This is a genomic window from Sphingomonas parapaucimobilis NBRC 15100, assembly GCF_000787715.1.
GTDB lineage: Bacteria > Pseudomonadota > Alphaproteobacteria > Sphingomonadales > Sphingomonadaceae > Sphingomonas > Sphingomonas parapaucimobilis.
Map to the genome: position 1 here is coordinate 1 of NZ_BBPI01000016.1, position 55,912 is coordinate 55,912.

Annotated in this window: 52 protein-coding genes (1 of these 52 cut by a window edge); 25 read left to right on the top strand and 27 right to left on the bottom strand. The window is 66.5% G+C overall.

Annotated elements, in window-relative coordinates; translation table 11 throughout:
• Positions 1-170 precede the first annotated feature (170 nt).
• Complete coding sequence (locus SP5_RS02830) at positions 171-350, top strand: hypothetical protein (protein WP_042483814.1); 180 nt, start codon at positions 171-173, stop codon at positions 348-350.
• Positions 351-647: 297 nt separating this feature from the next.
• Positions 648-2,348, top strand: a complete 1,701-nt coding sequence (locus SP5_RS02835) for a hypothetical protein (protein WP_245613380.1) — start codon at positions 648-650, stop codon at positions 2,346-2,348.
• A gap of 7 nt (positions 2,349-2,355) precedes the next feature.
• Here the strand turns inward: SP5_RS02835 and SP5_RS02840 are convergent, their stop codons facing one another.
• The 3 genes from SP5_RS02840 to rplJ all read right to left on the bottom strand — a co-directional run bounded on the left by SP5_RS02840 (position 2,356) and on the right by rplJ (position 4,610).
• Positions 2,356-3,435, bottom strand: coding sequence for a DUF5694 domain-containing protein (locus SP5_RS02840; protein WP_042483820.1), 1,080 nt, complete (start codon positions 3,433-3,435; stop codon positions 2,356-2,358).
• Positions 3,436-3,644: 209 nt separating this feature from the next.
• Positions 3,645-4,019, bottom strand: a complete 375-nt coding sequence (gene rplL, locus SP5_RS02845) for a 50S ribosomal protein L7/L12 (protein WP_007403895.1) — start codon at positions 4,017-4,019, stop codon at positions 3,645-3,647.
• A 69-nt stretch (positions 4,020-4,088) separates the two neighbouring features.
• The gene (gene rplJ / locus SP5_RS02850) at positions 4,089-4,610 is read right to left on the bottom strand and encodes a 50S ribosomal protein L10 (RefSeq protein WP_042483938.1); all 522 of its coding nucleotides are present in this window, start codon (positions 4,608-4,610) and stop codon (positions 4,089-4,091) included.
• Between the two features lie 440 nt (positions 4,611-5,050).
• Between rplJ and SP5_RS02855 the strand changes: the two genes are divergently transcribed.
• The 3 genes from SP5_RS02855 to SP5_RS02865 all read left to right on the top strand — a co-directional run bounded on the left by SP5_RS02855 (position 5,051) and on the right by SP5_RS02865 (position 9,650).
• Complete coding sequence (locus tag SP5_RS02855; protein ID WP_042483823.1) at positions 5,051-7,531, top strand: PhoX family protein; 2,481 nt, start codon at positions 5,051-5,053, stop codon at positions 7,529-7,531.
• A 92-nt stretch (positions 7,532-7,623) separates the two neighbouring features.
• Positions 7,624-8,829 carry a lactonase family protein gene (locus SP5_RS02860; RefSeq protein WP_084220544.1) on the top strand — a complete coding sequence of 402 codons (1,206 nt, stop codon included), beginning with the start codon at positions 7,624-7,626 and terminating at the stop codon, positions 8,827-8,829.
• Between the two features lie 116 nt (positions 8,830-8,945).
• Entirely contained in the window at positions 8,946-9,650 is a 705-nt protein-coding gene (locus SP5_RS02865; RefSeq protein WP_042483826.1) for an HPP family protein, read from the top strand.
• Between the two features lie 217 nt (positions 9,651-9,867).
• Here SP5_RS02865 and SP5_RS02870 read toward each other — a convergent pair whose 3' ends face one another.
• Entirely contained in the window at positions 9,868-12,240 is a 2,373-nt protein-coding gene (locus tag SP5_RS02870) for a TonB-dependent receptor (RefSeq protein ID WP_042483945.1), read from the bottom strand.
• Positions 12,241-12,608: 368 nt separating this feature from the next.
• Between SP5_RS02870 and SP5_RS02875 the strand changes: the two genes are divergently transcribed.
• On the top strand, positions 12,609-13,253 hold the full coding sequence (locus SP5_RS02875; protein ID WP_042483828.1) for a DUF47 domain-containing protein: 645 nt from the start codon (positions 12,609-12,611) through the stop codon (positions 13,251-13,253).
• 10 nt (positions 13,254-13,263) lie between these two features.
• Positions 13,264-14,277 (top strand): inorganic phosphate transporter, encoded by a 1,014-nt coding sequence (locus tag SP5_RS02880; protein WP_042483831.1) that lies wholly within the window; start codon positions 13,264-13,266, stop codon positions 14,275-14,277.
• A 240-nt stretch (positions 14,278-14,517) separates the two neighbouring features.
• Here the strand turns inward: SP5_RS02880 and SP5_RS02885 are convergent, their stop codons facing one another.
• From SP5_RS02885 to SP5_RS02895, 3 genes are read right to left on the bottom strand one after another with little or no spacing between them, the layout of a single operon-like run.
• A complete protein-coding gene (locus SP5_RS02885; protein ID WP_042483835.1) occupies positions 14,518-15,951 on the bottom strand; it encodes an efflux transporter outer membrane subunit in 1,434 nt (477 codons plus the stop codon).
• On the bottom strand, positions 15,948-19,127 hold the full coding sequence (locus SP5_RS02890; protein ID WP_042483838.1) for an efflux RND transporter permease subunit: 3,180 nt from the start codon (positions 19,125-19,127) through the stop codon (positions 15,948-15,950). Before SP5_RS02890 ends, SP5_RS02885 begins: the two co-directional genes overlap by 4 nt.
• Positions 19,127-20,389 carry an efflux RND transporter periplasmic adaptor subunit gene (locus tag SP5_RS02895; RefSeq protein WP_042483841.1) on the bottom strand — a complete coding sequence of 421 codons (1,263 nt, stop codon included), beginning with the start codon at positions 20,387-20,389 and terminating at the stop codon, positions 19,127-19,129. Before SP5_RS02895 ends, SP5_RS02890 begins: the two co-directional genes overlap by 1 nt.
• Before the next feature lie 260 nt (positions 20,390-20,649).
• Between SP5_RS02895 and SP5_RS18980 the strand changes: the two genes are divergently transcribed.
• Positions 20,650-20,805: a hypothetical protein gene (locus SP5_RS18980; protein WP_157013558.1), complete on the top strand. Its 156-nt coding sequence runs from the start codon at positions 20,650-20,652 to the stop codon at positions 20,803-20,805.
• A gap of 19 nt (positions 20,806-20,824) precedes the next feature.
• On the opposite strand, the gene SP5_RS18985 is transcribed toward SP5_RS18980, so the two are convergent.
• Positions 20,825-20,980 carry a hypothetical protein gene (locus SP5_RS18985; RefSeq protein ID WP_157013559.1) on the bottom strand — a complete coding sequence of 52 codons (156 nt, stop codon included), beginning with the start codon at positions 20,978-20,980 and terminating at the stop codon, positions 20,825-20,827.
• Positions 20,981-21,092: 112 nt separating this feature from the next.
• Here SP5_RS18985 and SP5_RS02905 point away from each other — a divergent pair, with 112 nt between their 5' ends.
• The 7 genes from SP5_RS02905 (at position 21,093) to alr (ending at position 28,896) form a co-directional block, all read left to right on the top strand.
• Positions 21,093-21,728, top strand: a complete 636-nt coding sequence (locus SP5_RS02905; protein ID WP_042483846.1) for a YoaK family protein — start codon at positions 21,093-21,095, stop codon at positions 21,726-21,728.
• Between the two features lie 113 nt (positions 21,729-21,841).
• Positions 21,842-23,347, top strand: a complete 1,506-nt coding sequence (locus SP5_RS02910; RefSeq protein ID WP_042483849.1) for a CoA-acylating methylmalonate-semialdehyde dehydrogenase — start codon at positions 21,842-21,844, stop codon at positions 23,345-23,347.
• Between the two features lie 133 nt (positions 23,348-23,480).
• Complete coding sequence (locus SP5_RS02915) at positions 23,481-24,623, top strand: acyl-CoA dehydrogenase family protein (RefSeq protein WP_042483852.1); 1,143 nt, start codon at positions 23,481-23,483, stop codon at positions 24,621-24,623.
• 130 nt (positions 24,624-24,753) lie between these two features.
• Entirely contained in the window at positions 24,754-25,803 is a 1,050-nt protein-coding gene (locus tag SP5_RS02920) for an enoyl-CoA hydratase/isomerase family protein (protein ID WP_042483854.1), read from the top strand.
• Between the two features lie 13 nt (positions 25,804-25,816).
• Positions 25,817-26,593 (top strand): enoyl-CoA hydratase, encoded by a 777-nt coding sequence (locus SP5_RS02925; RefSeq protein ID WP_042483856.1) that lies wholly within the window; start codon positions 25,817-25,819, stop codon positions 26,591-26,593.
• Between the two features lie 144 nt (positions 26,594-26,737).
• Entirely contained in the window at positions 26,738-27,613 is an 876-nt protein-coding gene (mmsB, locus tag SP5_RS02930; protein ID WP_042483859.1) for a 3-hydroxyisobutyrate dehydrogenase, read from the top strand.
• A 254-nt stretch (positions 27,614-27,867) separates the two neighbouring features.
• Positions 27,868-28,896, top strand: coding sequence for an alanine racemase (gene alr / locus SP5_RS02935; protein ID WP_174435499.1), 1,029 nt, complete (start codon positions 27,868-27,870; stop codon positions 28,894-28,896).
• A gap of 50 nt (positions 28,897-28,946) precedes the next feature.
• Here alr and SP5_RS02940 read toward each other — a convergent pair whose 3' ends face one another.
• The 3 genes from SP5_RS02940 to SP5_RS02950 form a co-directional block, all read right to left on the bottom strand.
• A complete protein-coding gene (locus SP5_RS02940) occupies positions 28,947-32,123 on the bottom strand; it encodes a TonB-dependent receptor domain-containing protein (protein WP_042483947.1) in 3,177 nt (1,058 codons plus the stop codon).
• A 210-nt stretch (positions 32,124-32,333) separates the two neighbouring features.
• On the bottom strand, positions 32,334-33,506 hold the full coding sequence (locus SP5_RS02945; protein ID WP_042483866.1) for an acetyl-CoA C-acetyltransferase: 1,173 nt from the start codon (positions 33,504-33,506) through the stop codon (positions 32,334-32,336).
• 22 nt (positions 33,507-33,528) lie between these two features.
• Positions 33,529-34,575: an alpha/beta fold hydrolase gene (locus tag SP5_RS02950; protein ID WP_042483869.1), complete on the bottom strand. Its 1,047-nt coding sequence runs from the start codon at positions 34,573-34,575 to the stop codon at positions 33,529-33,531.
• A gap of 39 nt (positions 34,576-34,614) precedes the next feature.
• On the opposite strand from SP5_RS02950, the gene phaR reads away from it, so the two are divergent.
• From phaR to hslU, 3 genes are all read left to right on the top strand, one after another.
• Entirely contained in the window at positions 34,615-35,172 is a 558-nt protein-coding gene (gene phaR / locus SP5_RS02955) for a polyhydroxyalkanoate synthesis repressor PhaR (protein WP_042483872.1), read from the top strand.
• A 393-nt stretch (positions 35,173-35,565) separates the two neighbouring features.
• The gene (gene hslV, locus SP5_RS02960) at positions 35,566-36,108 is read left to right on the top strand and encodes an ATP-dependent protease subunit HslV (protein WP_042483950.1); all 543 of its coding nucleotides are present in this window, start codon (positions 35,566-35,568) and stop codon (positions 36,106-36,108) included.
• Between the two features lie 12 nt (positions 36,109-36,120).
• On the top strand, positions 36,121-37,416 hold the full coding sequence (gene hslU, locus SP5_RS02965) for an ATP-dependent protease ATPase subunit HslU (RefSeq protein ID WP_042483875.1): 1,296 nt from the start codon (positions 36,121-36,123) through the stop codon (positions 37,414-37,416).
• A gap of 168 nt (positions 37,417-37,584) precedes the next feature.
• On the opposite strand, the gene SP5_RS02970 is transcribed toward hslU, so the two are convergent.
• The 10 genes from SP5_RS02970 to SP5_RS03015 all read right to left on the bottom strand — a co-directional run bounded on the left by SP5_RS02970 (position 37,585) and on the right by SP5_RS03015 (position 43,796).
• Complete coding sequence (locus SP5_RS02970) at positions 37,585-37,953, bottom strand: hypothetical protein (protein WP_042483877.1); 369 nt, start codon at positions 37,951-37,953, stop codon at positions 37,585-37,587.
• Positions 37,953-38,381, bottom strand: coding sequence for a hypothetical protein (locus SP5_RS02975; RefSeq protein ID WP_052811384.1), 429 nt, complete (start codon positions 38,379-38,381; stop codon positions 37,953-37,955). Before SP5_RS02975 ends, SP5_RS02970 begins: the two co-directional genes overlap by 1 nt.
• Positions 38,382-38,415: 34 nt before the next feature.
• A complete protein-coding gene (gloB, locus tag SP5_RS02980) occupies positions 38,416-39,132 on the bottom strand; it encodes a hydroxyacylglutathione hydrolase (protein ID WP_083748147.1) in 717 nt (238 codons plus the stop codon).
• A gap of 10 nt (positions 39,133-39,142) precedes the next feature.
• Entirely contained in the window at positions 39,143-39,559 is a 417-nt protein-coding gene (locus SP5_RS02985) for a VOC family protein (protein ID WP_042483882.1), read from the bottom strand.
• Positions 39,560-39,649: 90 nt separating this feature from the next.
• Positions 39,650-40,414, bottom strand: coding sequence for a tetratricopeptide repeat protein (locus SP5_RS02990; RefSeq protein WP_042483885.1), 765 nt, complete (start codon positions 40,412-40,414; stop codon positions 39,650-39,652).
• Complete coding sequence (locus SP5_RS02995) at positions 40,411-41,139, bottom strand: alpha/beta hydrolase (RefSeq protein ID WP_042483890.1); 729 nt, start codon at positions 41,137-41,139, stop codon at positions 40,411-40,413. Before SP5_RS02995 ends, SP5_RS02990 begins: the two co-directional genes overlap by 4 nt.
• A 279-nt stretch (positions 41,140-41,418) precedes the next feature.
• On the bottom strand, positions 41,419-41,673 hold the full coding sequence (locus SP5_RS03000) for a DUF6356 family protein (RefSeq protein ID WP_042483892.1): 255 nt from the start codon (positions 41,671-41,673) through the stop codon (positions 41,419-41,421).
• Between the two features lie 59 nt (positions 41,674-41,732).
• Complete coding sequence (locus tag SP5_RS03005; protein ID WP_042483956.1) at positions 41,733-41,933, bottom strand: helix-turn-helix transcriptional regulator; 201 nt, start codon at positions 41,931-41,933, stop codon at positions 41,733-41,735.
• Entirely contained in the window at positions 41,930-42,322 is a 393-nt protein-coding gene (locus SP5_RS03010) for a hypothetical protein (protein ID WP_241823674.1), read from the bottom strand. Before SP5_RS03010 ends, SP5_RS03005 begins: the two co-directional genes overlap by 4 nt.
• Positions 42,323-42,404: 82 nt before the next feature.
• Positions 42,405-43,796 carry a UDP-N-acetylmuramate--L-alanine ligase gene (locus tag SP5_RS03015; RefSeq protein ID WP_042483899.1) on the bottom strand — a complete coding sequence of 464 codons (1,392 nt, stop codon included), beginning with the start codon at positions 43,794-43,796 and terminating at the stop codon, positions 42,405-42,407.
• Between the two features lie 74 nt (positions 43,797-43,870).
• Here SP5_RS03015 and SP5_RS03020 point away from each other — a divergent pair, with 74 nt between their 5' ends.
• From SP5_RS03020 to infC, 5 genes are all read left to right on the top strand, one after another.
• Positions 43,871-44,686, top strand: coding sequence for an LD-carboxypeptidase (locus SP5_RS03020; protein ID WP_042483900.1), 816 nt, complete (start codon positions 43,871-43,873; stop codon positions 44,684-44,686).
• 13 nt (positions 44,687-44,699) lie between these two features.
• Positions 44,700-45,464 carry an SIMPL domain-containing protein gene (locus SP5_RS03025; RefSeq protein WP_042483903.1) on the top strand — a complete coding sequence of 255 codons (765 nt, stop codon included), beginning with the start codon at positions 44,700-44,702 and terminating at the stop codon, positions 45,462-45,464.
• Positions 45,465-45,602: 138 nt separating this feature from the next.
• On the top strand, positions 45,603-46,352 hold the full coding sequence (locus SP5_RS03030) for an EAL domain-containing protein (RefSeq protein ID WP_076710368.1): 750 nt from the start codon (positions 45,603-45,605) through the stop codon (positions 46,350-46,352).
• Between the two features lie 94 nt (positions 46,353-46,446).
• The gene (gene thrS, locus SP5_RS03035) at positions 46,447-48,477 is read left to right on the top strand and encodes a threonine--tRNA ligase (protein ID WP_042483906.1); all 2,031 of its coding nucleotides are present in this window, start codon (positions 46,447-46,449) and stop codon (positions 48,475-48,477) included.
• Positions 48,478-48,630: 153 nt separating this feature from the next.
• Positions 48,631-49,164, top strand: a complete 534-nt coding sequence (infC, locus tag SP5_RS03040; protein WP_037569087.1) for a translation initiation factor IF-3 — start codon at positions 48,631-48,633, stop codon at positions 49,162-49,164.
• Between the two features lie 346 nt (positions 49,165-49,510).
• On the opposite strand, the gene SP5_RS03045 is transcribed toward infC, so the two are convergent.
• The gene (locus SP5_RS03045) at positions 49,511-49,981 is read right to left on the bottom strand and encodes an Lrp/AsnC family transcriptional regulator (RefSeq protein WP_042483909.1); all 471 of its coding nucleotides are present in this window, start codon (positions 49,979-49,981) and stop codon (positions 49,511-49,513) included.
• A gap of 128 nt (positions 49,982-50,109) precedes the next feature.
• Here SP5_RS03045 and SP5_RS03050 point away from each other — a divergent pair, with 128 nt between their 5' ends.
• Positions 50,110-51,177 carry a Glu/Leu/Phe/Val family dehydrogenase gene (locus SP5_RS03050; protein WP_042483913.1) on the top strand — a complete coding sequence of 356 codons (1,068 nt, stop codon included), beginning with the start codon at positions 50,110-50,112 and terminating at the stop codon, positions 51,175-51,177.
• A 395-nt stretch (positions 51,178-51,572) separates the two neighbouring features.
• On the opposite strand, the gene SP5_RS03055 is transcribed toward SP5_RS03050, so the two are convergent.
• The 4 genes from SP5_RS03055 to SP5_RS03070 are packed head-to-tail and all read right to left on the bottom strand — an operon-like array spanning position 51,573 to position 54,473.
• A complete protein-coding gene (locus SP5_RS03055; protein WP_245613381.1) occupies positions 51,573-52,013 on the bottom strand; it encodes a hypothetical protein in 441 nt (146 codons plus the stop codon).
• Between the two features lie 59 nt (positions 52,014-52,072).
• The gene (locus SP5_RS03060) at positions 52,073-52,615 is read right to left on the bottom strand and encodes a demethoxyubiquinone hydroxylase family protein (RefSeq protein ID WP_042483919.1); all 543 of its coding nucleotides are present in this window, start codon (positions 52,613-52,615) and stop codon (positions 52,073-52,075) included.
• On the bottom strand, positions 52,612-53,106 hold the full coding sequence (locus SP5_RS03065; protein WP_042483921.1) for a disulfide bond formation protein B: 495 nt from the start codon (positions 53,104-53,106) through the stop codon (positions 52,612-52,614). The genes SP5_RS03060 and SP5_RS03065 overlap by 4 nt, the downstream gene beginning before the upstream one ends.
• Before the next feature lie 2 nt (positions 53,107-53,108).
• A complete protein-coding gene (locus SP5_RS03070; RefSeq protein WP_439645597.1) occupies positions 53,109-54,473 on the bottom strand; it encodes a S41 family peptidase in 1,365 nt (454 codons plus the stop codon).
• Positions 54,474-54,626: 153 nt separating this feature from the next.
• Here SP5_RS03070 and SP5_RS03075 point away from each other — a divergent pair, with 153 nt between their 5' ends.
• Complete coding sequence (locus SP5_RS03075; protein ID WP_042483926.1) at positions 54,627-55,193, top strand: hypothetical protein; 567 nt, start codon at positions 54,627-54,629, stop codon at positions 55,191-55,193.
• A 19-nt stretch (positions 55,194-55,212) separates the two neighbouring features.
• Here SP5_RS03075 and SP5_RS03080 read toward each other — a convergent pair whose 3' ends face one another.
• On the bottom strand, positions 55,213-55,912 hold the 3' portion of the coding sequence (locus SP5_RS03080) for a murein hydrolase activator EnvC family protein (RefSeq protein ID WP_245613382.1). It continues 473 nt past the right edge of the window; 700 of the gene's 1,173 nt are visible here — the last part of the coding sequence; its start codon lies off the right edge, out of view — the gene reads right to left on this strand; its stop codon occupies positions 55,213-55,215.

Genomic DNA, 55,912 nt, shown 5'->3' on the forward strand with positions numbered 1-55,912 from the left:
GGTTCCAGGCCATGATTTGTAACAGGAAAAACGACGGTTTTGCGCCGAATGGAGGGGGCGCAAGGCCGGACGCAGGAACCGAACCGCCCTCCCAACCATATACAGATATCGGAGAAGATCCCGGAAATGCGCGGGTTATTGGCGCATCTTCGGGACCCTGGAGACCTGAAATGACGTCGCCTGAGATTGACGAAGACTATTTCTACCAACGTGCGGAAACCGAACTCGAACTGGCCCAGAAGGCAACCCATCCGGCAGCGGTTCGAGCGCATTACATCATCGCCAACCACTATCTCGATCGTGTGTACAGCCAGCCCGAGGGCGGCCAGGTCGTCGAGGCGGCGGAGTAACGCTTGCGTTGTTTGGGGGGGCGTTCCGGGAAACGCGACGCCCCCTCGCGCTGCAAGAGCGCATCTTGTGGCTCTGCTCCGGCAGGCCATCTTGCGGTTCCATCCGGCGAAATCGATGGCGCGTTGCTCCGCCGCCTGTAACGCCGCCGCCTCCACGCCATGATCCAGTTCCTGTAACGTACCCCTCTGGAAAAGTCGGGGCATCGCGTAAGAAGGCGTACCACCCCGACGCTCGACAGTCCTCGCGCCCATGCCTAGGGCGAGGCGATGGAAATGCGCCATTCCCACGCGAAAATCTTGCCGCGTCCGTCCGGGCGGAGCTGGAGCGGCATTGCTCTGTTCATGCTCGCCTGGGCGCTCTCCATGGTGATCTTCTTTCGCGTGCCGATCGCCAGCGGGTTCGATCTGGGCTTTGGCGAGCGTGGCGATGCGCTGATCGAGATGACCATCCTCGAACATTGGCGCAATGTCTGGTCGGGGGTGTCGTCGTGGAATAGCGGCTTCTACTTCCACCCTTATAGCGGGACGCTCGGCTATAATGACGGCTATTTCCTCTATGGCATCGTCTACAGCCTGTGGCGGCTGGTCGCCGATCCGTTCCACGCCGACACGCTGAACATCCTGACCTTCAAGACGATCGGCTTCTTCGCGGCCTATGGGCTGGTGGCGCGGAGCCTGCGCTGGGGGCGGGGGGCGGCGTTGCTGGTCGCTTCGCTCTGGACGATCGCCAGCAATATCCATCTGCAAGCCGTCCATGCCCAGTTGCAGAGCGTCGCGCTGTTGCCCGTGGCGATGATGCTGGCGATCGGTTGCGTCGGCGCGGAAGGGGCGGGGCGGCATCGTGCCGCGAGGGTCCGGGCGGTGGGGCTGGCGGCGCTGATGGCGGCGTGGCTGATGACCTCCTATTATATGGCCTGGTTCACCATCTTCTCGGCCTGCCTGTTCCTGTCGTGCTGGGGTGTGATGACCGGCCAGGCGCGGCCCGCCGCCGCATGGGGACTGGTCCGCCGCCATGCCGGGACGATCGCGCTCGGCTTCGGTGCCTTTGCCGTCCTGATCCTGCCCTTTCTGATCGTCTATCTCCCCAAGATGCGCGAGACGGGGGGCGAGGGGCGGGAGGACATGCTCGGCTATCTCGTCACGCCGGTCATCGACATGGTGAATGTGGGACCGGGCAATTATGTCTGGGGCTGGCTGCTCGTGCCGCTCCATGCGCTGGTCCATCATCTGTTGCCGGATGATCCCGACCTGCCGCGCCGGGTGCTGGGGGGCGAGCATGAGGCGGGGTTTCCGCTGGCGATGGTCGCGCTGCTGCTGGTCGCGGCATGGCGGATCGTCGTGCCGCGACGGGTGGGCGCGGCCGTCGCGCCGGTGACGCTGCGCGCCTTCACCCTGGCCATGATGATCGCCTGGGTCCTGACCCTGCAATTCTGGTACGCCTCGCCCTGGCTGCTGGTGTTCGAGCTGGTGCCGGGGGCCAAGGGGTTGCGTACCGTCTCACGCTACCAGCTGTGGCTGACCCTGCCGTTCCTGCTGGTCATCGTCGCCGGGTGGCGGGCGCAGGCGGCGCGCTGGCGGGCGATGCATCCGACCTGGCTGGCGGCGATCGTCGCGCTGCTGGTCGCCGAGAATCTGAGCGCCGAGACGCCCGCGCAGCTGAGCCGCGCCGAACAGCGCGCCGCCCTGTCCGCGATCCCCTGGCCGCCGCGTGACTGCCGCGTCTTCTACGTCACCGCGTCGCGCGTGGCCGAGCCGCTCTATATCAGCGAGGAGTTGCACAAGCTCTATCCGCACAATGTCGACGGCATGTTCCTGGCCGAAATCTGGCGCGTGCCGACCATCAACGGCTTCTCGACCTTCAACCCGCCCGACTGGAATTTCGGCGACCCACGAGCGGCGGATTACGATGCGCGGGTGCGGGGTTATGTCCAGCGGCACGGGCTTCACCGTGTGTGTCGGCTCGACATGCGGCGGGCGCAGCCTTGGAGCCGGTTGTAACGAAGGTCTATCGCAAGATGGGCCCAAGATCGACGAGCGTCACGTCGCGCATTTGGTTTAGATAGGCTTCGTAATAGGGTTTGTGCGACGCGCCGACGATGGCGAGCATCCGCGTGCCAGGTGCGCGGCCAAGGACCTCACGGATGTTGGCCACCATGCGCAGGTTGCGTGTTTCCCAATAGGCAACATAGCGCCGCCCATAGCCCTGCGGCGACGGCTCGGCGAGCGCGGGCCCCCAGTCGGAGCGATAGGCCAGGTCGGCGGCCTTCGGCGCGTTCAGGGCGCGATAGAGGGCCAGCAGCCCGTTGGGCTGGGTAAGCCCGGCGTAGAGCCGCTCGCCTTCGGCCTTACGCGTTTTTGCGGCGGGGTTGTCCCAGGCACGGGCGATTGCCTCGCCATACGCCTTGTCGTCGATCTTCGCGCCGACGAAGGACTGGTCGTCGACGCTCCAGACCCGCTCCAGTCCCGACCGCGCGGCGAGTTGCGCGGCGACCAGCTCCGTTTCGCTTTTCGCCGTGAGTCGGGCCTGGAGGTCCCTCACCAGCGCCTCCGTCAGCCCGTTCTCCGCACGTCGCTCATCGGCGGGCAGGCGGAACCACTGGACCATCGCCGAGGCCGGTTCCCCGGCGGCGAGGAACAGTAGCGCCAGGCGACGGCGCTGGGCGGGTGTCGGCGCGGCAGGCCAGGCGGCGAGCAGCTCTTCGGCCCTGGCATTGGCGGCGACGACGTCAAGGCCCGCCGCCTGCCCGGCGGCGCTCGGGTCGAAGCAATAGGCTTCGACTTCCTCGGCATGACGTTCGCGCTGGTGACGCATGGCATCGCATTGCAGCCCGGCGATACTCTCGCTGGCCACTGCGGTCGGCTTCCAGCGGATCAGGCGCTCGAGCAGTGGCTCGACCATTTCAGGCCGAAAGCTGGCGGGGAGGTTCGACAGATGCGGCGAGCCCAGTACGAGCACCTCGTTCGGGCGTCCGGCGGGCCGATCGGTCATCGCGTCGGGATGGAAAGCCGGGCGATAGCGCTGGGCCTCGGCCATGCCCGCCAGCCCTGCCATGGTCGCCAAAAAGATGAAGCTGATCCGTCGCATCCGTTGCCCCCCATATCCCCGGACACAGCCGCCATGCTATTCGGTCAGCAGCTGTATTATCGATATAGTACGGCATGGCGATGGCAGGGGTCAATGGCATGGCGGACCCATGCCTCGCCCCAACAGAAAAGGGCGACCCCCGAAAGGGCCGCCCTTAACTTTAGCTCGCCAAGCGAACGGGTGCGGCCGGTTGCCCAGCCGCAGTCCGATTACTTGAGCTCGACGGTCGCGCCGGCTTCTTCGAGCTGCTTCTTGATCTTCTCGGCCTCGTCCTTGGCAATGCCTTCCTTGACGGGCTTCGGAGCGCCTTCGACCAGCGCCTTGGCTTCGGTCAGGCCCAGGCCGGTGATCGCGCGGACTTCCTTGATGACGTTGATCTTCTTGCCACCGTCGCCGGTGAGGATCACGTCGAATTCGGTCTTCTCTTCAGCGGCCGGAGCAGCAGCGCCGCCAGCAGCAGGAGCCGCGGCAACAGCAGCGGCGGCCGAGACGCCCCACTTCTCTTCGAGCATCTTCGAGAGCTCGGCGGCCTCGAGGACGGTCAGCTCGCTCAGCTGGTCAACCAGCGCGTTCAGGTCTGCCATGGTCTTATCTCCAATACGGGCCGTCTAAAATGGCCCGAGTGTGTCAGTTCAATCGTGTACGCCCGAAGATCAGGCGGCTTCCTTGTCCTTGTCGGCATAAGCCGCGAGGACGCGGGCGATCTGCGCCGCGGGAGCCTGGGTGATGGTTGCCAGCTTCGTGGCGGGTGCCACGATGAGGCCGACAATCTTCGCCCGGAGCTCGTCCAGCGAGGGCAGAGTCGCCAGCGCCTGCACGCCTGCGACATCAAGGACGTTCGCACCCATCGATCCGCCGACGATCTCGAACTTGTCGGTCGTCTTGGCGAAGTCCACGGCCACCTTGGCGGCGGCCACGGGATCGATCGAGCTGGCAATGCCGACGGGACCCGTCAGCATGTCAGCGACACCGGCATAGTCGGTGCCCTGGGCTGCGATCTTGGCAAGCCGGTTCTTCGAGACCTTGTAGGTCGCGCCGGCTTCCCGCATCTTCGTGCGCAGGGCCGTCGACTGGGCGACGGTCATGCCGTGGTTGCGGGTGATGACCACCACGCCAACCTCGTTGAAGTTGCGGTTCAGTTCGGCGACGGCCTGGCTCTTTTGATCGCGATCCATGCCATTCTCCATGGTTGGAACGGCCGCGAACGACCATCCCGGTTGCTTGACCGGGGGGTGAAACCACCCCTCGGGGTGTCCAGCGATGGGGAATGGGCAACCGACGCGTGAGAAACGCGGGGCAGACCGGGCGGGACCAGCGAGTGGTACGACCGGCAAAATCCTTTTCCCCGTCTCGGCAGGAGATTAAGCCAGGGCATATTCCCCGGCACCTGCTGTCTTGGACGGAATCCGAACGGGCAAGCCCATCCGGATGCGGGGCTGCCCTTACGGGGATCGCGCCGGGGAGTCAAGCGATCCCATCGCATGACGATGTTGTCATGCGCCAGTCATGCATCGGTCACCGACATGACGCGGAAATGAAGCGTGGATGACTTGGTCGGGCGGCAAAGCCCCCCTGTCTACCGCAACGCTTCCCGCGCGGTATCGGGGGAAATTCCATGTCGGATATCAACACCATGGTCGCCTATGATGATGGCGACATCGACACCAACCGCTCTGCGAATGCGCATATGAGCGACCTGATCGCCACCCGCCTGTCGCGCCGCCAGACGCTGCGCCACGGCGTATCGGCGATGACCACCGCGCTGTTCGGCGGGGCGCTGCTGGCCGGTTGCGACGACGAGAATCCGCAGGCGGTCACGGCCACGGCGGCGGGCAGCACCGCCAGCGTCGCGGCGGGCCGTCCCGTCACGCTGACCGGCACGGTCGGCAGCGGCCAGGTCGCCAACGTCAACTGGAGCCAGACGGCGGGTCCGTCGGTCACGCTGACGGGCGCCAACCAGCTGGTCGCCTCGTTCCGCGCACCCGCCGTGGCGACCGCGACGCAGCTGGCGTTCAAGCTGGAGATCACCAGCCGCGACGGGCTGGTCACCAACAACACCGTGACGGTCACGGTGACGCCGATCACGCTCGACTTCACCGCCGTGCCGCACAGCCTGGCCGATATCGTGACCGTCCCCTCGGGCTATAGCGTGACCGTGCTCTATCGCCTGGGCGATCCGATCAGCAGCGCCGTCCCGGCCTTTGGCAATAACGGCACCGACACCAATTTCGCGCAGCGCGCGGGCGACCATCATGACGGGATGAGCTATTTCGGCCTGTCCTCGTCGGGCGCCAATCCGGACCCGAACAGCAGCACGCGGGGGCTTCTGGTCCTCAACCACGAGAACATCACCCAGCTCTATCTCCACGCCAACGGCCCGACGCCCGCCCCGCGTCCCGAGTCGGAAGCGATCAAGGAGATCGAGTGCCACGGCGTCTCGGTGGTCGAGGTCGCCCGCACGAACGGCGCCTGGACCTATGTCCAGAGCTCGTCGCTGAACCGCCGCATCACGCCCAATACCCCGATGGCGTTCAGCGGCCCGGTGAAGGGTAATGCCTGGCTGAAGACCGCCTATTCGACCAACGGCACCATGGGCCGCGGCACGATCAACAATTGCGCCAACGGCACGATGGCGTGGAACACGTACCTGACCAACGAAGAGAATTGGGCGGGTTATTTCCGCCGGACCGCCGGTGACGCGGCGGTGCGGACCGCGACCACGGCCCGGCAGAACGTCTCGCTGGCGCGCTATGGCATCAGCGAGGGGCGCTCGGGTAATTATGGCTGGACCACGGTCACGCCATCGGACGCGTCGAGCACGATCTTCCGCCGCTGGAACGCGACCGCGAACGCCGCGCTGGCCGCCGATGGCACCGCCGACTTCCGGCACGAGCCGTTCCAGTTCGGCTGGGTGGTCGAGATCGACCCGTTCAACCCGAACTCGACCCCGCGCAAGCGCACCGCGCTCGGCCGCATGAACCATGAAGGCTGCCAGAGCGGCCGGATGATCGCCGGGGTTCGCCCCGCCTTCTACATGGGCGACGATGCGCAGAACGAATATATCTACAAGTTCGTCTCGGCGACGCCGTGGAATGCCTCGGACGCCAGCGCCAGCGATCGTCTGGCGGTGGGCGACAAGTATCTGGACAATGGCACGCTCTATGTCGCCAGGTTCAATGCGGACGGCACCGGCCTGTGGATGCCGCTGGTCTTCGGGCAGAACGGGCTGAATTCGTCGAACAGCATCTATCCCTTCGCCGACCAGGCCGATGTCCTGATCAACACCCGTCTGGCGGGCGACGTGCTGGGCGCGACGAAGATGGACCGGCCGGAATGGACCGCCGTCAACCCGGCGACCGGCGAGATGTATTGCACGCTGACCAACAACGCCTCGCGCCGCCCGGTCGCCTCGGGCAGCCTGACCGGCGTCGATGCGGCCAACCCGCGCGCCTATGTCGATGCGCCCTCGACCTCGGTCGGCAACCGCAACGGCCATATCATCCGTATCCGCGAGACGAACGACACGACCGAGGCGACCAGCTTCACCTGGGACGTCTATGCCTTCGGGGCGGGCGCGGACCTGGACCCGACTAACATCAACCTGTCGGGCCTGGATGCGACCAACGACTTCTCGTCGCCCGACGGCCTGTGGTTCAGCCTGCCGAGCAATGTCGCAGGACAGCAGACGCCGGTGATGTGGATCCAGACTGATGACGGCGCCTTCACCGACGTCACCAACTGCATGATGCTGGCCGCGATCCCGGGCCGGGTCGGCGATGGCGGCACCCGCCCGGTGACGAGCAGCGCGGGCGGGGCGAGCGCGACCGTCACCACCCGCATCGGCAAGGCGCCGGGCGTGACGCTGAAGCGCTTCCTGGTCGGTCCGAAGCAGTGCGAGATCACCGGCATCCACTCGACGCCGGACGGCACGTCGGTGTTCGTCAACATCCAGCATCCGGGCGAGGACGCCAGCAGCCCGGCGGCCCCGACCAGCAACTGGCCGGACAGCCAGGGCGGTTCGGCCTCGGCGACGATCCGTCCGCGCTCGGCCACCATCGTCATCACCAAGAATGACGGCGGCGTGGTCGCGATCTGATCGGCTGATCGCATCGCAGGCGCCGGGGGGCGGGAAGGCGATTGCCTTCCTGCCCCCTTTGGCGTTTGAAGGCCGCCGAACGGAGAGGCGGCATGACGACGACACGGCGTGAGGTGATAGCGGGCGCGATCGTGGCCACGGGACTGGGCGTCGTGGGCGAGCCGCTGTTCGCGCGCGTGTTGGTGCGGGACCGACTGATCGCGGGCACTTATGCCAATGAGGGTGGCAACGGTTTGTATCCCATCGTCGACGGGCACGTAGGCCGGCCGGTGGCGGGAATCATCAATGCTTCCTACGGTGTGGGCGGCGGTCCGAACGGCACCGTCTATCTGCTGCGCGAACAGGCCGAGGGGCGCGTGACCGGCTATGCCCCGGACTGGACCGCGCGGGGCGGTGCCTCGACCGGCGGGGCGGACCCATGTCATGTCGCGATCGACCATGCATCGGCCTGTCTGGCCGTCGCCAATTATTCCAGCGGTTCGGTCGCCTTCTATCGGCTGGATCGGCGCACGGGCGCGACCGGCGCGGCGCAACTGTTCCAGCATCGCGGTCACGGCCCCAACACCGAGCGTCAGGCCGGGCCGCACGCGCATTGGGTGGGGTTCAGCCCCGACCGGCGCTGGCTCCATGCGGTCGATCTGGGGGCGGATGCGATCTTCGCCTATCGCTTTGATCCGGTGGCGCGCACGCTCGCCGAGCCGGTGGTCGCATGGTCCGCTCCGGCGGGGGCGGGGCCGCGCCACATGGTCCGCCACCCGACCCTGCCGCGCGCCTATCTCGCCTGCGAATTGACGCCGAAGCTGTTCGTCCTCGATGCGCTGCCCGATGGGCGTTTCCGTGACGCGGGCGAACACGCGCTGCTCCCCAAGGGGACGACGGGGCCGTCCTATGCCGCGCATATCGCGATCGATCGGGCGGGGCGGACGCTCTATGTCTCCAATCGCGGCGCGAACAGCATCACGGTCTTCGCGCTCGATGCCAGGGGCGAGCCCCGGGTGGTGCAGCATGTCCCGACCGGCGGCGACTGGCCGCGCTTCTTCCTGCTGCGCGAGGGGCGGGGGGAGATGCTGGTGGCGAACGAGCGATCGGGGACGGTCGTGGCGTTCCGCGTCGCCCCTGACGGTCGCCTTACCTCGTCCGGCCGCAGCATCGCCATTCCGGGCGTGGTGTTCCTGGCCGAGGATCGAGGGGGCAAAACCCTGCCACAAAACGCACCCCCTCCTGCAGGCGGGAGGGGGCCGGGGGGAGGGCAAGGTGTCTCACCGAGACCGTCGCTTGCGGCGCAGCCCCCACCCTGAACCAGTTTCAGGTAAACGATGCCCCGCATCGTTTAGGCCATGCCGGGGGCATGACCGACCTGAAACTCCCCTGCCGGGAGGAGGGGCTTATCCAACGCAAAACCCCATAGGCCACCATGCGCTTCTTCCAACCCCTGCTCGCCGGAGCCACGCTGTCCGGCCGTCTGCTCGCCTGTGCCGGGGCGGTCATCGGCATCGCGCTGACCGTCATCGTGTGCGGCGGCCTGCCCATGTTCGGTCCCGACCTGCCGATCATCGTCGCACCGCTCGGGGCCTCGGCGGTGCTGGTCTTCGCCGTGCCCGCCAGCCCGCTGGCCCAGCCCTGGTCGGTGGTTGGCGGCAACGTCCTGTCGACGCTGGTCGGGGTGGCGATGTTCCAGGCGATCCCGTCGCTGCCCCTGGCGGCCGGGTGCGCGGTCGGGGGGGCAATCCTGGTCATGTCATTGGCGCGCTGCCTGCATCCACCGGGCGGCGCGGCGGCGCTGACTGCGGTGATCGGCAGCCAGGGGATCCATGCGGCGGGCTTTTCCTTCGCCTTTGCGCCGGTCGCGATCAACTCGATCGCGCTGGTGGCGCTGGGCATGTTCTTCCACCGGGCGACGGGGCGCAGCTATCCGCACGAGCCCGCGCTGGCTCCGCCGGTCGGCGACGCCTCGCGCATCCGGGCCGAGGATGTCGATGCCGCGCTGGCGGACATGCATGAGAGCTTCGACATTGCGCGAGAGGATCTGGACATGCTGCTCGCCCATGCCGAGCGCCATGCGCGGGCGAGGGCAAAGCCGGTGACGGCCGGGCGATTGCGGATTTTGCGGCGGGGGTAGGGCGTGGCCTTCGACTACGCTCAGGCTGAACGGGGGTGGGATCGACCCCACCCCGTCCGTTCGCGCTGAGCGTAGTCGAAGCGCACGGGTTAACCGGGCGGCTTGGCCAATGTCTGCCCGTGGCCTTCTACTTTGCTCAAGCTGAACGGACGGGGGATAACAAAAGGCCCGCCCCTCGGCCTGAGGGGCGGGCCTTTCCGTCACGCGGTCGAGCCGATCAGCGATACTTGCCGGTGAACGACACGCCGATGATGCGCGGTTCGTTGAACACGGCCGCCATATAGTTCTCGATCACGCCCTTGAGGTTCTTCTCGTTCGTGATGTTGCGGGCGAAGACCGACAGGCTCCAGTCGTCGTTCGGCGCCGAATAGCCGATGCTCAGGCCGCCCTCGAAATTGCCGTTCGAGGTGAACTCCTTGGTCCGGTACAGGACGAAGTTGGTATAGCCCTGCAGGTTCCAGTCGGTCGAGATGAACGCCTTGCCGCCATCGGCCAGCGGCATGTCGTACTTGGCCGCCAGGTTGACGTTATATTCCGGCGCGTTGGGCAGCGGGTTGCCGTTGATCGGCACGAAGAACGCCTTCGAGCCGAAGATCGTGCGGGTCGTGACCGGGCCGTTCAGCACGGTGCAGACCATCACGCCGTTCAGGCCGCAGGTCTGGACGCTGACGTTGCGGTCGCGGATCTCCGAGTGCAGCAGGCTGACGCCCGCCGACAGCGCCAGGTTGCGCACCGGCAGCCACTGGGCATCGGCTTCCAGGCCGTACGCCACCGCCTTGTCGGCATTGAGCAGCACGCCGTTGCCGTCCGAGTCATTGCCGTTCAGCTGGATGTTCTTGACGCGATAGGCAAAGGCCGCCGCGTTCAGGCGCAGCGTGTTGTCGAACAGCTTCGACTTGAAGCCGGTCTCGAACGACAGGTTCGTTTCCGAACCGGCGGTCGAGAAGTCCGAGTTGAACACCGCCGAACGCCCCTGGATGGTCGGGCCACGGAAGCCCTGCGCCGCGCGGACATAGACGTTCAGGTTCGGATTGACCTCATACATGGCCGACAGGTCCCAGCTGGGCTGGGTGTCCGACAGGCGCACGTCGCGACGACCGGTATAGCGTACACCACCGTCGGGACGGCCCGGTGCCTTCAGCAGCTGGGTGCGCTTGGTGTCCTCGCTGATCCGGCCACCGGCGGTCAGGGTCAGGCGGTCGGTCGCCTGATAGCTGACCTGCCCGAACACGCCCCATGAGGTGTTGACGTTGTGCAGGCGGACCCAGTTGTCCGGGTTGTTGGTGTTCGGATTGCCGGGCGCGGCCGGGTTGTAGGCGGGCAGCAGGAAAAAGCGGCGCTGATAGAAGTCGGTGATGTCGCGGCTGTCGAAATAGATGCCGCCGACCTGCCACTTGAACGCACCGCTGCCGGTCGAGGCCAGGCGGACTTCCTGCGTCCACTGGTCAAGACCGCGCACCTGGCCCAGGCTCAGGCCATAGCCGTTGGGCTGGCCGCCCACAGGGAAGTTCGCGGCCGCGCCACCGTCGGTGTCGCCCTTGCTGAAGCCCGCCGTGGTCTCATAGGCGGTGATCGATGTCAGCTCGGCCCCACCCATGTCCCAGGCGGCGCGCAGCGAGGTGCCTTGCGTGTCGTAGGACTGCGGGTTGTTCTGACCCTCGTCATAGGCGACACGGTCGCGCGGTTCCGCCGACACGTCGCGCGAACCCTTCTTCAGGGCAGCCCGATGGAACAGCGTCGAGGTGCCGTCATACCAGCGGGCATGGCCCGACAGGTTGAACGACAGCGTGTCGGTCGGCGTCAGCAGCAGCTGGAGGCGGACGTCGCGCTCGGTGAAGCCGCCCATGGCATTGTTCTTCGGGGTCAGCGTGCCGTCCAGGCTGGTGCCCGCATAGGTGTTGTCGACCCAGTTGTCGCGATGCTGGACCAGCGCCGACAGGCGGAAGGCCAGCACGTCGCGGATCAGGGGGCCGCCGACACCGGCGTCCATGCTGATCGTGTTGTAGCTGCCGATCGAGGCGGTGGCGCGGCTCTGGAAGGTCTGGGTCGGCTTGATCGTGTCGAACTTGATGATGCCCGCGGTCGTGTTGCGACCGAACAGCGAGCCCTGCGGCCCGCGCAGCACTTCGACCTGGTCGACGTCGAAGATCGGGTTCGACTTCAGCACGACATGCTCCAGGACCACGTCGTCCTGGATGATCGACACGGGCTGCGACGCGCCCAGATAGAAATCGATATTGCCGAGGCCGCGAATGTAGAAGCGCGGGAAGATGCGGCCGGTGGTCGTCTCGGCATACAGGCCGGGCACGCGGCCCGACAGCGCCAGGATGTCCTCACCGCCCTGCTGGAAGGTGCGCAGGTTCGACCCGCTGACCACGCCGACCGACACTGGCACGCGGTTCAGGCTTTCCGAACGGCGCTCGGCGGTGACGACGACGTCGCCCAGACCCTGCTGCTCGTCGGTCGCGGCGGTGGTGGCCCCATTCTGGGCGTTGCCCTGATCGGCGGCCGTCTGTGCCATCGCAGGCGCGGTCGCCAGCGTTCCCCACGCAGCGCCCAGCAGCGCCGCGGTCTTGATAACCGATTTCATATAGTCCCCACGCTCCGGCGGGCGGTTCACGCCGCCCGACTGATTAGATTCTCCCGGTAGGGCGGGCCGTTAGAGGCGCATTATGGCGCTCGCGTGACAGAGGTGATGCGGAAAAACCACAATGGCCGATGAATTTGCAATCGGTCGTGGCCAAGGCTCGACCGCCTTGGCGCGGCCGCTCTGGACCCTGTTGTCACAGAGTTGTAACCCGGTTTTGCTTGACGGGGGGCCTGCGTCTGGTCAGGGGGGCGGCGTTCGTGCCATCCTCGGTTCTTGACCCTTTGACGGTCCGGCGTTTCGTCGTGGCCCGATCGGTCATGGCCTGAAGACGTGTACGTTATCGGATCACTATCGGGGTTTACCGACTGATGTTCGCCTGGTTCCAACGCCTCCTGCCGAAGACGGGAAATTTCTTCGAGCTGTTCGAGGCGCAAGCCGCCACCATCCTTGCGGGGGCCGAGGCCACCGTTCGGCTGTTCGACAGCCAGGGTCACACCGCCGACGAGATCGCCGTCGTTGCCGCGCGCGAGCATGACGCCGACGAGATCACGCGACAGGTGCTGACCTCGGTCCGCTCGACCTTCCTGACGCCGTTCGACCGCGCCTCGATCACCTCGCTGATCGGCTCGCTGGACGATACGATCGACGAAATGAACGCGGCGGCCACCGCGATCGGCCTGTACCGGCTGACCAACTTCGCGCCCGAGATGCGCGAGATGGCGGCGGTCGCGGTCGAGGCGGCCCGGCTGACCGTGGAGGCGATGCCGCTGATGCGCGACGTCGCGCGCAACGGCGACCGCCTCCACGCACTGACCGAGGAGCTGGTCCGGCTGGAAGGGCGTGCCGACGAGATCCATGCGGCAGGCCTGAAGCGCACGCTGGACGAATGCGGCGAGCGCGACACGCTGCGCTTCGTCATCGAAAAGGAAGTCTACAAGCATCTGGAGCGCATCCTCGACGCGTTCGAGGATGTCGCCGACGAGATCGACGGCATCGTCATCGATCACGCCTGAGGCGGCGGCAATGCATGAACTCGCCTTTCCGTTGCTGGCCGGCCTGATCCTGGTCGCGCTGGCCTTCGATTATCTCAACGGCCTGCATGACGCGGCCAACTCGATCGCCACGGTGGTCGCGACCCGGCTGCTGTCACCGGTCGCGGCGGTGGTGTTCGCGGCCTTCTTCAACTTCGCGGCCTATTTCCTGACCGTCGCCTTCCCCAGCCTGCACAAGGTGGCGGAGACGGTCGGCAAGGGCCTGATCGCCCAGGACGTGGTGACGCCCGCCGTCATCTTCGGCGCGCTGGGCGGGGCGATGGCGTGGAACGTCATCACCTGGCTGCGCGGCATCCCGTCGTCGAGCAGCCATGCGCTGGTCGGCGGGCTGGTCGGTGCCGGTGTCGCCCATGCGGGCATGGGCGCGGTCCAGTGGGCGGGGCTGAACAAGACGCTGCTCGCCATCGTGCTGTCGCCGCTGCTCGGCATGATGCTGGCGATGCTGGTCATGCTGCTGAGCAGCTGGGCACTGCGTCGGTCGACGGCGGGGCAGGCGGAGCGCAGCTTCCGTGCGCTGCACCTCGTCTCGTCTGCGGCCTATTCGCTCAGCCACGGGCTGAACGATGCGCAGAAGACGATGGGCATCATCACCGTCCTCCTCTATTCGACCGGCCGCCTGACCGGCCCGTTCGAGGTGCCGCACTGGGTCGCCATTTCCTGCTATGTCGCGATGGCGCTGGGCACGATGACCGGCGGCTGGAAGATCATCGAGACGATGGGCAGCCGCATCACCAAGCTGTCGCAGCACCAGGGGTTCAGCGCCTCGACCGCGGGCTCGATCGTGATCTTCTGTGCCTCCGCGCTGGGGATTCCGGTGTCGACGACGCATACCATCACCGGCTCGATCATCGGCGCGGGCGTCGCGCGGCGCGCCTCGGCAGTGCGCTGGGGCGTGGCGGGCAATGTGGTGATCGCCTGGATCATCACCATCCCGGCCTCCGCCGTGATGGGGGCAGGGTTCTATCTGCTGACCCGGTTGTTCTGATTGGGGGGAGGGCTGAGGCTCTCCCCTTTTCTGATGATCCTCCCCGTGCCGGGGAGGTGGCAGGCCGCAGGCCTGACGGAGGGGGGCTTCCTCACAGGTGGTACTTGGCGGATAACCCCCTCCACCATCCTTCGGATGGTCCCCCTCCCCGTGCCGGGGAGGAATAAGACGTGGCCTTCGACTTTGCTCAGGCTGAGCGGGGGGCGGGGATGAGCCATATCAGCCCACCCCCCGCAATCCTCAAGACCCCGTAACCGGCCCGCCCGCCGCCTGGAACAGTGCGACCGTGTCGGTCATCCGGGCCGCCTTGGCCTGGATCAACTGCGACCGCGCCTGCGCATCCGTGGCGGTGGCGTTCAGCAGCTGCAACGTCCCCACATCACCCAGCGCCAGCTGTCGCCGTGCGAAGGTCAGCGCCTGGCCCGCGGCGTTGCTCGCGCGCTGTGCCGCGTCGAGCGCCTGGGCGTCGGTGGACAGGCCGGTCAGCGAGTCCGCGACATTGCCGAACGCCTGAAGGACGGCCTGGCGATATTGCGCCTTGGCCCCGTCCAGCGCCGCTTCCGCCGCCTTTTGCTGGTGACGCAGCGCGTTGGCGTGGAACAGCGGCTGGGTGACCCCGCCGAGCAGCGCCCAGAAGGGGTTGCCGCTCTTGAACATGTCGCCGAAATTCTGCGCCGAGCCCCCCGCATTGGCGGACAGCTGGATGCTGGGCAGGCGCGCGGCGATGGCGGCGCCGACATCGGCTCCGGCACCCTGCAACTGGGCTGCGGCGGCCAACACGTCGGGACGGCGATGGACCAGCTCGGACGGGACGATCGCGGGCAGTTCGCTCGGCAGGGTCAGCTGCGACAGTTCGGGCAGCGGCGGCAGGGGCGAGCCCGCCGGGCGGCCGATCAGCGTGGCGATGACGGTCCGCTGCGCGGCCTCGGCACGGACCAGCGGGGGCAGGGCGCCCTCGGCGGTGGCGAGCGCGGCCTGCTGCGTCGCCACGTCGGACGCGCCCACCGCGCCCAGTCGCTGGCGCTGTTGGAGCGCGGACAGGATGTCGCGGTTGACCTTCACGGCGGTCTGCGCGGCGGCGACCTGTTCGGCCAGGCTCGCCCGCTCGATCAGCGCGGTGACGAGGTTCGCCGCCACCGTCATCCGTGCCGCGTCGAGCTGATGCCGCTCGACCTCGGCCCGCGCGACGGCGGAGCGGACCTGCGCCCGGTTCCCGCCGAACGCGTCGACGTCATAGGACACGCTGACCTGCGCGGTGTGCAGCGTGTAGAGCTGCTGGTTCTGGTCGGCGACCGCCGGGGACAGCGCGTTGGATACGCGGGTCCGCTGGACATTGTAGTTCAGTCCGCCCTGCGGAAACAGCAGCGAGCCACGCGTCGCCCGTGCCTGCTCGCGCGCCTGCCGCAGCGCGGCTTCGGCGACGCCCACGTCGTTATTGTGGGCCAGCGCCTCGGCGACCAGCGCGTCGAGCTGGGCATTGCCGAAGGCGTGCCACCATTCGGGCGCGACGGTCGCCGACACCGTCTGCGCCGGGCCGGTCGCGGGTGCGATCACCGGCGCAGGGGCCATGGGCGGCAGGTTGGCATGCGCGTCCAGATCGTGCGGGCCGACCGCGCAGCCGGAGATGCTGGCCGAGACGCACGCCAGCAGCGGCAGGGTCAGGAAACGCTTCATGCCGTGGCTCCCGTCTCGGGCTGGTCGTCGTGGAAGTGGTCGGTTTTCTGCTTGCGCTGCGACAGCGGCAGGCGCGTCGAATAGCGGCTGATCAGCACCGGCAGAACCAGCAGGATCAGCACCGGGGCCAGTGTCATGCCGCCGACCACGACCAGTGCGAGCGGCTTCTGCACCTGGCTGCCGATTCCGTGCGAGAGTGCTGCGGGCAGCAGACCGATGGCGGCGACCAGACAGGTCATGACCACCGGGCGCAGGCTGTTCTTGACGGTGGTGGCCAGCGCATTCTCGCGCGGCGCGCCTTCGTCGATGGCGTTGTTGAAGGTGGTGACGACCAGGATCCCGTCCATCACCGCAATGCCGAACAAGGCCACGAAGCCGATCGCCGCCGAGATGCTGAACGCCGTGCCGGTCAGCGCCAGCGCCAGCACACCGCCCACGATCGCCATCGGGATCGCGGAGAAGGCGAGCAGGCTGTCCCGCATCGATCCGAAGTTCGCATAGAGCAGCAGCAGGATGAGGACGAGGCTGATCGGCACCACGATCTCCAGCCGGGCGATCGCGTTCTTCAGGTTATCCAGCTCGCCCGCCCATTCCAGATGATAGCCCGGCGGCAGGTGGACATTCTGATTGATCCGCGCGCGTGCCTCCTCGACCGCGCCGCCCAGGTCGCGGCCACGCACCGAGAATTTGATCGGGACGTACCGCTCCTGATGCTCGCGATAGATGAACGACGCACCGCTGGTCAGCTTGACGTTCGCCACTTCGGACAGCGGGACCTGTATGGTCCCGTTGCCGTCGGGCGAGGGCGCGCCGATCGTGATGTTGCGCACCGATTCCAGCGAGTCGCGCTGGGTCGGCTGCAACCGCACGATGATCGGGAAGTGGCGGTCGGTGCCCGGCTCGTACAGGTCGGCCGAGGACTGGCCACCGATGGCGGCGGCCACCGTCTGGTTGATGTCGTCGGGCGTCAGGCCGTAGCGGGCGGCCTTGGCGCGATCGACGTCGATCCGCACGGTCGGCTGGCCCAGAATCTCGAACACGCCGAGATCCTCAATGCCCTTCACCTTGGCCATCTGCGCCTTGATCTGGTTGGCCAGCTTCTCCAGCGTGACCAGATCGGGGCCGAACAGCTTGATCGAATTGGCGCCCTTCACGCCGGAGGCGGCTTCCTCGACATTATCCTCGATGATCTGCGAGAAGGAGAAGTCGACGCCCGGATATTTCTTGGCGAGGCGGGTCGACAGCTCGTCGATCAGCTTCTCCTTGGTCATGCCGCTCGGCCAGGTGTCGAAGGGCTTGAGCGGCACGAAGAACTCGACGTTGAAGAAGCCGGTCGCATCGGTGCCGTCATCCGGGCGGCCATGGGCGGACAGGACCGCCGTGGTCTCCGGGTAGGAGGCGATGATCTTGCGCACCTCATTGGTCACCTTCTCGCCCGCCTCGAGACTGATCGAGGAGGGGAGGGTGGCGCGGATGTACATATTGCCTTCTTCGAGGTGCGGCAGGAACTCGATACCCAGCGAGCGCACGCCGACGACCGCCAGCCCCATCATCAGCACCGCGCCGCCGATCGTCACGACCTTGTTGCGCAGCGCGAAGGAGGCGGCGGGTTCATAGACGCGGCGCAGCTTGCCGACGATGAAGGTTTCGGTCTCGGCCAGCTTGTCCGGCAGCAGCAGCGTCGAGAGCACCGGCGCGACGGTAAAGGTCGCCAGCAGGCCGCCGCTGATCGCATAGGCATAGGTCTTGGCCATCGGGCCGAAGATATGGCCTTCGACCCCGGTCAGGGTGAACAGCGGCAGGAAGCTGGCGATGATGATCGCGGCGGCGAAGAAGATGCCGCGGCTCACCTCCGAGGATGCGCCCAGCACCGCGCCGAAGCGGCTCGCCATGGTATAACGGCCCTGGCCACTTTCGACGGCGGCGGAGCGTTCGACCATATGGCGGAAGATATTTTCCACCATGATGACGCAGGCATCGACGACCAGGCCGAAGTCGAGCGCACCCACCGACAACAGGTTCGCACTCTCCCCCTGCAACACCAGGATCAGGATCGCGAAGGCCAGTGCGAAGGGGATGGTCGCCGCCACGATGATCGCCGAGCGCAGATTGCCGAGGAACAGCCACTGCAACGCGAAGATCAGCAGGATGCCCACCACCATGTTTTCCATGACGGTGTGGATGGTCAGTTTGATGAGGTCGGAACGGTCATAGATCCGCTCCAGATGCACGCCGGGGGGCAGCACGCCGCTGTCGTTGATGTTGGCGACCTCGGCCTGCACGGCCTTGATCGTCGGCATCGACTGGGCGCCGCGCTGCATCAGGACGATGCCCTGCACGATGTCGTCGTCATTGTTGTATCCGGCAATGCCCATGCGCGGCGCGTTGCCGACCTTCACGGTCGCCACGTCCTTGATGAGCACGGGCGCGCCGCCCGCCTGGCCGACCAGAACGTTCTGGATCGCGTCGGGCGACTGGATCAGGCCGATGCCGCGCACGATCGCGGCCTGTTCGCCGAAGTTGATCGTCTGGCCGCCGACATTGCCGTCGCTCTTGGACAACGCCGCCAGCACCTGTGCGACGGTCACGCCGTGGGCGTTCAGCCGGTTCTGGTCGATCACCACGTCATAGGCGCGCAGCTTGCCGCCCCAGCCGGTCACGTCGATGACGCCCGGAATCCGCTTGAACCGGCGTTGCAGCACCCAGTCCTGCAGCGTCTTGAGGTCCATCACCGAATAGCCCTTGGGCGCGGCGATGCGGTAGCGATAGATTTCCCCCACCGGCGAGGTCGGCGACAGCGTCGGCTGCGCGCCACCGGCCAGCGGCGGCAGCTGCGACAGGCGGTTGATGACCTGCTGACGTGCCTGCTCGTTGGTATAGTCGTAGGTGAACTGGATCTTGATGTCCGAGAGGCCGAACAGGCTGATCGCGCGGATCGCGGTCAGGTGCGGGATGCCCGCCATCTGGACCTCGATCGGGATGGTGACGTTGCGCTCCATCTCCTCGGCCGACAACCCTTGCGTCTGGGTGATGACCTCGACCATCGGGGGGACCGGGTCGGGATAGGCTTCGATGTTGAGGTTGATGAAGCCGATGACGCCAGCGACGATCATCGCGAAGAACAGGCCGACGATCAGCAATCGCTGACGCAGCGCAAAGTCGACGATGCGGTTCATTATTCGCCGATCCCCGCTTCGTTCACGAACAGCGCGCCCGAGGTGACGATCTTCTCGCCCGGCTTCAGGCCCTGGGTGATGGTGACCAGGCCATTGGCGGAGTCGCCCGTCGTCACGTCGCGCGCGACCAGCAGGCCGTCGGGCCGCATGATCCAGACGCGCGCGGTGTCGCCTTCATGGATGACGGCGGCGGCGGGGACGCGGATCGCTTCGCCCGCGTTCAGATGCTTGATCGCGAAGCTGGCGAACATCTGGGGCTTGAGCGCCTTGTCGGGATTGGGGATCGAGGCGCGGACCGGCAGGCGGTGCGTCTGCGGGTCGAGTGCGGCGCCGACCAGGTCGATCGTCGCGTGGAAGACGCGGCCCGGCAGCGCGGGGGTCGTCACCTCGACGGGATCGCCGACGCGGACATTCTCGGCATCGCTCTCGGCCACCTGCGCGACCAGCCATACGCGCGACGGATCGGTGATGGTCATCACCGGCTTGTCGCCGCCCTGCGACACATATTGCCCCGGCGCGACATCGCGCGAGGCGACGACGCCGCTGATCGGTGCGTGCAGCGTGGTGATGTCGTGGATGCCGGAGACTTCGCCGACATTCTCCAGCCGGTTGATTTCACCCTGCGACTTGCCGAGGATCGCCAGCTTGTCGCGCGCCGCGCCCAGCGAGGCGGCGGCGGTGCGCGCGGTCGCCTGCGCGGCGGCGAGGTCGGCCTTGGCCTGCTGATAATCCTTCAGCGCGCCACCGGCGGTCTCATAGATTTGCTGCTGGCGGTCGGCGTTGCGCTGCGCCGCGACCAGCTGCGCCTGCGCGTTCTGGTAGGCGGCGCGGGCCGAGAAGAGGCCCGAGCGGGCATCGACGAAATCGCTGGTCTTGATGAGGAGCAGCGGCTGGCCCTGGCGCACCGTCTGGCCCGCATCGGCCAGCACGCGCACCACCTGCCCCGCATAGGGCATCAGCACCGGGGTCGAGCGGGTCGCATCGACGGTGATCGCGCCGGTCGCCATGGGCTGGTCGCCCGACGCGCCCAGCCCGACGCGCATCGTCGGCATCGCGGCCAGCTGGTCCTTCGACAGGCGCAGCGTGCCCGGCGGCGGCGGGGCGGGGGGCGTTTCTTCCTTGTGCGTCAGCTTGCCGATAACCGTGAACAGGACCAGCGCCCCGATCAGCACGGCGGCGGCGATGCCGACCCAGCGCCATTGCTGTGCGGAGGACAGGCGGCGGGTTTCGGGTAGCGTTGCGTCGGCGGGATTGACGTGCATCGGTGTCTTTCGGCGCAAGAAGGCGGATATTAGCCCGGCCGATAGGGGCAAATCCCTGACGCACCCCTTACGGGTTCCTTACGAGACGTTCATGATTGCACGCCGCCGGACGGTCCGAAAACCTGCGAAAATTGCCCGAATGACCCGATTCCAACATCTTGGGGGGAGGCTTGCCGATATGACCGCCCTGTCACCTGTCCGGAACAAAAGTCACGGTTCGTCGTTGAAATCCAACGGCTCGACATAAGGGAGGGTGTAAAATGGCCAGTCACATGCCGCCGCCACGGATTTCCGACATGCCGCGAGAGCAGCGTCTGGATGCGCTCTATCGTCGTGCGGCCGAGGATCGTGCGCGCTATCTGGCGATGCGTACGCGCAAGCCCGGCCTGCTCGACCGGCTGCTTCACATGTTCTGATCGAGTGGCGTCGCGTGCGTCAGGGAAGGGTGTGACGCGCGCGACGACGTGGAATCGTCCGGGGGCGCAGGCGCTTTTCGCGACGCATGTCGCTGTGACCCAGCGCGATCATGATGATGACAAGCGAAGACAGCGCCGACACGGTCAACCAGATTTCCACGAGCGCGCCCGCCATGCCATCTCCCCCAATTCGGAACCGCGCCAACGCGCTTGTCCGCGATCCGATCCCTTCACGCATCGCAATATCCTTTGGTCGCGCCGCATCCGCCGCGATATAGCTGCCCGCCATGATCCGATCCGATCGCCGATCCTGGCCGCTGGCCATCTGGCTGGCCCTGTTGGCCGGTTATGTCGATGCGATCGGATTTCAGCAGCTTGGCGGCTATTTCGTCTCCTTCATGAGCGGCAATGGCACGATGCTGGCAGTCCGGCTGATCGCGCCGCAAGGTCCTATGTCGGGCGGGGTCGCGATATTGGCGATGCTGCTGGCGCTGTTCGTCGCGGGCGTGCTGGTCGGCACACTGGTCCGGCTGGCATTGCTGCGGGTCGGGCAGGTCGCGGTGCTGCTGCTGGTCGCCCTGCTGTTGGGCGGCGTCGTGGTGCTGGGCGGCCGGGCGGCCCCCACCATGGCGCTGGTGATGGGTGCGACCAACGCCACCTTCGAGCGTGATGGCGAGGTGAGCATCGGCGTCACCTATATGACCGGCACATTGGTCAAGATCGGACAGCATCTGGCGCACAGCGTCGCGGGGCGCGCGCGTTGGGGCTGGCTGCCCTATCTGCTGCTCTGGAGCGGATTTCTGGTCGGTGCGGGGCTGGGGGCGCTGGCCTTTCCGCTTTGGGGGTTGACCGCGCTGGCGGCGGCGGTGGCAGGCGCGCTGATCGCGGCGGGGGCGGCATGGCGGCTCCGTCCGATGGCCTGACGCACGCGGCAACGGCCTCGCCGCCTTTTTGGTCGACCCGACTTGGATTTCACGCCCGAGCAATATAATTACAAGCCAGAGAGTCGGGCACCAGACCCGAAACAGGAGAGTTTATGCGCGTGATCGACCATATGGTTGCTGGCGGACAGACCGCGACCGACGCTGCCTCTACCCGCCAGGGCGACGTCTTCGACCCGAATAGCGGCCAGGTTCAGGCCCGTGTGATGCTGGGCGATGCCGCGCTGCTGGAACGCGCCGTCGCCGCCGCGCAAGCCGCGCAACCCGGCTGGGCCGCGACCAATCCGCAGCGCCGGGCGCGCGTGATGTTCCGGTTCAAGGAACTGGTCGAGCAGAATATGGACGCGCTGGCGCATCTGCTCTCTTCCGAACATGGCAAGGTGATCGCCGACGCCAAGGGCGATATCCAGCGCGGGCTGGAGGTGATCGAGTTCGCCTGCGGCATCCCCCACGCGCTGAAGGGCGAATATACGCAAGGGGCGGGACCGGGCATCGACGTCTATTCGATGCGCATGCCGCTGGGCATCGGGGCGGGCATCACGCCGTTCAACTTCCCCGCGATGATCCCGATGTGGATGTTCGGCGTCGCCATCGCCTGCGGCAACGCCTTCATCCTGAAGCCGTCCGAACGCGACCCTTCCGTCCCGGTGCGCCTGGCCGAACTGATGCGCGAAGCGGGTGCGCCCGAGGGGATTCTTCAGGTCGTCCATGGCGACAAGGCGATGGTCGATGCGATCCTGGACCATCCGGCGATCGGCGCGGTCAGCTTCGTCGGTTCGTCCGACATCGCGCATTATGTGTACCGGCGCGGCGTGGAGGCGGGCAAGCGCGTCCAGGCGATGGGCGGGGCCAAGAACCACGGCATCGTCATGCCCGACGCCGATCTGGACCAGGTGGTCGCCGACCTGTCGGGCGCGGCCTTCGGCTCGGCGGGCGAGCGCTGCATGGCGCTGCCCGTGGTGGTGCCGGTCGGCGACAAGACGGCCGATGCGCTGCGGGAGAAGCTGATCCCGGCGATCGACGCTTTGCGGGTCGGCGTCTCGACCGATGCGCAGGCGCATTACGGCCCGGTCGTGAACGCCGCGCACAAACGCCGCGTGGAAGACTGGATCCAGACCGGCGTCGACGAAGGCGCGGAACTGGTCGTCGACGGGCGCGGCTTCAAATTGCAGGGCTATGAGGAGGGTTTCTTCATCGGCCCGTCTCTGTTCGACCGCGTGACGCCTCAGATGCAGAGCTACAAGGAGGAGATTTTCGGCCCGGTCCTCCAGATCGTCCGCGCCCCCGATTTCGAGACGGCGGTGCGGCTGCCCAGCGAGCACCAGTATGGCAACGGCGTCGCGATCTTCACCCGCAACGGCCACGCCGCGCGCGAGTTCGCCGCACGGGTGGAGGTGGGCATGGTCGGCATCAACGTGCCGATCCCGGTGCCGGTGGCGTATCACAGCTTCGGCGGGTGGAAGCGCTCGGCCTTCGGCGACGTGAACCAGCACGGCATGGAGGGCGTCCGCTTCTGGACCAAGGTGAAGACGGTGACCCAGCGCTGGCCGGATGGCTCGCCCGATGGAAGCAATACGTTCGTTATCCCGACTATGGCCTGAACCTAGGCACGCCCCTCCCGCAGGGGGGGGGGATGGGGGAGGGCAGGCCACGAGCGATGGTCTCGGTGAGACTCCCTGCCCTCCCCAAACCCCTCCCGCCTGCGGGAGGGGCTTAAAGAAGCGAGAGATTTCGATGACCCAATTCGACCTCACCGACGAACAGCGCGAGATCCAGGAACTGGCGCGCCGTTTCACCGCCGACCGCATCACGCCGTTCGCGGCGGAGTGGGACGAGAAGCACATCTTCCCCCGCGACACGATCAAAGAAGCGGCCGAACTGGGCTTCGCCGCCATCTACGTGTCCGAAGAATCGGGCGGCATCGCACTCGGGCGAATGGAGGCGGCGCTCATCATGGAGGCGATGGCCTATGGCTGTCCTTCGACCAGCGCCTTCATCTCGATCCATAACATGGCGTCGTGGATGATCGACCGGTTCGGCGATGCGGATGTGAAAAGCCGTTACCTTCCCGACCTCGTCACCATGGATCGCATGGCCAGCTATTGCCTGACCGAGCCGGGTTCCGGCTCCGACGCCGCCGCGCTCAAGACCCGTGCGGTCCGTGATGGCGATGATTATCTCGTTTCCGGCTCCAAGCAGTTCATCTCGGGCGGCGGCGAGAATGAGGTCTATGTCACCATGGCCCGCACCGGCGAGGACGGCCCCAAGGGCATTTCCTGCCTGGTGATCGACAAGGACACCCCCGGCGTTTCCTTCGGCGCGAACGAGCGCAAGCTGGGCTGGCATTCGCAGCCGACGCGGCAGGTGACGTTCGACAATGTCCGCGTGCCGGTCGCCAACCGGCTGGGCGCGGAGGGCGAGGGGTTCCGCATCGCGATGATGGGGCTGGACGGAGGGCGGCTGAACATCGGTGCCTGCTCGCTGGGCGGAGCGCAGCGCTGCCTCGACGAATCCGTGGCCTATGTGAAAGATCGTCGCCAGTTCGGCAAGGCGATCGCCGAGTTCCAGAATACCCAGTTCACCCTCGCCGACATGGCGACCGAGCTGGAGGCGGCCCGCGCGCTGCTCTACCTCGCGGCCGCCAAGGTGACCGATAACGCCCCCGACAAGACCCGTTTCGCCGCCATGGCGAAACGGCTGGCGACCGACACCGGGTCGTCGGTGGTCGACCGCGCGCTACAGCTGCATGGCGGCTATGGCTATCTGATGGACTATCCGATCGAGCGCTTCTGGCGCGACCTGCGGGTGCATTCGATCCTGGAGGGCACCAACCAGGTGATGCGGATGATCATCGGGCGGGATTTGCTGAAGGACTGACGTTCCCCAAACGCAACCACCCCGGCGAAGGCCGGGGTCCAGTTGCAGACTGGCCGATGGCGCGCCACCTGATGCGCGGCATCTGGGCCTCGGCCTTCGTCGGGGAACGGGAAGGGGTTAAGGGAAAGACATGAGTGAAGACCTGATCGTCACCCGCGAAGGCCCGGTGGGCCGTCTCCGGCTCAACCGGCCCAAGGCGATCCATGCCCTGACCCCGGCGATGTGCGAGGGCGTGCTGGCCGCGCTGGAGGACTGGCGCGGCGATCTGGGCGTCGAGGCGATCATCATCGACCATGCCGAGGGGCGCGGTTTCTGCGCGGGCGGCGATATCCGCCTGCTGGCGGAAAGCGGGGCGGGTGATGGCGAGGCCGCGCGGGGTTTCTTCCACGCCGAATATCGGATGAACCACCGGCTGTTCACCTATGCCAAGCCCATCGTCGCCTTCATGGACGGCATCACGATGGGCGGCGGCGTCGGCATTTCCGCGCCCGCCCGCTTCCGCGTCGCGACCGAGAACACCCGCTTCGCCATGCCCGAGACGGGGATCGGCCTGTTCCCCGATGTCGGCGGCGGCTGGTATCTCTCGCGCCTGCCGGGGCGGATGGGCGAATTCCTCGCGCTGACCGGTCACCGGCTCGACGGGGCGGAGGCGCATGCGCTGGGCCTGGCGACGTATTACCTGCCCGCCGCCGCGCTGGAGGAGGCTAAGGCCGCGATTACGTCGGCGCCGCAGGAGATTGCCGCGACGCTCGACCGGCTGTCGGTGCCCGCGCCGCGCGCGAAGATCATGGCCCATGCCGCCGACATCGACCGTCTGTTTGCCGCCGACACGCTGGAAGAGATCATCGCCGCGCTGGAGGCGGACGACGGTGAATGGGCGGCGCAGCAACTCGCCGTGCTGCGCACCAAGTCGCCGCAAGCCTGCAAGGTCTCGCTCCGCCTGTTGCGCGAGGGCAGGCTGACCACCGACTTCACCGACGAGATGCGCCGTGAGTACGGCATCGCCTCGCGCGTGGTGCAGCGCCCCGATTTCGTCGAGGGCGTCCGCGCGCTGATCGTCGACAAGGACAATGCGCCGCGCTGGGACCCCGCCACGCCGGAGGGCGTGACCGACACGATGATCGACCATATCTTCGCAGCCATGCCCGACGGGCAGGCCTGGACTCCCGACGACCGCTGAGAAGGACGCTCGCATGACCGACTATAACACCCTGATCGTCGAGCGCCGCGAGGCGGTGACGCTGGTGACGCTGAACCGGCCGCAGGCGCTGAACGCGCTGAATGCCGAGCTGTTGGCCGAGCTGCTCGACGTGATGCGCGCCTATGACGCCGATCCCGAACAGCGTTGCGCCGTCATCACCGGCTCCGCAAAGGCATTCGCCGCGGGGGCCGACATCAAGGAAATGCAGGAGATGGACTTCGCCGCCATGTACGGGCGAAACCATTTCACCGGCTGGGACGAGTTCACCCGCACCCGCAAGCCGATCATCGCGGCGGTCGCGGGCTATGCGCTGGGCGGCGGGTGCGAACTGGCGATGATGTGCGACTTCATCCTCGCCGCCGATACCGCCAAATTCGGCCAGCCCGAGATCAAGCTGGGCGTGACGCCGGGCATGGGCGGCTCGCAGCGGCTGGCGCACGCGGTCGGTAAGGCCAAGGCGATGGAGATGTGCCTGACCGGCCGCATGATGGATGCCGAGGAAGCCGAGCGCGCGGGACTGGTGGCGCGTATCGTCCCCGCTGCCGATCTGGTCGAGGAGGCGATGAAGACCGCCGCGACCATCGCCGGCATGGCGCCGATCGCGGCGCGTGCGAACAAGGAAATGGTCAACGCCGCCTTCGACATGGGACTGGCGCAGGGCGTCCAGTTCGAGCGGCGGCTGTTCCACGGCCTGTTCGGCTCGGCCGATCAGAAGGAAGGCATGGCCGCCTTCGTGGAAAAGCGAAGCCCCAATTGGACCGGCAACTGAGTCCCACGCCCCTCCCGTAAACGGGAGGGGATGGGGGAGGGCAGGGCCGCAAGCGAGACGCTCGGTGAGACCCCATGCCCTCCCCAAACCCCTCCCGCCTGCGGGAGGGGCTTAAAAGAAAAAGAAGATTTAGGAGAGAGCATCATGGCGCGGATCGCCTTTATCGGCTTGGGCAATATGGGCGGCGGGATGGCCGCCAACCTCGCAAAGGCGGGGCATGACGTCCGCGCCTTCGACCTGTCGGCGGACGCACTGGCGGCGGCCAAGGCGGCCGGGTGCCTGCCGATCGACAGCGCCGTCGCGGCGATGGACGGGGTCGAGGCGGTCGTGACCATGCTGCCCGCCGGAACCCATGTCGAGCGCGTCTATGCCGACGCCGTCTTTGCCGCCGCACCGCCCTCCGCGATCCTGATCGACTGCTCGACCATCGACGTCGCCACCGCACGCCGCGTCGCGGAGGCCGCGCAGGCCAAGGGCATGATGGCGGTCGATGCGCCCGTTTCCGGCGGGATCGCGGCGGCCAAGGCCGGCACGCTGACCTTCATGGTCGGCGGGTCCGAACAGGCTTTCCGGCGCGCCGAGCCTTTCCTGTCCGCCATGGGTCAGGCGGTGATCCATGCGGGCGGAAACGGCGCAGGGCAGGCGGCGAAGATCTGCAACAACATGCTGCTCGGTGCGACGATGATCGCGACCTGCGAGGCGTTCGTACTGGCCGAGAAGCTGGGGCTGAAGGCGCAGACCTTCTACGACATCGCCTCGGTCTCGTCGGGGCAGAGCTGGTCGATGACCAAATATTGCCCCGTTCCCGGTGTCGGACCGGAGACGCCCGCCGATCACGATTATCAGGGCGGTTTCGCCGCGGCACTGATGCTGAAGGACCTGAAGCTGGCGATGCAGGCGGCGCAGGATGCGGGCGCCGCCACCCCGATGGGCGAACGGGCGGCCGAGCTTTACACGGCATTCGTCGGCGAGGGGCAGCCGCCGGTGGATTTCTCCGGAATCATCCGCACCTTGCGCTGAATTCGACCCCCAACTCCGTTCAGCCTGAGCGAAGGCTAGAGTCGAAAGCGATCAGCATTGCACGGTTTTAGCCCCTCCCCTTCAGGGGAGGGGTGAGCAGAGTTGATCGTTTTTGACTCTAAGGGGATCCCTTCGACAATGGCGTGCGGAGAAGGCGGAAGGTGGCCTTCGACTTCTCTCAGGCTGAACGGAGGGCGGTTTACGTCCATCGCGCCTTTTCCCCCTGACCAATGCGGCCTAAAGCCCGCAGGGTGATGGAAATACCCGCTCCCCTCCGCCTGCGTGTCGACCGCGATGCGCTTGTTTCCAACTGGCAGGCGCTGGACCGGTTGAGCGGGGCGGCGGCGTGCGGCGCGGCGGTCAAGGCGAACGGCTATGGCCTGGGCGCGAGGCTGGTCGCCGAAACGCTGGCCAAGGCCGGGTGTCGTGACTTCTTCGTCGCCAACTGGGCCGAGGCGCAAGGCTTGGCCCCGCTGGGCCTTACGCTGTCGGTCCTGCATGGCCTGCGCGCCGAGGATCTGCCCGCCGCCAGGGCCGGCTTTGCCCGCCCGGTACTCAGCACCCCCCAACAGATCGCGCGCTGGCGCGACAGCGGCGGCGGCGTGTGTGACGTGATGGTCGATACCGGCATGAACCGGCTGGGCGTGTCGGTGCAGGCGGTGCGGGATGGCCTGCTCGAGGGCCTGACGATCGAGACGCTTATCAGCCATCTCGCCTGCGCCGATGAGGATGTGCCGATGAACGGGCACCAGCGCGAGGCCTTTGCCAGCCTGAAGGGGCGCACCGGCGCGCGACGCATGAGCCTCGCCAATTCGGCCGGGATCGGGCTGGGCGCGGAGTATCATTTCGACCTGACCCGGCCGGGACTGGCGCTGTACGGTGGCCTGCCGCGCCCCGACATGGCGGGGCATCTCCGCCAGGTCGCGTGGCCCGAAGCGCAGATCCTCCAGCGCCGCCTTGTGCCTGCGGGCGAGACGGTCGGCTACAACGCCACCTGGACCGCGCCCGCCGATACCGAGGTCGCGATCCTGAACCTGGGCTATGCCGACGGCTATCGCCGCGCGCTCTCCGGGCTGGGGGCGGCGGTGGCGGATGGCGAGAGCCTGCCGGTCCTCGGCCGCGTATCGATGGACCTGCTGGCGGTCGACGTGACCACGCGGCCCGATCTGGCCGAGGGCGACTGGCTGGCCATGGATTACGACCTGGCCACCGCCTCCGCCGCATCGGGCGTATCGCAATATGAGCTGCTGACCGGCCTGGCCCCGCGTTTCGCGCGGGCATAAAAAAGGGGCCTTCCCGAAGGAAGGCCCCGATCAACTTCGATCCGCTGGGATCAGAAGTTGGCCTTGAACCCGGCATAGAAGAACCGGCCGATATTGTCGTACGGATCGCCCGACGCCGTACCGATCAGATCGTAGGGCGGCTTCACGTCGGTCAGGTTGTCCACGCCGACATAGAAGCGGAACCGATCGGTCGCGTTGAAGCCGACCTGGACCGAGTGGTAGAACGCCTCGGGATAGTAGACCATCGGGAAGGCATCCGGATTACGCGCCGGACGGCCGTCATAGCTGTTCTGCGTCTCATACTCGGCCGCGATCGTCGACTTGCCTTCGTAACGCAGGCGATATTGAAGATCGAAGGTTTCGAAGTTCAGATTGCCGACGAACTGACCACGCCATGCGGCATAGCCCAGTTCGCTCTTGTAGCGATCGCGGAAGTTCGGATCGGCCACGTCGGTATATGCGTTGTTCTGCGCCACATAGCTGGCCAGGACACGAAGACTCAGGGTGCCGGTGTCGCTGATCTTCGTACGGTATGACAGGTCGAAGTCGATGCCCGAGGTTTCCAGCTTGGCGAAATTGAAACCCTGCGAGAAGAACGACGGACCCGTCGGCGTGAGAGGGATGGTCGTACCAGCATGGATCACGCTCGACTGACCGGCAAAAGTGCCGTTCGGATTGCGAATGACCGCAGCGCAATATTGATTGTTGATGCCGCTGGGATTGTCATAGCACTGGTTGATCAGTGTCTGAGCGGCCAGCGAGACGATCGCGTCCTTGATCGTGATGTTATAGTAATCGACTGTGAACGACAGGCCACGGATCGCCTGCGGCTGGAACACCGCGCCGATGGTGAAGCTGTTGCTCTTTTCGGCGTTCAGGTTCGGGTTACCGCGATTGACGCCCGCGATGCTGGCCGCCGTGCCGTTGGTAAACGGTTCGGTCGTGCCGTTAAACGTCTGGGTCGTCGGCACACCCGCTGCCGCGCAATTACGGGCGCGATTGGGGTTGTTGTTGATGTTGTTCTGGCTGCACGGATCCGATGGCTGTGCAAAGGTCTGGTTGTTGGCGGTGAACAACTCACCCAGCGACGGCGCACGGACCGAGCGGGCATAGCCGCCACGGATCGTGATATCGCGGATCGGCGACCAGATCGCGTTCAGATTGTACGTCCAGGGCGTTCCGGCATTGCCGACATTGTAATGCGACACGCGGGCCGCGCCGGTCAGCGTCAGTTCGTGGAAGAACGGACGGTCGGCCAGCAACGGCACGCTGAGTTCGCCGAACGCTTCCTTGATGTCATAGGCGGGCGGCGCGAAGGTCGGGATGGCGTTCAGGAACGTCGCCCCGCTGGCGGTCAGATCGTCATACTTCGAATAGGCCGTCTCACGACGATATTCGCCGCCCAGCGAGAAGGTGACGTCACCGCCAGGCAGGCGGAACAGCTTGCCGTTGACGAATCCCAGCAGGTCGAACTGCTCGGCCTTCTGCTTGCGCGTCGAGGTGACCGAGAAATAGTTCAGCGCCGCCTGGCTGACCTGGCCCTGACCGAACAGGTTGACGGGCACGCAGGCCGCGTCGTCATTCGCTGTCGAGGCGTCGGCGTTGATACCGCACACGATCTGACCGGCAGCGTTGCGCACGGCGTTGATCGAGTTGTTGTACTTCTGCGTGACGTAGTTGCCCGCCGTCCGGTAGAAGGTGTCGAGGCGGCCATAGTTGGCCGACACTTCATAGTGCCAACCCTGGCCGAAATCGCCCTCGACACCGCCAACGATGCGGAAGGTCTCACGCGTGTGATCCTCGCCGCGACCACCGAAGTCGACGTTGAAACGTTGCGCGGTGAAGGTCGTGGCCCCCGGTGCCAGTGCCTGCTGCAGGGTCGAACGAGCCTGATCAGTCAGATACGGATTGTTGATGCTGAAGGTGTTGGTGGCAAAGGTCGGCTGACCTTCTTGCAGCGACTTGATACGCACATATTTGACTTCGACGAACGGCTTGAAGGCGTCGGAAATGTCGAAGTGTGCCAGCAGGTTGCCCGAAGCGCGTTCCATGCGAGGCTGCAACATGCCCAGCAGACGCAGCGTCGACCCACGGCCGCCGACGCAATTGGTCGACGCAGGACGAAGGTCCGTGATGCAATTGTTCGCCGTCAGCGTGCCGTCCGGATTGAACGCAAAATTCCGACCGTATTGCGCCAGTGCGTTGGAGCTACCCACATTGGCGATGCCGGTGCAAGTAAAGGTGCGACGGGCGGCGAAGGCTGCGGCGGACTCGCCTGTGGCGGCAACCGTCGGACAGCTCGAGGCGAACATGCCGCCTTCCGAGATCGTACCGTTGCGGATGTTGCTCAGAAGGTTGGTGTCGGGGATGCCGTCACCGGTCGACGGCTCGCCGCCGGTACGGATCACGCCGCCATTCGGGTTAAGCTGCGGGCCGGTGTTCTGCACCGCGTTGAACTGGCGACGACCAGAAAAGGCGCCGGTGATGTCGTCGCGATCGGTGAAATAGACGACGTCCGAGAAGGAATATTCAGCCGACGCGGCGATGTTGCCGCGACCCTCGGCGAAGTTCTTACCGGCGGTCAATGCGCCGAAATAGGAGCCGCGCGTCCCGTGGCTGGAAATGCCGCTCTGGCCGGTGGCGCGAAGGCCCTCGAAGTCGCGCTTCAGGACGAAATTGACGACGCCCGCCATGGCGTCCGAACCGTACACGGCCGAGCTGCCCCCGGTCACGACGTCGACGCGCTCGAGCAGGTCGGTCGGGATGGTGTTCGTGTCGATCACGAAGCTGCCCGGCTGTGCGGTCACATGGCGGCGACCGTTGACGACCACCAGGGTGCGCTGCGTGCCCAGACCACGAAGGTCGAGCAGGTTCAGGCCCGAGGTGCCGATGAAGCGGGTCGAGTTCGCCTGGCTGTAGGTCGTACGCAGCGCCGGCAGCTGGTTGAGCGAGTCACCCAGGTTCAGGTTGCCGGTCGAGGTCAGCAGTTCGGCGGTGACCGACGTGACGGGGGTCGGCGAGTCCAGGTTCGGACGGGCCAGACGCGAGCCGGTGACGATGACGTCGCCCGCGGCCTGTTCGCTACGTTCGGCGATGTTGGGATCGGTCGCGGCATCCTCTTGCGGCTGCGTCGCGGTGGTGCCCGAGGCGGCGGTCTGCGCGAACGCGGCGACCGGCATCAGGACCAGAGTGCTGGCCAGCGCAGAGGCTCCCAGCAGGGTACGCATATTCATTCTTTACCCCCATTATGACGGATCGTTCATGTCCGTTCATCGCAGGGAAAGAAATTTCCGCTCGGAAAACAAGCGCCGTTGCAACGCTTTCTAAAAATTGCGTCACCATAGTTGCAGGGATGTGACAGCTTCGACACATCCCTGCAATCTAACGTTTAAGCGCGAAATTTTCGAAAAGTGGCGTGTTTATCGCTCAACACACGTTTAGCGTTCGAGGCACATGGCGATGCCCATGCCGCCGCCGATGCACAAAGTCGCCAGACCCCTCTTCGCGTCACGCTTCTGCATTTCATAGATCAGGGTCGTCAGCACGCGCGCGCCGCTAGCGCCGATCGGGTGGCCCAGTGCGATCGCGCCGCCATTGACGTTGACCTTCTCCGGATCGAGGCCCAGTTCCTTGCCGACCGACAGGGCCTGCGCCGCGAACGCTTCGTTCGCTTCGATCAGGTCGAGGTCGCCGATGGTCCAGCCCGCCTTTTCCAGTGCGCGCTTGGTGGCGGGAACGGGGCCGATGCCCATCACCGACGGGTCGACACCGGCCGAGGCCCAGCTCTTGATCGTGGCGAGGATCGGCGTACCCCGCTTCTCGGCCTCCTCACGGCTCATCAGGACGATGGCCGCGGCGCCGTCGTTCAGGCCCGAGGCATTGGCGGCCGTGACCGTGCCGTCCTTCTTGAAGGCGGGGCGGACGCCCGACACGCTCTCGATCGTGGCACCGGCGCGGATATATTCGTCGTCGGCGACGACCGTCTCGCCCTTGCGGCCCTTGATGGTGACGGGCGCGATCTCGTCCTTGAAGCGGCCCTCGCCACGCGCCTTTTCGGCCAGGTTCTGCGAGCGGACGGCGAACCGGTCCTGCTCGTCGCGGGTCACCTGATACTGCTCGGCCAGGTTCTCGGCGGTGATGCCCATGTGATAGCCTGCAAAGGCGTCGGTCAGGCCGTCATGCACCATGGTGTCGACCATGGTCAGCGGACCCATCTTGGTGCCGCCGCGCATCGTCTGGGCATGGGGCGAGAGCGACATCGACTCCTGGCCGCCCGCCACCACGATGGTCGCATCGCCATTGGCGATCGCCTGCATCCCCAGCGCGACGGCGCGCAGGCCCGAGCCGCAGACCTGGTTGACGCCGTAAGCGGGCACTTCCTTCGGGATGCCTGCGGCCATCGACGCCTGGCGGGCCGGGTTCTGGCCCTGCGCGGCGGTCAGCACCTGGCCGAGGATCACTTCGGACACGTCCTCGCCCTTGATGCCCGCCTGTTCCAGCGCGGCGGTGATCGCCACCCGGCCGAGTTCATGCGCGGGCGTGGCGGCAAAGGCACCCAGGAAACTGCCCACGGGGGTACGCTTGGCGGCGGTAATGACGATCTCGGTCATGAAGGCTCCTCTTATGCAGGATCTATCTAGGTGTTGGGAGGGCGGTGATCCAGTCGGCGAGCGGCTGCCAGAGCTGTTGCTCCGCACGGCCGCCGACGACCATGCCAACATGGCCCGTACCCGCCGCTCGCCGGTCGGACAGGCCGATGGCGGTGGCGGCGGGAACGATCCGGTCGGCGGTGGCGATGAATTCGACGCTAGGGGCGTCGCATTGCGATGGTGTGACGGTCGCCCCGGCGACGCGCCATCGGCCCTGTCCGGGACGATCCTCGGCGATCAGTTCCTCGAACAATTCGCGGCCGAAGGCGTGGGGCAGGGGCGCGCCCTGGTTGGCCCAGTCCTCCAGCCGGATGAAGCGGCGTGCGGCCGCGCTGCGTGGATCGAGTTCCGCGAAGGCCGCATATTTGGCGATGGTCCGGCCTGGATCGAGCCGCCAGAAGCCCGCCTGCAATGCCTCCATGGGGACGAGGCCCAGCGCTTCGGAGGTCGGCTTGATCGCGGCCCATTGCGCCGCCATCGCGGCGCGGGCTTCGTCGCCATAGCCGGTAAAGTGCCAGGGCGCGGCGATCGCAGCCAGCCCGGCGACCTTGCTGCGCGCCGCCGCGGCCATGGCGAGCGTGCCGCCCAGGCAATAGCCGACCAGCACCGGCGGCTGCGGGAACGTCGCGATCAGCGGCAGGAGGAAGCGTTCGACATGGCCCGCGACGTCGATGTCGCGGTCCTTCACGCCCGGCGTCCCCCAGTCGACGAGCCAGGGATGGAAACCCCGTCCGCGCAACCAGCGGATCAGCGAGCGGTCGCGCGCCATGTCGAGAATGGAGGGCGGGTTGATCAGCGAAGGGATGAACAGCACCGGCCGTCCTTCGCCTCCGGCGTCGCGCAATTTCACCCGGCCGCGCCGCCGCCGGACGGGCAGGGCGCGCATCGGTCGCTCGCGTCTGGCCTCCTGGAAACGGCGCAGTCCCGCCAGCGCGGCCTGTACCAGCTCGGGATTTTCCGCGGCCTCGCTGCGCAACATCGCCAGGAACAGCGGCAACGGGCGCGGACCATGTTGCGATGCGAAATCCATGACGTTAGGTTACACCAAAATCATAGAAGGCGGGGGTCCATGAAGAAGCAGGCGGCGGACGGCATCGTGATCGTCAAGAAATACGCGAACCGGCGGCTCTACAACACCGAAACCTCCTCCTACATCACGCTCGACCATCTGGCGGGAATGATCCGCGCGGGCCGGGATTTCAAAGTCGTCGACGCCAAGACCGACGAGGACATAACCCATAATGTCCTGACCCAGATCATCATGGAAGAGGAAAGCCGGGGCGAGACGATGCTGCCGGTGAATTTCCTGCGCCAGCTGATCTCGATGTACGGCGATTCGATGCAGGCGGTGGTGCCCGGCTATCTGGAGGCGTCGATGGACAGCTTCCGCCGCAACCAGGAGCAGTTCAAGTCGGCGGTCGAGGGCGCGTTCGCGAACACGCCGTTCGCCGACATGGCCAAGCGCAACCTGGCGATGTTCGAGGCCGCGACGCAGGGGTTCCAGGCCGCAGCACCTGCGCCCGCTCCGACGCCAGCCGCTCCAGCGGCGAGCAAGGATGCCGAGATGGCTGCGCTAAAGGCCGAACTCGCGGCGTTGAAGGACAAGATCGAGAAGCTGGGCGAGTAATTCCCGTCTTCCGTTCAGCCTGAGTCCTTCGACTGGCTGGCAAGCCAGCCGCTCGGGATAAACTTCGGCGCATCGCGCCGAAGTCGAAGGCCATGCTGAGACGGTGACCGCAGGGCGCTCAATCCTCCCCGGCACGGGGAGGTGGCAGGGCGTCAGCCCTGACGGAGGGGGGCTTCCGCACAGGACATTCCTCGCGGAACGCCCCCTCCACCACCGCTTTGCGGCGGTCCCCCTCCCCGCGAGCGGGGAGGACCGTTGCCCAGCCGCTCCGTTCGGGCGTGGCCTTCGACTTCGCTCAGGCTGAACGGAGGTTGTGGGCGGACCTTCATCCTTCCATTGAACCCGCAGCCCCCCACCTCCATATCGCCGCGCATGAGCGGGAATGAACACGCCATGCCCACCTGGCATGGCACGACGATTTGCTCGGTGCGCCGTGGCGGCCGGGTGGTGGTGGCCGGGGACGGTCAGGTTTCGATGGGCCAGACGGTCATGAAGCCCAACGCACGCAAGGTCCGGCGGCTGGGCGACGGCTCGGTCATCGGCGGCTTTGCGGGCGCGACGGCGGATGCCTTCACCCTGTTTGAGCGGCTGGAGGCCAAGCTGGAGCGGCACAACGGCCAGCTGCTGCGCGCGGCGGTCGAGCTGGCCAAGGACTGGCGGACCGACAAGTTCCTGCGCAACCTGGAGGCGATGATGATCGTCGCCGACAAGGATGTGACGCTGATCCTGACCGGCAACGGCGACGTGCTGGAGCCCGAGAACGGCATCTGCGCGATCGGGTCGGGCGGCAATTACGCGCTCGCGGCGGCGCGGGCGCTCGTCGACTATGAACAGGATGCCGAGACGATCGCGCGCAAGGCGATGGCGATCGCCGCCGATGTCTGTGTCTACACCAATGACCGCGTCACGCTCGAAGCCATCGACGGCGCGCTGTAAGTCAGGACTTCCATGAACGACCAGCTGACCCCCAAGGCGATCGTCGCCGCGCTCGACGCGCACATCATCGGCCAGGCCGACGCCAAGCGCGCCGTCGCCGTCGCGATGCGCAACCGCTGGCGTCGCCAGCGGCTGGGCGCGGACCTGCGCGACGAGGTGACGCCCAAGAACATCCTGATGATCGGCCCCACCGGCTGCGGCAAGACCGAGATCAGCCGCCGCTTGGCCAAGCTGGCCGACGCCCCCTTCGTCAAGGTCGAGGCGACGAAATTCACCGAGGTCGGCTATGTCGGCCGCGACGTCGAGCAGATCGCGCGTGATCTGGTCGAAGAGGCGATCCGGCTGGAAAAGGAACGCCGCCGCGTCGCGGTGAAGGACAAGGCGGAAGAGGCGGCGATGAACCGCCTGCTCGACGCTTTGGTCGGCAAGGATTCGAGCCAGGCGACGCGCGAGGCCTTCCGCCAGCGCTTCCGCGACGGCCATCTCGACCAGACCGAGATCGAGATCGAGCTGGAACAGGCCCAGGCCGCGCCGTTCGAGATTCCCGGTGCGGCACCGCAGATGATCAACCTGTCCGAGATGATGGGCAAGGCGTTTGGCGGCCAGCCGCTCAAGCGTCGCAAGCTGACCGTCTCGGCCGCCTGGACCAAGCTGGTCGAGGAAGAGGCCGACAAGCGGCTCGATCAGGATGAGGTCAGCCGCGCCGCGCTCGCCGATGCCGAGGCGAACGGGATCGTCTTCCTCGATGAGATCGACAAGATCGCGGTGTCGGACGTGCGTGGTGGTTCGGTCAGCCGGGAAGGCGTGCAGCGCGACCTGCTGCCGCTGATCGAGGGGACGACGGTCGCCACCAAATACGGCCCGATGAAGACGGACCATATCCTGTTCATCGCGTCCGGCGCCTTCCACGTCGCCAAGCCGTCCGACCTGCTGCCCGAGCTTCAGGGACGCCTGCCGATCCGGGTCGAGCTGAAGGCGCTGACCGAGGGGGATTTCGTCGCGATCCTCTCGGATACCAAGGCGTCGCTGCCCGCGCAGTACAAGGCGCTGATCGGCACCGAGGGGGTCGAGATTTCGTTCACCGAGGACGGCATCGCCGCGATCGCGCGGATCGCCGCGGAAGTGAACGGCCAGGTCGAGAATATCGGTGCGCGGCGGCTCCAGACGGTGATGGAGAAGCTGTTGGAGGAGATCAGCTTCGAGGCGGAGGACCGTCAGGGTTCGACGCTGACCGTCGATGCGGCTTATGTCGACAAGCAACTGTCGGCGGTGGCGCGGAATACGGATTTGAGTCGGTTCGTTCTGTGATCGGGGTGGGGGCTCGGTGAGACACCGTAGCCCTCCCCCATCCCCTCCCGCAGGCGGGAGGGGCGTGCCCGGATCGAAACGCAGGAATAGATTCACAACATTTGGTCTTGCCGCTCCCCTCCCGCAAGCGGGAGGGGATGGGGGAGGGCAGGCCCCAAACGAAAACGCCTATTTCTTTACTCGATCATACGGCATGAACCCGTCGAAGAAACACCATTGCGACGGGATCGACATCCCCTGCTGCAACACCCGGAACCGGTCGTTGCGACAGACCTGTGAGCCCCAGCGCTCGATCATCAGCGTGTTGAACGGCTGAATCCCGGCGCACTGGCCACGCACCTTGGCGCGCCAGATGCGGCGCCCCGCATTGATGACGATCACGTCCTTGTCGGCGATCACCGGCCCCGACATGGTCGTACTGGTGTCGACGCACTGCGCCGGTGGACCCGCGACGCGTCCGGCAAAGGGGTCGGACTTGGCCGCCGACAGGGTCAGGGTCAGGCCCAGCGCGGGGGCGATGGTAGCCTTGCCGCGCATCAGCCTTGCTTCCGATAGGGGATGAACTCGCCGAAGCTGCAACTGCCGGTGAAGAAGCCGGAGGTGCGGTCGACGGTCTGCGCGATGTCGCCCGAACACAGCTGGCCCGTGGTGGTGCGGGTCACGAAGATGTTGTTGCCCGAGCCGCCGACATCGCTGCACCCGCCCGCCGTCCGGCTGACATATTTCAGGCGCGGCGACACGGTATAGACCAGCGTCGGGCCATAGGAGCGGACCTGCTGGGTCCGATACTGGCTGATGCACTGGGTCGGCGCGCCGGGGGTCAGGCCGCGCAAGGCCTTGTCCAGGTCGGCGCGCTCGGTCTGGGCGCGCTGCTCGACCTGCGCCTTTTGCGCCGGGGTCAGCGTACAGCCTCCCACCGTGGCGATGGGGATCAGAACAGATAACAACGTCACGATACGCATCATTCCGTCTCCGTCAAAATGCCCCTGTAGCAATGGCTCAACCCTTGAACGCGTCCTTGGCTGCACGGCGTTCCGCCAGTTCCTCGGCATCGACCGAGCGGAGGAAGGGGTTGGTCGCCCGCTCCAGCGCGATGGTCGTCGGGATGGTCGGCTCGCCCTGTTCACGCATCGCGATGACATCGGCCAGCCGCTCGGCGATCGCTTCGTTCTCCGGCTCGGCGGCGGCGGCGAAGCGGGCGTTGGACAGGGTATATTCGTGCCCGCAATAGACGCGCGTGTCGCCGGGCAGCCCCGCGAAACGGCGCATATTGGCGTGCATCTGCGCCGCCGTCCCCTCGAACAACCGGCCGCATCCCATGGCGAACAGCGTGTCGCCGGTGAAGATCGTCGCGCGTTCCGCGAGGTGAAAGGCGATATGGCCCGCCGTATGGCCGGGCACCGACCAGATCGTCGCCACCGCATCGCCGACCGCGATCGTGTCTCCCTCGGCCAGCAGCGTGTCGAGCCCGTCGATCTTCCCCGCCTCCGCCGCCGGACCGGCGACACTGGCCCCTTGCGCCTTCAGCGCGGCGGCGCCGCCGACATGATCGGGATGCCAATGGGTCAGCCAGACCTGATCGATCGTCCAGCCGCGCGCGGCGGCGGCGGCCGCGACCGGCGCGGCCTCGCCCGGGTCGAGCGCGACGGTCCGGCCCGCATCATGGATCAGCCAGGCATAATTGTCGGAGAGGACGGGGACTCGGACGATTTCCATGGAAAGCCTCTTACCAGCTTCCGACATTGGGCATCGAGGCCCAGGGTTCGGCGGCAGGCAGCGCCCCGTCCTGCAACAGTTCGATCGAGATGCCGTCGGGCGTCTTGACGAAGGCCATATGCCCGTCGCGCGGGGGGCGGTTGATGGTGATGCCAGCGTCCATCAGCCGCTGACACGTCTCGTAGATATCATCGACGCGATAGGCGAGATGTCCGAAATTGCGCCCGCCGGTATAGATTTCAGGGTCCCAATTGTGGGTCAGTTCGACCTCGGCGCGGCCTTCATCGCCGGGGGCGGCGAGGAAGATCAGCGAGAAGCGGCCGCGTTCATTGTCCACCCGCCGGACCTCCTTGAGGCCCAGCAGTTCGAAGAAGCGGATGCTGGCGTCCAGGTCGCTGACGCGGATCATGGTGTGGAGATAACGCATCGGTTTTTCTGCCTGTTCAACGGGGCCGCTTGTACGGGACAGTCATGGTATCCCGGACCGGAAAGCAAGACCTTTACGTACGATAAGGGATTAGCGGGACGGGAATTGCGAGAGGGCCTTGGCGGTTTCGGCGCGGATCGGACTGTCCGGCGGGGAGAGGCGGGCGGCCTCGCTCCACGCCTTGCGCGCGCCCGCTTCGTCGCCCGCCACGGCCGCGATGTTGCCCGCCTCCAGCTGGACGCTGGCATCGTCGGCGGAGCGGGCCAGCGCCTGGGCGATGTCCTTTTGCGCACGCGGCAGGTCCTTCATCCGCCGCGCCAGCGTCGCCGACAGCAGCCAGGCGAGCGGATCGGCGGGCGCGTTGGTCAGCGCGGCGTCGAGGTCGACCCGCGCCGCGGCCATCTGCCCACCCGCCACCGAGGCGCGCGCCCGGTCGAGCTGCGCCTCGCCCAGCGCAAAGCCGCTCAACTCGCCCGCCGCCAGCGCGGCATCCAGCGCGGCGCGGGCATGGGTGGCGTCCCCGGCGGCCAGAAAGGCATTGCCAGCCTGTGCCCAGTAATTGGCGGCGCGCACGTCATGCGCGGTCTCGGCGGCGCGGGCGGCCTGTTCGAAGGCGCTGGCGGCGGCGCTCCAGCTCCGCTCGGTCGCAAAGGCCAGGCCCAGGCATTGCTGCGCAAAATAGTCGCCGCCCGCCAGCCGCCATTTGCCCGCCTCGACCTTGGCGGCGGCGGGATTGGTGTCGGCCAGCGATACGCAGCGCTGATAGCGCGCCTCGCGCGGGTCGGTGGGCAGGGGCGGCGTCCTGGCGGGGGCGGACTGGACGGCGGCGGCGAGCGCTAGAGGGAACAGGATCATAGGCGGTGCAACACGTCCTCGACGGCCCGGATCAGCAGCGCGATGTCGGTCTCGCGCGACAGCCGGTGGTCGCCATCCTTGATCAACACAGTCTGCACATCGGCTGAACGGAACAGCTGCGCCAGATGGGTGGTCCGGTGCCACGGCACATCCGGGTCCGCCATTCCCTGCAGAAGCCGTACCGGTCCGTCGAACGCAATCGGGCCAAAGGTCAACCGGTTGGCTTCCCCCGACGACCAGAAACGGCGGGTATAGACGGTGGGGGCGGGGCCGTACGGGTTGGGCCGCTCCAGTCGTCCTGCCTGAAGGATCGTCATCTTTTCCTCTTCGGAAAAGCCCCAGTCGGTGAAGTCGGGCGCGGGCGCGATGCCGACCAGCGCCTGCACCTGTTCGGGCCGATTTCGGGCAGCCAGGAGCATCAGCCAGCCGCCCATCGACGACCCGACCAGCACGGCGGGGCCCTTCACCACATCGTCGAGCATCGCGACCACATCGTCCCGCCAGTCGGCCAGCGCCTGATCCTCGAACGCGCCCGGCGACTCGCCGCAGCCGCCATAGTCGAAGCGCAGGAATGCCCGGCCGTTCGCCCTGGCCCATTCCTCCAGCGCAAGGGCCTTCGACCCCTGCATGTCCGAGGCATAGCCCGGCAGGAAGACGATCGCGGGGCCGCTCCCCGGCGTCCAGTGATGGGCGAGCCTGGGGCGGGGGGCGGGGGTGTCGGTCATGACCGGGATTTAGGGTGCGGGGGAGGGATTGGAAACCCGGTGGCGTAATCTCCCACCTCCGTTCAGCCTGAGCGTAGTCGAAGGCCACGCTAAGGCATCTCCAAGCAACCCCGTGGAGAGGTCATCCCTTGGCCTTCGACTTCGCTCAGGCTGAACGGAGGGTAGGGCATGATGGGCGGGGCCAAAACAGACCGGCTTCATCCCATTCCTCCCCTTGCAGGGGAGGTGGCAGGGCGCAGCCCTGACGGAGGGGTGTCCCGCTCGCGATAGGCAGCCCCCTCAGATCACATATTCCACGCTCTTCATCTGCGTCTGCGCGGCCTGCTTCTTGCGCCGCTTGGCGACCATCTCGGCATGGAGCCGCGCCACGGTGTCGCTGCCCTTCGTGGTGCATAGCCCGGGCACCACCGCATGGACGATCGCGCCCAGCCCGCCCAGGATCATGATCCCCCCGAACCGCGCCGCGACGCCGAAATGCTCGACATAGCTTTCACCAACGCTTTCGGGATGCTCGGTAAACAGGCGACGGAACATGGTCAGCGCTCTCCTATGGCCGTTCGTCGATCCTATCACGGCGATGGGAATTGACCAAATCAGGCTTTGGACGGGCTGACGAAAATGTCCTCGATCGCGCAACCGAACAGCTCGGCGATCCTGAAGGCGAGGGGGAGCGAGGGATCATAGCGTCCGGTCTCGATCGCGTTGACGCTCTGGCGGCTGACCTCCAACTGCTGGGCCAGGTCCTGCTGGCTCCAGCCGCGCTCGGCGCGCAGGGTGCGGAGGTGGTTGTTCACGCTCTCGCCCGCCAATATTCCCGTATGGCGTTGGCCATCACGCAGAACCCCAATCCACTGAACCAGAGGGTCGCGGCCCAATAGCCCTGCATATGGGCAACCAATCCAAAGCCTTCCAGAAATCCCCATGCGGTGGTGAACGACAAGGTGATGCCGGTGGCGATCAGGGAATGCCGTACGAACTGCATGCGAATATATTCGTCGCGCATCTCCACCATCAGTCGCCCGATGACGACGAACACCCCCATGATCGGCAGCGCGGGGAGGATGGCGACGAGATAGGCCAGCGCCCCGGTCGGCGGCGCATGGCGAAACCACATATTCGCGCCGATCAGCGCAACGCCGTACAGCGTCATCGTCACGAACAGGCGGCGGGTATAGCGCTTCATTTCCGGCGGCATGGGCATGGCAGACCTCCCTCAGATGTGAAGGAGGCTTTACATGGAAAGCTCGCTTTACGTCAAGCGTCCTTTACGTGGCTGCGAGCTGCGCCACCATGTCCTGCGCCAACAGGCTGAGCGTGTCGTCACGTGCGCCCATCACCACGATCCGGTCGCCCGCTCGCGCCTCGGCCACCAGCATCGCCGTCGCCTCGGCACGGTCGGCGATGTGGCGGGCGTCGACGCCGCGCGTACGCAGGTCGGCGACGATGTCGGCGCTGGTCACCTCGCGCGTGACGGTGCCGCCAAAATAGGCCGGGTCGGGCAGGACCAGCACGTCGTCCGGCTTCATCCGCGTGGCGATGCTGTCGACCAGCTCGGTCCGCATGACCTTCAGCGGGCCATAGCCGTGCGGCTGGAACAGGATCAGCAAGCGGCCGGGAAAGGCATGGAGCGTGTCGAGCGTCGCGGCGATCTTGTCGGGGTTGTGGCCGAAATCATCGATGACGGTCACGCCGTTCGCCTCGCCGACCTTTTCGAAGCGGCGCTTCAGGCCGGTGAACCGCTCGATCGCGCGGATCGCATCGATCAGGGGTACGCCCGCCGCGACGCTCGCCCCGATCGCGGCCAGCGCGTTGGAGACATTGTGGCGGCCCGGCACCGACAGCCGGACATGATAGCCCGCACCCCCGGTGATCAGGTCGAACGAAATCGCAAACGGCTCGGGCTTCAGCGCCTCGGCCACCAGATCGCCCGCGCCCTCGACCGCGAAGGTGGTAAGGTCGGGGATGTCGGCCAGCAGCGCCGCCGTCTCGGCATCGCCCGCATTGGCGACGACATGGCGCGCCCGGGCCGCGAAGCCGCCGAACAGGTCGCGCAATTCCTCCAGCGACTTGTGGTCGAGGCTGACATTGTTCAGCACCGCGATCGCCGGGTTGTAGAGCGCGATCGAGCCGTCACTTTCGTCCACCTCGCTGACGAACGCCGCGCCGTGGCCGACCAGCGCGCTGGCAAAGGGGCTGTCGGGCGAGACGAAGTCCTTCATCACCGCGCCGTTCATCGCGGTCGGGTCGCGGCCGGTTTCGTGCAGGATGAAGGCGATCATGCCGGTGACGGTCGACTTGCCGCTGGTGCCTGCGACGCCGATGGGGAGCTGGCTGTCGTTGAACAGGCTGGCGAGCATCTGGGCGCGGGTGGCACGGGCGCAGCCCCGCCGGTTGGCGGCGATAATGTCGGGCACCGTCTCCTCGACCGCCGCCGAGGCGATGACGAGTTGGTCGGCGGACACCACGCCAGACCCGTCCTGCGGATAGAGCGCGATCCCGGCGGCGCGCAGCGCGTCGAACTTGGCCGCAACGCGCCCCTGGTCTAGCCCCCGGTCGGAGCCCGCCACCGTCTGCCCGCGCGCACGCAGGATCATGGCCAGCGGCATCATCCCCGATCCGCCGATGCCCACCAGAAAACAGGAATTGCCGTTGGTCATGGGGCCACGCTATCGGCGAGTTGGCGGCACAGGGCAATGCCCGGCCGGACGGGCCGCCAAGGGGACACGCCAGAATGAAGATCGGAATCCTCGCCCCCGCCAGCATCGGCAACCCCGCCGCCGAAGCCCCGGTCAGCGCCTTCGCCGCGATCGCGTACCCGGACGTCGACCTGATCTTCCACCCGCAATGCTATGAGCAGGACGGGCATTTCGCCGGGTCCGACGAACGCCGCGCCTCGGCCTTTCTGGAATTCGCCAACGATCCCTGCATCGACGCGATCTGGTTCCTGCGCGGCGGCTATGGGTCGAACCGCATATTGTCGCGCGTCATGCCGAACCTGAACGCGGCGGCGGGGCACAAGACCTATATCGGCTATTCCGACCTCGGCTTCGTGCTGGCCGCGCTCTATGCCCGGCGGATCGGACGGCCGGTGCATGGACCGATGGCCAGCGATATCCGCCGCCAGCATGGCGACGCCACCGTGGCGCGCTCGCTCGGCTGGCTGACGAGCGGCGACCGGCAGGGGCTGGAGCCGGGCCTCGACGGCCGTCCGGCGGCGGCATTCAACCTGTCGATCCTGTCCGCGCTGATCGGCACGCCCTGGCTGCCCGACCTGACCGACCATGTCCTGATCGTCGAGGAAGTGTCCGAGCATCTCTATGCGGTCGACCGAATGCTCTTCACCATGGCCAACGCCACGCAGTTGAAGGGCGTGGCGGGCGTCCGTCTGGGCGCGGTCAGCAACATCCAGCCCAACGAGCCCGAATGGGGCGAGACGCTGGAATATATGATTCAGCGCTGGTGCGCCGAGATGGGCGTGCCCTATCTCGGGCGGGCGCGCATCGGGCATACCCAGGACAATCATCTGGTGCCGTTCGGGATCGTGTGAGGGGAGAAAGACGATGAAAACATGGACGCTTGGCCTGTGCGTCGCACTGACCGCGACGGCCGCGGCGGCGCAGACAAACCCGCCCTCGCAAATTCTCGTTTCCGCCACCGGCACCGCACAGGCGCCGCCAGATCGGGCGACCATCAGCTATGTCGTGCGCGGCGAGGGGGCAACGTCCGACGAGGCGACCGCCAAGCTGCGCGATCAGGCCAGGGCCATTCGGATCGGCGCGGAGCAGGTGGTGCGCGGTGCGATGGACCTGCAAACCTCGGATTTCAGGATCGAGCCGGTACGGTCGCGCGAGTGTAACAGCGGCTATGGACAGGTCCAGCTGTCGACGGGGGCCTGTGCCATCCAGGGCTATGTGGCGACCATGCCGGTGCGTATCGATACGTCGCGCATCGCCGATGCGGGAACGCTGGTCGGCGTGATCGGCCGCCTCGGAGGACTGCAGCCCCAGCTCCAGAATTACTGGCTGAGCAATTCGGAACCCGTGCGGCAGAAGGCGATGCGCGCCGCGCTCGCCGGTGCCAGGGCACAGGCACAGCTGATTGCCGAGGGATCGGGGCAGAAGCTGGGTCGGCTGTTGCGGGTGCAGGACAGCAATTACCGCGAGATCGCCATCGAGATGCCCGAGGGCGCATCGGTCAGGGCATCCTCCGCACCACCCGCACCGCCACCTCCACCACCGCCGCCACCACCAATTCGTATCGACCTGTCACCTCCGCCCATCGACATGAAGGTCACGTTGATGGCCGCCTATGCCATCGATCAATAAGGTTGACGCTTCGGTTCAGAACCTTGCGGCGGCGGTGGGGTCGGACCACCGCCGCCTTTTTTCGGGCAGGTGCCTTGTTTTGAAAAATTTTGGTGAAGCAAGGTGTTAACCAATTCCGCCTAGCCGGGGGGCATGGAAATGCGCAAGATCTGCACCGGATGCCGCGACGGTATCGATTTCGACATCCCGTTCACGATGGCATTCCAGCCGATCGTCGACACCATGACCGGCCGCCCCTTCGCCTATGAGGCCCTGATCCGGGGACCCGAGGGGGAGGGCGCGTATAGCGTGCTGTCGCAGGTGACCGAGGCGAACCGTTATTCCTTCGACCAGGCGTGCCGGGTGAAGGCGATCGAGACCGCGATGGCGGCCGGGATCATGGCCGGCGACGCACGCCTGTCGATCAACTTCCTGCCCAACGCCGTCTATTCGCCGATGGCCTGTATCCAGCTGACCCTGCGCACCGCCCAGGCGCAGGGACTGCCGGTCGACCGGCTGATCTTCGAGTTCACCGAGAATGAGCAGATGGGATCGCCCGAACATGTCGCGAGCATCATCGACTCCTACAAGCAGATTGGCTTTTCGGTCGCGATCGACGATTTCGGCGCGGGCCATTCGGGGCTCGGTCGCCTGGTCCGATTCCGGCCCGACGAGGTGAAGCTGGACATGGAACTGGTCCGCGACATCGACACCGATCCCCGCCGCCGCGCCATCGTGCGCGCCATGGTCGGCCTGTGCGCCGAACTCGACACGCTGGTGATCGCCGAGGGGATCGAAACGGCGGCCGAGGCGGCGGCGCTCAACGAACTGGGCGTGCGCTATCACCAGGGTTACTGGTATGCGCGACCCGAAATGGGGGTTCTGCCAGCAGTACAGGGCCACGCCTGAGCCACCCCATATACCTGACGGGGAATCTTCCCTATAGAGCCCCTCGCGCCGGATTCCGCTGGCGCATCACCAGCCCTTATCGAAGAGAGTATCCATGTCCGCGATGTTCCGTATCACGCTGCCCGACGGTTCCGTCCGTGAGGTCGCGCCCGGAACTACCCCCGCGGACATCGCCGCCGCGATCGGTCCGGGCCTGGCCAAGGCGGCGATCGCCGCGCGCGTCGATGGCGAACTGCGCGATATCATGCGCCCGTTCGAGGGTGATTCCGCGCTGGCGCTGGTGACGGCGAAGGACGAGGCCGACGCGCTCGAACTCGCCCGCCACGACTATGCGCATGTCCTGGCCGAGGCGGTGCAGGCGCTGTTCCCGGGCACGCAGATCACCTTCGGCCCCGCCACCGATGACGGCTTCTATTACGACTTCGCGCCGAAGGATCGCCCCTTCACCGAGGAAGACCTGCCCGCGATCGAAGCCGAGATGCGCAAGATCATCGCGCGAGACGAGCCGCTGATCCGCGAGGTCTGGACCCGCGAACAGCTGATCGAACGCTGGACCCATCAGGGCGAGAGCTTCAAGGCGCAGTGGGCCGCCGAACTGCCCGATGACGAGGAACTGACCGTCTATCGCGCGGGCAAGGGCGAGGATGCCTGGCTCGACATGTGCCGGGGGCCGCATCTCGCCTCGACCGGCAAGCTTGATCCCAATGCCTTCAAGCTGACCCGCGTGTCGGGTGCCTATTGGCGCGGCGACCAGAAGAACGCGATGCTCAGCCGCATCTACGGCACCGGCTGGCTGAACAAGAAGCAGCTGGCCGAGCATCTGACCCGGCTGGAGGAAGCCGCCAAGCGCGACCATCGCAAGCTGGGCAACGAGATGGACCTGTTCCACCTCCAGCAGGAAGCGCATGGCTCGGTCTTCTGGCACCCCAAGGGCTTCCGCATCTGGCGCGAGCTGGAGGCCTATATGCGCCGCGCGATCGATGCGGGCGGCTATCGCGAGGTGAAGACCCCGCAGGTGATGGACGCGCGCCAGTGGGAGCAGTCGGGCCATTGGGGCAAGTATCGCGAAAACATGTTCGTGATCCCCGACGAGGTGCCCAATGTCGAGGACGAAGGCCCGCTGGTCTCGGACGATGCGCAGTGGATGGCGCTGAAGCCGATGAACTGTCCGGCGCACGTCCTGATCTTCCGCCAGGGGATCAAGTCCTATCGCGACCTGCCGCTGCGTTTCTACGAGAATGGCTGCTGCCACCGCAACGAGCCGCATGGCGCGCTGCACGGCCTGATGCGCGTGCGCCAGTTCACCCAGGACGACGCGCATATCTTCTGCCGCGAGGACCAGATCGTCGAGGAGGTTCGCGCCTTTTGCGAACTGGCGGACCGGATCTACAAGGATTTCGGCTTCACCTATTCGATCAAGCTGGCGCTGCGCCCCGAAAAGCGCTTCGGCACCGAAGAGATGTGGGACATGGCCGAAACCGAACTGCGCGACGCGGTCGTGCGCGCCGGGTTGGCCACCGAAGCCTATGGCTGGGAAGAACTGCCGGGCGAGGGGGCTTTCTATGCGCCCAAGCTGGAATGGCATCTGACCGACGCGATCGGCCGGACCTGGCAGGTAGGCACCATCCAGTCGGACCGCGTTCTACCGGAACGACTCGACGCCTCGTACATCGGTGAGGATGGCGAGCGGCATCGCCCGATCATGCTCCACCGCGCGATCTTCGGCTCCTACGAGCGGTTCATCGGCATCCTGATCGAACATTATGCGGGCCGCTTCCCGGTCTGGCTGGCACCCGTGCAGGCGGTGGTCGCGACCATCGTGTCGGACGCGGACGGTTACGCGGAAGAGGCGGCGGCCAAGCTGGCGGCGGCGGGCATCCGGGTCGAGACCGATCTGCGCAACGAGAAGATCAACTACAAGGTGCGCGAGCACTCGGTCGCCAAGGTCCCCGTGCTGCTGGTCGTCGGCAAGCGCGAGGCCGAGGAAGGCAAGGTCGCCGTCCGTCGTCTGGGCAGCCAGGCGCAGGAGGTGATGACGCTGGACGAGGCCATCGCGATGCTGCGCGAAGAGGCGACTCCGCCCGATCTGCGTGGCGCAACCGAGAACGTACCGGAGGAGTGGTAACTGCGCGAAGAAGCGACTCCGCCCGATCTGCGCGGCTGAAATCTGCTGAATTGATCAAAAGGGCGGGGCGTTTGTCTCGCCCTTTCAAATTTGTGCCGGATCGCCTATATTGAACGGGTAATTGCCACAGGAGAAATACCCATACGTCCTCCCATGATGCGCCGTCCGATGCAGGCGCCGCCGATGAACGGTCCTCGGTTCAACGAGTGGATTCAAAGCCCCAAGGTTCGCGTGATCGACCATGAGGGCGAGAATCTTGGCGTGATGTACACGCGCGAAGCGATGGCCCAGGCCCAGGAGCTGGGTCTCGACCTGGTCGAAGTGTCGCCCAACGCCGATCCGCCCGTCGCCAAGTTCCTCGATGTCGGCAAGTATAAGTACGAGGCGCAGAAAAAGGCGAACCTCGCCCGCAAGTCGCAGAAGACGCAGGAGATCAAGGAGATCAAGATGCGTCCGAACATCGACGACCATGATTACGACACCAAGATGAAGAAGGTGGTCGAGTTCATCGGCGAGGGCGACAAGGTCAAGGTGACCATGCGCTTCCGCGGCCGCGAGCTGAGCCATGGCCAGCTGGGCATGAACGTGCTCCAGCGCGTCGCCGAGCAGGTGGCCGAGGTCGCCAAGGTCGAAGCCTATCCGCGCATGGAAGGCCGCCAGATGCTGATGGTGCTGGCCCCGAAGTGATGCGCGGCGACTCGGGGGGTTCCCGGGTCGCGCGATGCTTTGAAACCCCCGGTGGCCCGACGGGCCGCCGGGGGTTTTCGTTTTGGGAAGGCGCAAAGGCTTTCGAGCGCCGGGCGGACGGAATTTCGGGATTCAGGACGGGCAATTCCGACCCCGTTCAACTTGTGCCTAGCCGCCCGCACGGGGCGTGCGCTTCGACTTCGCTCAGCGTGAACGGGCAATGGGGTATGGGGAGCACTGCCCCTCGCATCTCCCAACCTCCATCCTCCGTTCAGCCTGAGCGCAGTCGAAGGCCAAGCGAATCCCTATCCGCGAGTGCAGGGCGCGCTGGGAGGCGTGGGGAGACTCACCCCGGAATCGGCAGCGACGTGGTCGACTTGATTTCCGACAGCGCCACCGTCGAATTGATTTCCTGAACCCCCGGCAGTTTGGACAGCTTCTCAAAGAACAGCCGCTCATAGGATTCGATATCCGCCGCCACGATGCGCAGCATGAAGTCGACCGAGCCCATCAACACATGGCACTCCATCACCTCGGGAACCTCCCGGATCGCGGCGGTGAATTCGTCGAGATTGGCGCGGCCATGCGCGTTGAGCTTCACCTGCGCGAAGATCTGCGCCTTCAGTCCGACCTTGGCACGGTCGACCAGCGCGACCCGGCGCTTGATGATCCCGTCGCGCTCCAGCCGGTCGATCCGCCGCCAGCAGGGCGAGGCCGACAGGCCAACGGCCTCGGCAATGGCGGCGGTGGAGAGACTGGCATCCTCCTGAAGCAAGGCAAGGATACGCCGTTCCCAGATATCGAGTTCGTGAGGCATTATATCCTCTAATTACTATTTATCGGGTTATATTATCCGATAAATCGTCATTTGCCTAACCAATCGGATCAGTTTCGCCTGCCGCGCCGGGCTATTCCGGTGCCAGAGAAAGTTCAGGGATATGACCGATGCTGCACCCAGCCCAAGACCGACAGAGCCTGCCGCCTGAAGAGGTGGTGACGTTTCACGACAAGGACAGCGGGGCGAGCGGCGTCATCGTGCTGCACTCGACCACGCTCGGCCCGGCGGCGGGCGGGTGCCGGTTGTGGCATTATGCCGATGACCGCAGCGCGACGGTCGATGCGCTGCGCCTGGCCGAGGGCATGGCGTTGAAGAATGCGCTGGCCGATCTGCCCTTTGGTGGCGGCAAGGCGGTCATCCGCCTGCCCCGGGGGGCGTTCGACCGCGCCGCGTTGTTCCAGGCCTTTGGGCGTCAGGTCGCCGAATTGAAGGGCCGCTATGTCACCGCCGAGGATGTCGGGACGAGCGTGGCGGATATGGCAGAGGTCGCCACGCGCACCTGCCATGTCGCGGGGCTGCCCGTCTCCGGCCAGAAGCCCGGCGGCGATCCCTCGCCCTGGACGGCGCTGGGGGTGGTTCAGGCCATGCGCGTTGCGGTGCGTCAGCGGCTTGGCGCGGAACTGTCCGATGTGACGGTCGGCGTTCAGGGGCTGGGCCATGTCGGCTATGCGCTGTGCGAACTGCTTCACGAACAAGGGGCCAGGCTGATCGTCGCGGAGCCGCGGAGCGAGGTGGCTGCGCGAGCGGCCGACCGGTTCGGCGCGATGGTCATGACCAGCCGGGCGCTGCTGTCCGCGCGCGTCGACGTGCTGGCCCCCTGCGCCCTGGGCGGGGTGCTGGACGCCGATACGGTCGCCCAGCTGCGCGCGAGCGTGGTCTGCGGGGCAGCCAACAACCAGCTGGCAAGCGAGGACATGGCCGAACGGCTGGCCGCGCGGGATATCCTCTATGCCCCGGACTTCCTGGCGAATGCGGGTGGGATCATCAATGTGGCGGGCGAATATCTGGGCTGGCGCACGGCCGAGGTGCGGCGGCGGGTCCTGGCCGTCGGGCGCAAGATGGGCGCGGTATTGGCGCTGGCCGAACAGAACGGCATCACGCCGGATGAGGCCGCGCGCGCGATGGCGCTCGAGCGGATCGCGCAGGTGCCCCGGGGGCAGGCGGTGGCGGCTTGAAGGGGCGGCGGCGGGTATAATATTCTCCGCCTTGCCGAAAAGTCTGGAATTGGCCCAGCCGCCTGTCTCTCGCGTACGCTTCGACTTCGCTCAGCGTGAACGGAGGTTGGGGATAGTGGCCGGGTGTGGGGCAGGTCTGCGCCGACCAATGTCAGCCCTGCTTCCAAACCCCCGTTCAGCCTGAGCGATGTCGAAGGCCAAGGGCTGACCCTCGCCAGGCTGCCACTACGGAGTGTGCACTTCGACAGCGCCCATTATGACGGAGGCCGCGCCTCTCAACGCGCCACCCGGGCGAAGGCCGGGATTTCGTTACAACACGCTGCCTGCGTGCGCCCGATGGAATCCTCGGCCGCGCGGACATGAGGTGGATGCCCGCCAAAGCCGATACCCGCCTATCACGGGTTGCGTGGTTCCTCATCGCGCTTGCGCTGGGCGTTGACCGCGCGGTTTTCCCGCGCGCGCTGGACGAAGCAGCCGGTCGCACCGCCCGCGCCAACCGCCGAGCAGCTGCCGATGCTGTTCACGCCCGCACCCTCGTTCAGCGTCCCCGTCGCCCGGGCCGCCCAGCTCTCATTCTCGGGCGTGACCTGCAAGTCGCGCAGTTCCTTGGGCACGCGGAACTGTTCCTCCGCGCCGCGCCGGACGCAGACCACGATCTCGTTGCCCTGATTGTCGGTCGGGCAACGTTCGTTGCCGAACAGGGTCAGCACGCCGTTGACGGGGGCGTTGCGCGACACTTCGCCCGGCACCTCGACCTTTTTGGGCGGAAGCGCGCCGGGGGCGGCGACCTGCTGCGCCAGCGTGGGGACCGCGCCGACGCCAGCGATCGTCATCATGGCCAACATCTTGGCGGTCCAGGACCGGTTCGTCATCCTCTCTCTCCCGCTCGTGCCGTTCAGAGGCGCTTGGCCGCCGCGATCGCGACCTTGCAGCCCGCCCGGATCAGTCCGTACATCACCGGATAGGCGATCGCCTCTTCCGCGCCCGCGCCGATGGCATGCTCGCGATGTTCCAGTTCCTCGGCCTGGAAATCGGCGATGGCCTCCGACAATTCGGGGTCGCTATCGCCCAGCTGGTCGCGCTGTTCCTGATAATGTTTGTCGATCTCGGTCTCGACCGCCGCGGTGCAGGCCATCGCTGCCTTCGGCCCGATCGCCGCCGTGATCGCCCCCAGCGCGAAGCCTGCCTTGTCCCAGAAAGGCTGGAACAAAGTGGGCCGCACCCGCCGCTCGACGATCATGCGGTCGAAAAAGGCGCGGTGGCGCTCCTCCTGCTCGGCCATGTGATGGATCGCGCGCGCGAAGGGGTGCCGGTCGCCCAGCACCGCCAGCTGACCCGCATAGATACGGGTCGCGCCATATTCCCCGGCCTGGTCCACCCGGACCATCGCCTTCATCGGTTCACGCCGGTCGCCCGGCATCCAGCGAAGCTGGCTCATCGCGCCTTCCTCATCAACAGCAGGATCGCCGCCGCACCGCCCAGCGAGAAGATCGCGTTGAACCCGGCGAGCGAAATCCCGCCCAGGGTCCATTGCGCCACATCGCAGCGGATGACCGGCGCCTTCAAAATCGCGTTCAGCCGGTCGGCGGCGCTCCCGCCCGTGAAATTCACCGTCGAGGTGCAGGCGGTGAAGCCCTGCCACCAGCCATATTCGACCCCGGCATGGGCGACACCGATCGCCCCCGACACTGCGATCAACAACGCGGCGAGTATGACAAGCGATCCCCGGACACTGCGCTGCGGCACGAAGAAGGCGAGGAGGGCGGGCACCAGCGCGGCATAATGCGGCCAGCGCTGCCAATGGCACATCTCGCACGGGAACAGGCCGCCGATCAGCTGGCTGCCCCAGGCCCCCGCCAGCAGGGCAGCGGGCAGCGCGAAGGCGATGATATTGGCCAGCCGCTCGCCCTGGGTGCGCGGGGTCGCCATCGTCACTTCACCGGCGGCTTGGTGGCGGCGGCAATCTGGGCCGGGCCGCCGAGACGGGCGATGGTCTTCAGCGCGTAATAGAGCTGGAAGTCCTCGATCCCCTGCTTCTTCAGCTGCTCGGGCGTCATGGCGAAGCGCGGATCGGTCTTGGTATCCTCCTCCAGGATCGCATTATCGGCCTTCACCTCGTTGATCAGGTGGCGGCGCAGATCGGCCTCGCGGAAGACGGGCCGCGTCTTGTAATCGGGATCGGAGATTTCGGGCACCTTGATGTCCGGCTCGATCCCGCCCTCCTGCACCGACCGGCCCGAGGGGGTGTAGTAGCGCGCGGTGGTCAGACGAAGGGCGGTTTCAGGGCCGAGCGGCAGCAGCGTCTGGACCGAGCCCTTGCCGAAGCTGCGCTCGCCCATGATGAGCGCACGGTGATGATCCTGAAGCGCGCCAGCGACGATCTCCGACGCGGACGCCGTACCCGAGTTGGTCAGCACTATGACCGGCAGGCCGTGCGCGTCGTCGCCGGGCTTGGCATAGTAACGCTCGATATCCGACTTCTCGCGGCCGCGCTGCGATACGATCTCGCCATGATCGAGGAAGGCGTCCGACACCGCGATCGCCTGAGTCAGCAGGCCGCCGCCATTGTCGCGCAGGTCGACGACATAGCCGAGCGGCCGGTGGCCCAGCGCCTTGTCGATCGCCATGATCGCCGCGCGCGTGTCGGCGCCGGTATTCTCGGAGAAGGTGTTGATGTTGATGTAACCGACATCGCCGCGCACCTCCCACTTGACGGGGCGCTGGACGATGACCTCGCGGGTCAGGGTCAACTCGATCGGCTTGTCGCGGCCGGGGCGGACGATGGTCAGCTTGATCTTGGTGCCGGGCTTGCCCCGCATCTGGCCGATCGCCTCGTCCAGCGACTGACCATAGATCAGCTTGCCATCGATATGAGTGATGTAATCACCCGACTTCACGCCCGCGCGGCCCGCCGGGGTATCCTCCTGCGGCGCGATGACCTTGATCGCGCCGTCCTCCATCGAGACGGTCAGGCCCAGGCCGCCATAATTGCCCTCGGTCTGGATCTTCAGATTGTCGAAGTCGAGCGCGTCGACATAGCTGCTATGCGGATCGAGCGCCGCCAGCATCCCCTGGATCGCGCCCTTGATCAGCGTGTCGTCATCGACCTTGTCGACATAATCGGCCTTGATCCGGTTATAGACGTCGAGGAACCGGTCGAACTGGCGCACGGTCGAGCTGTCCACCGCCGCCATGGCAGAGGTCGTGATCGGCACCATGGCCAGCGCGCCGACGATGGCAGTAGCAGTCAGAAGCGGACGTTTCGGCAGCGGAAGTCTGGAAAGCGGGCGGGGCATCGAGTGTCCTGGACCAGATAAGCGGACCGCCTGTGTAGCGGCAAGCCGGACGCAATCAAAGCGCAACCGTGCTGAACGGGGGGGTGAGCGCGACCGATCCTTTGCAGGAGCAGCGCGCTTGCCAACCGGGCTGCTCCTAAGCGACAAAGCCCCATGCTGATCGCCCTTCTGTTCGCCGCGGCCGCGCCCGACTGCACCTATGATCGCGCTGCCATGATGGCCTTGCCTCAGCAGACGTTCGATCAGGAACCCGGCGGTTGGCGAAGCCTGTCGATGCGCGGTTGCGAGGCGGAGGCGGCGGACCTCATTCGGAATTGGCGCGAGAAGAACAAGCCTGAACGCCTTGCGAGCATCCTTTACTGGCACGAGGGCCAGCTACGCGCCAATCTAGGCCAGCGCGACGCGGCGATCACCCTGTTCGAAAAGTCGCGCAAGACCGTTGAAGACGACCATGGCATGGGTTGGAACCTCTATGTCGACGGCAGCATCGCATTTCTTCGGCGTGATCGCCCGGCGTTTGACAAATGGCATGCTGCACTGGCGGCACTACCCAAGCCGGAAGATTTCGATCCGCGCGGCCCCGATGGAAAGCCGATTGCCATCGCCTGGCCGATGAACTTGAACGTACTCGATGGCTTTGCCCGGTGCTGGGACAAGTCCTACAAAGAGGCCTATGGTATGTGTGCGATGCCGAACCGGATCATCAAGACGGGCGCTTGATCCGTTCCCTTCGTTCGCCTCACCCCAGAAGCGCGGCAATATCCATCGGTCGCCCGTCGCGGCGCAGTTCGACCGTCACGCGCGGCTCGACGCCGCCTTGCCCCCGCCCCGCCCGGCCGAGCACTGCGCCCGCCGCGACGTGCTGGCCGGGTTTGACCGCGATGGCACCCAGCCCCGTCACCAGACTGGTCCAGCCGGTGCCGTGATTCAGGATGACGATCCCGCCATAGCCGCGAAACTTGCCTGCATAGCGGACCTCGCCGCCCGCGGGCGCGACGACGGGGGCATAGGGGACGGTCGACAGCGTAATGCCGCGCGCCCGCACGCCTGCGTCCGAAATCTCGCCGAAGCCGCTCGCGACCTTGCCCTGTACCGGCAGGCGATAGGTGCCCGGCGCGATCTCTGGTCCCATGACGCCTGCCCCGAGCGGGCGTGAGACCGGGCCGGGCAGCGCCAGCAGGTCGCCCGCTATCGCCTTTGCCTCGCCGCGTTCGGCCATGCGGTCGACGATGTCGCGAGCGGCTTCGCCCAGCGCCAGCGCACGATTGGACTCATCGATCGCGACCTGACCCAGCGCCTCGGCGCGGCCGCGATGGCTTGCCTCCAGACGGGCCAGCGCCTGGCGTTCGGATTCCAGCTTGGCGGTGGTCTCAGTCAGCGCGCGCGCCGCCACCGTCACCTGCGCGCGGATGCGGCGGGTGGCGGCCAGTTCGGCGCGA

What these genes read in the sequence shown, in the direction of transcription:
- SP5_RS02830 (WP_042483814.1), top strand. Translation starts at nt 171, where the DNA reads ATGACGTCGCCTGAGATTGACGAAGACTATTTCTACCAACGTGCGGAA.
- SP5_RS02840 (WP_042483820.1), bottom strand. Translation starts at nt 3,435, where the DNA reads ATGCGACGGATCAGCTTCATCTTTTTGGCGACCATGGCAGGGCTGGCG.
- rplL (WP_007403895.1), bottom strand. Translation starts at nt 4,019, where the DNA reads ATGGCAGACCTGAACGCGCTGGTTGACCAGCTGAGCGAGCTGACCGTC.
- rplJ (WP_042483938.1), bottom strand. Translation starts at nt 4,610, where the DNA reads ATGGATCGCGATCAAAAGAGCCAGGCCGTCGCCGAACTGAACCGCAAC.
- SP5_RS02855 (WP_042483823.1), top strand. Translation starts at nt 5,051, where the DNA reads ATGTCGGATATCAACACCATGGTCGCCTATGATGATGGCGACATCGAC.
- SP5_RS02860 (WP_084220544.1), top strand. Translation starts at nt 7,624, where the DNA reads ATGACGACGACACGGCGTGAGGTGATAGCGGGCGCGATCGTGGCCACG.
- SP5_RS02865 (WP_042483826.1), top strand. Translation starts at nt 8,946, where the DNA reads ATGCGCTTCTTCCAACCCCTGCTCGCCGGAGCCACGCTGTCCGGCCGT.
- SP5_RS02870 (WP_042483945.1), bottom strand. Translation starts at nt 12,240, where the DNA reads ATGAAATCGGTTATCAAGACCGCGGCGCTGCTGGGCGCTGCGTGGGGA.
- SP5_RS02875 (WP_042483828.1), top strand. Translation starts at nt 12,609, where the DNA reads ATGTTCGCCTGGTTCCAACGCCTCCTGCCGAAGACGGGAAATTTCTTC.
- SP5_RS02880 (WP_042483831.1), top strand. Translation starts at nt 13,264, where the DNA reads ATGCATGAACTCGCCTTTCCGTTGCTGGCCGGCCTGATCCTGGTCGCG.
- SP5_RS02885 (WP_042483835.1), bottom strand. Translation starts at nt 15,951, where the DNA reads ATGAAGCGTTTCCTGACCCTGCCGCTGCTGGCGTGCGTCTCGGCCAGC.
- SP5_RS02890 (WP_042483838.1), bottom strand. Translation starts at nt 19,127, where the DNA reads ATGAACCGCATCGTCGACTTTGCGCTGCGTCAGCGATTGCTGATCGTC.
- SP5_RS02895 (WP_042483841.1), bottom strand. Translation starts at nt 20,389, where the DNA reads ATGCACGTCAATCCCGCCGACGCAACGCTACCCGAAACCCGCCGCCTG.
- SP5_RS18980 (WP_157013558.1), top strand. Translation starts at nt 20,650, where the DNA reads ATGGCCAGTCACATGCCGCCGCCACGGATTTCCGACATGCCGCGAGAG.
- SP5_RS18985 (WP_157013559.1), bottom strand. Translation starts at nt 20,980, where the DNA reads ATGGCGGGCGCGCTCGTGGAAATCTGGTTGACCGTGTCGGCGCTGTCT.
- SP5_RS02905 (WP_042483846.1), top strand. Translation starts at nt 21,093, where the DNA reads ATGATCCGATCCGATCGCCGATCCTGGCCGCTGGCCATCTGGCTGGCC.
- SP5_RS02910 (WP_042483849.1), top strand. Translation starts at nt 21,842, where the DNA reads ATGCGCGTGATCGACCATATGGTTGCTGGCGGACAGACCGCGACCGAC.
- SP5_RS02915 (WP_042483852.1), top strand. Translation starts at nt 23,481, where the DNA reads ATGACCCAATTCGACCTCACCGACGAACAGCGCGAGATCCAGGAACTG.
- SP5_RS02920 (WP_042483854.1), top strand. Translation starts at nt 24,754, where the DNA reads ATGAGTGAAGACCTGATCGTCACCCGCGAAGGCCCGGTGGGCCGTCTC.
- SP5_RS02925 (WP_042483856.1), top strand. Translation starts at nt 25,817, where the DNA reads ATGACCGACTATAACACCCTGATCGTCGAGCGCCGCGAGGCGGTGACG.
- mmsB (WP_042483859.1), top strand. Translation starts at nt 26,738, where the DNA reads ATGGCGCGGATCGCCTTTATCGGCTTGGGCAATATGGGCGGCGGGATG.
- alr (WP_174435499.1), top strand. Translation starts at nt 27,868, where the DNA reads ATGGAAATACCCGCTCCCCTCCGCCTGCGTGTCGACCGCGATGCGCTT.
- SP5_RS02940 (WP_042483947.1), bottom strand. Translation starts at nt 32,123, where the DNA reads ATGCGTACCCTGCTGGGAGCCTCTGCGCTGGCCAGCACTCTGGTCCTG.
- SP5_RS02945 (WP_042483866.1), bottom strand. Translation starts at nt 33,506, where the DNA reads ATGACCGAGATCGTCATTACCGCCGCCAAGCGTACCCCCGTGGGCAGT.
- SP5_RS02950 (WP_042483869.1), bottom strand. Translation starts at nt 34,575, where the DNA reads ATGGATTTCGCATCGCAACATGGTCCGCGCCCGTTGCCGCTGTTCCTG.
- phaR (WP_042483872.1), top strand. Translation starts at nt 34,615, where the DNA reads ATGAAGAAGCAGGCGGCGGACGGCATCGTGATCGTCAAGAAATACGCG.
- hslV (WP_042483950.1), top strand. Translation starts at nt 35,566, where the DNA reads ATGCCCACCTGGCATGGCACGACGATTTGCTCGGTGCGCCGTGGCGGC.
- hslU (WP_042483875.1), top strand. Translation starts at nt 36,121, where the DNA reads ATGAACGACCAGCTGACCCCCAAGGCGATCGTCGCCGCGCTCGACGCG.
- SP5_RS02970 (WP_042483877.1), bottom strand. Translation starts at nt 37,953, where the DNA reads ATGCGCGGCAAGGCTACCATCGCCCCCGCGCTGGGCCTGACCCTGACC.
- SP5_RS02975 (WP_052811384.1), bottom strand. Translation starts at nt 38,381, where the DNA reads ATGATGCGTATCGTGACGTTGTTATCTGTTCTGATCCCCATCGCCACG.
- gloB (WP_083748147.1), bottom strand. Translation starts at nt 39,132, where the DNA reads ATGGAAATCGTCCGAGTCCCCGTCCTCTCCGACAATTATGCCTGGCTG.
- SP5_RS02985 (WP_042483882.1), bottom strand. Translation starts at nt 39,559, where the DNA reads ATGCGTTATCTCCACACCATGATCCGCGTCAGCGACCTGGACGCCAGC.
- SP5_RS02990 (WP_042483885.1), bottom strand. Translation starts at nt 40,414, where the DNA reads ATGATCCTGTTCCCTCTAGCGCTCGCCGCCGCCGTCCAGTCCGCCCCC.
- SP5_RS02995 (WP_042483890.1), bottom strand. Translation starts at nt 41,139, where the DNA reads ATGACCGACACCCCCGCCCCCCGCCCCAGGCTCGCCCATCACTGGACG.
- SP5_RS03000 (WP_042483892.1), bottom strand. Translation starts at nt 41,673, where the DNA reads ATGTTCCGTCGCCTGTTTACCGAGCATCCCGAAAGCGTTGGTGAAAGC.
- SP5_RS03010 (WP_241823674.1), bottom strand. Translation starts at nt 42,322, where the DNA reads ATGAAGCGCTATACCCGCCGCCTGTTCGTGACGATGACGCTGTACGGC.
- SP5_RS03015 (WP_042483899.1), bottom strand. Translation starts at nt 43,796, where the DNA reads ATGACCAACGGCAATTCCTGTTTTCTGGTGGGCATCGGCGGATCGGGG.
- SP5_RS03020 (WP_042483900.1), top strand. Translation starts at nt 43,871, where the DNA reads ATGAAGATCGGAATCCTCGCCCCCGCCAGCATCGGCAACCCCGCCGCC.
- SP5_RS03025 (WP_042483903.1), top strand. Translation starts at nt 44,700, where the DNA reads ATGAAAACATGGACGCTTGGCCTGTGCGTCGCACTGACCGCGACGGCC.
- SP5_RS03030 (WP_076710368.1), top strand. Translation starts at nt 45,603, where the DNA reads ATGCGCAAGATCTGCACCGGATGCCGCGACGGTATCGATTTCGACATC.
- thrS (WP_042483906.1), top strand. Translation starts at nt 46,447, where the DNA reads ATGTCCGCGATGTTCCGTATCACGCTGCCCGACGGTTCCGTCCGTGAG.
- infC (WP_037569087.1), top strand. Translation starts at nt 48,631, where the DNA reads ATGATGCGCCGTCCGATGCAGGCGCCGCCGATGAACGGTCCTCGGTTC.
- SP5_RS03045 (WP_042483909.1), bottom strand. Translation starts at nt 49,981, where the DNA reads ATGCCTCACGAACTCGATATCTGGGAACGGCGTATCCTTGCCTTGCTT.
- SP5_RS03050 (WP_042483913.1), top strand. Translation starts at nt 50,110, where the DNA reads ATGCTGCACCCAGCCCAAGACCGACAGAGCCTGCCGCCTGAAGAGGTG.
- SP5_RS03055 (WP_245613381.1), bottom strand. Translation starts at nt 52,013, where the DNA reads ATGATGACGATCGCTGGCGTCGGCGCGGTCCCCACGCTGGCGCAGCAG.
- SP5_RS03060 (WP_042483919.1), bottom strand. Translation starts at nt 52,615, where the DNA reads ATGAGCCAGCTTCGCTGGATGCCGGGCGACCGGCGTGAACCGATGAAG.
- SP5_RS03065 (WP_042483921.1), bottom strand. Translation starts at nt 53,106, where the DNA reads ATGGCGACCCCGCGCACCCAGGGCGAGCGGCTGGCCAATATCATCGCC.
- SP5_RS03070 (WP_439645597.1), bottom strand. Translation starts at nt 54,473, where the DNA reads ATGCCCCGCCCGCTTTCCAGACTTCCGCTGCCGAAACGTCCGCTTCTG.
- SP5_RS03075 (WP_042483926.1), top strand. Translation starts at nt 54,627, where the DNA reads ATGCTGATCGCCCTTCTGTTCGCCGCGGCCGCGCCCGACTGCACCTAT.